Origin of the sequence: Haemophilus haemolyticus (assembly GCF_003490595.1) — a bacterium.
Taxonomy (GTDB): domain Bacteria; phylum Pseudomonadota; class Gammaproteobacteria; order Enterobacterales; family Pasteurellaceae; genus Haemophilus; species Haemophilus haemolyticus_L.
This window is the reverse complement of record NZ_QQGY01000009.1, coordinates 1-57,671: the sequence shown is the minus strand read 5'-3', so window position 1 is coordinate 57,671 and position 57,671 is coordinate 1. Positions and strand designations below refer to the sequence as shown.

The window sequence follows — 57,671 nt, the reverse complement described above, 5'->3', positions numbered from 1 at the left end:
AACAATGCATCAAAGTTTACTGGAGATAAATTCAATGCAGGGAATGTGCCGCGATTTACTAAGTTAGACACTAATTCACGCGCATAAGGGAAAAGCATATTCGGGCATTGAGAAGTTAAACAATGCGCCATTTGAACATCTTCTAGACCGCTAATAGTGAACACGCCAGCTTGTTTTACTTCACAAATAAATGCTACATCCCCACTATCTTCAAGTGTAGTTTCAACAGAAATGTTTAATACTACTTCATATAAGTCATCACCGACTTGGGTTGTTTCGGTGCTTAAATCAAAACCAAGTTTTGGTTTCCATTCTTGCTGGAAAATATGTGGAAGATTTGGTGCTTCAAAAGACACATCTTTCACATAAATACGTTGAATTTGAAGAACGGGTTGTTGTTCTTCTGTTGCTGCAACGTCTTGTTTTTGTTCTGACATTTTCTATTCCTTATTATTTATGTTTTTTAACTAAAGGTAAATTTGCCGCTGCCCATGCAGATATGCCTTCTTTTAACACAAACACACGGTTAAAACCTTGTTTCGCTAAAAGCGTAGCTGAAGCTGGTGCGGAAACACCGTTAATATCGACCAACACAACTGCTTTCTCTTTGTGTTGTTCAATTTTACCGATGTTTTGATTTTTAATTTCACTTGGAAGTAAATTAATACTATCAATGATATGACCACGTTGAAATTCTTCAATACTACGTAAATCCACCACAATAGCTTCATCCGCATTGATTAAACGAATCACCTCATTGTGAGTGATGACTTTAAATTTACTCGTTGCGCCTTTATAGAAGGTATAAATTACCATCACGAAAATCGCAAACCAAGAAACCGCTAAAAGAGTATGTTTTTGAGCAAACTCCGTTGCCATTGGGATAAATTCTTGCATTGTTTTCTCTACTGATTAAGTACGTCAAAATAGGGCTCAAGTATAACCGCACTTGGGTTATCTTTCAAAAAAATTCTTATGAACGTTAAATACCTTGAATTATACATCTATAACTAAACTAGAAATAACCGCACTTTTGACCACAATTTATTGATCCATGTTATGGAATCGATACCTATTTGTTGCTATATTAAGCGCTGTTTTAACAAATAAAACAAAGATGTTTTTTAATTAACTTAGGGGGCAGTATGTCTGCAATGTTCTTACTACAATTTGCCATCGTATTATTGTGTATCTTTGTGGGTGCACGAGTAGGTGGTATCGGTTTAGGTGTATTTGGTGGTTTAGGCCTTGCTATTCTTTCTTTTGGCTTTGGCCTAAAACCAGCAGGTTTACCTATTGATGTTATGTTTATGATTATGGCTGTAGTTTCTGCAGCAGCAGCAATGCAAGCGGCTGGCGGTTTAGACTATATGATCAAAATCGCAACGAAAATCTTACGTCGTAATCCTAAACATATTACTTTTATCGCGCCAGCAGTAACTTGGTTATTCACTTTCTTAGCGGGTACTGGTCACGTAGCATATTCTGTATTACCAGTTATCGCTGAAGTAAGCCGCCAAAACGGTATCCGTCCAGAACGTCCAATGTCAATGGCAGTAATCGCATCACAATTTGCTATCGTAGCAAGCCCTATTGCGGCAGCTGTTGTAGCGGTTGTTGCTTACCTTGAACCTCAAGGCATCCATCTTGGCGACGTATTAATGGTAACGATTCCTTCAACCATCTTAGGTATTTTTATTGCTTGTTTATTTGTAAACAAAATGGGTAAAGAATTAAAAGATGATCCAGAATATCAACGTCGTTTAAATGATCCAAAATATGCAGATATTTTTGCTTCTACCACTTCAGTCAAAGAAGTAGAAGTGAGCAAAACAGCTAAAATTTCTGTTTCTTTATTCTTATTTGGTTCATTACTTGTTGTAATCATGGGTGCGATTCCATCTTTACGTCCAGTATTTGATGGTAAACCAATGGGAATGGCACACACTATCGAAATCATTATGTTAGCGATTGGTGCGTTAATTATCTTAACTTGTAAACCAGATGGCACTGAAATCACTAAAGGTTCTGTATTCCACGCAGGTATGCGTGCAGTAATTGCAATCTTCGGTATTGCATGGTTAGGCGACACATTGATGCAAGCGCACATGACTGAAGTGAAAGAAATGGTGAAAGGCTTAGTTGAAACTGCACCATGGGCATTTGCTTTCGCGCTATTTGTACTTTCAGTATTAGTAAACAGCCAAGGTGCAACAGTAGCAACATTGTTCCCACTTGGTATCGCATTAGGTATCCCAGCACCAGTATTAATCGGTGTATTTGTTGCTGTAAATGGTTACTTCTTCATCCCTAACTATGGTCCAATCATTGCATCTCTTGACTTCGATACCACGGGTACAACCAAAATCGGTAAATACATTTTAAACCACAGCTTTATGCTTCCGGGTTTATTGAGCATGCTTTTCTGCTTATTAATCGGTTTAGGTCTTTCTCACATTATTCTTTAAAATGTGATTCGATAACAAAGAACGGTGCTGAAATAGCACCGTTTTTTATTTCCCAAATATGAACAGAAAAGAGATAAAAAATACCGCACTTTAATATCTCAAAGTGCGGTAATTTTTAGCGATATTTTTAACTACACATCGTAAGTGGTAGAGGCAGTATTCCCACCACGACCTGTCCAGTTAGTATGGAAGAATTCGCCACGTGGTTTATCAGTACGCTCATAAGTATGTGCGCCGAAGTAGTCACGTTGTGCTTGCAATAAGTTTGCCGGTAAACGTGCTGAAGTATAACCATCTAAGAAAGTGATTGCAGACGCCATACAAGGCATTGGAATACCTACTTCGATAGATTTTGCCACCACTTTACGCCAGTCACTTAATGCATTTTCTAAAATGCCTTTGAAGTAACTATCTGACCCCAAGAAGATTAAATCTGGGTTCGCTTCGTACGCATCGCGGATGTTACCTAAGAAACGGCTGCGAATGATACAACCTTCACGCCATAATAACGCCGTTGCACCATAGTTAATATCCCAACCAAATTGTTCAGAGGCTTCACGAATCAGCATAAAGCCTTGTGCGTAAGAAATGATTTTTGACGCCAATAATGCTTTACGTACTGCTTCAATCCAAACTTTTTTGTCACCTTCAACTGGAGCAACAGTTTTATTGAATAATTGATTTGCTGCAACACGTTGATCTTTAAATGAAGAGACACAACGCGCAAAGACGGATTCAGTGATTAAGGTTAGAGGAATACCGAAATCTAATGCGTTGATACCCGTCCATTTACCTGTCCCTTTTTGACCTGCGGTATCTAAGATTTTTTCAACTAATGGCTCACCATCAGCATCTTTATAACCAAGAATATCGGTAGTGATATCGATTAAATAGCTATCAAGTTCAGTTTTTTTCCATTCTGCGAAGATAGATTGCATCTCTTCATAGCTTAAGCCTAAACCTTCTTTTAAGAATTGGTAAGCTTCACAGATTAATTGCATATCGCCGTATTCAATACCATTGTGAACCATTTTCACGAAGTGACCAGCGCCTTCACCGCCGACCCAGTCACAGCAAGGCTCACCTTGTTCTGTTTTAGCAGAGATTGCTTGGAAGATTGGTTTCACATATTGCCATGCTTCTTGATTACCACCTGGCATGATAGATGGTCCATGACGTGCACCTTCTTCACCACCTGAAACACCAGAACCAATAAAGCGAATACCTTTTTCAGCCAATGCTTTTACACGACGGTTGGTATCAGGGTAGTTTGAGTTACCCCCATCAATAATGATATCGCCTTCTTCTAAGTGCGGTAGTAATGCCTCAATGAATTGATCCACCACATCACCCGCGCGTACCATTAACATCACTTTACGTGGCTTTTCTAACTTAGAAGCTAAATCTTCTAAAGAGTATGCACCGATAATATTCGTGCCCTTTGCTGCACCTTGTAAAAATTCATCCACTTTAGATGTAGTACGGTTATATGCCACAACTTTAAAGCCATGATCATTCATATTTAAAATGAGGTTTTGCCCCATCACGGCTAAGCCGATAACACCGATGTCGCCTTTTACTGACATTGTTTTCTCCTGTTTGTGAGGTACCGATGCACCTATCATTTAGTATTTATTGTAAAGTATAAGAAGCTTGTTTCAGATATTCTATAGCAAAACTTATTTTAAATTTCTCTAATTAAAGAGCTGCCTTGCTCTAACGTGTCTAGCCACTGCCATTTTTCATGACCGACGAGTTTACTTTCTTCTAAAGAAAATGTTGTACAGCAACGCCCCAAACGATTTTCTAGAGATTGATTTAAATGTTGATACGTAAATTCAATTTGAGTATCGTCAATCCATTTTCCAATTAAAAAGCCTTTTAAAATTTCACCGCCACCATATTCTGCCCAAATCATTTTACCTTGTTGATGGTAATGAAATTCTGTTTGGCTACTCACCTCACCATTTGCGGTGTTTTCAACAGCAATAAATTTTTTATTATCCAAATTTAACATTAAAGTAACTCCGCATCTGATGTATCTATATCTTATTTTAGTCCGTACAATGCTAATAAATTAACTCCTCGTCCACGCACTCATATGCTGTGTAAATCCAATATGCGGATAATAATCTACGGCTTGTGGAGCTGATAAAAGCACAATTTTTGCTTGAGGATGTAAGGCTTGTTTAGTATGTTCAATTAACTGTAAACCGATACCTTGTTTTTGATATTGTTCATCAACTGCTAAATCAGATAAATAACAGCAATAGGCAAAATCCGTCACGGAACGTGCTATGCCCACTAATTGTTCATCATTCCAAGCAGTAACTAATAAATCTGCATGGTGCAACATCGCCGCGACGCGTTTTTCATCCTCTAACGGACGGCGTGCCCCGAGCGTTGTTTTATTTAGCAGTGCAATAAATTGTTTAACTGAAATCGGTTCATTCACTTTGTAATCTATCATTTTGCAAGCCTGTGATATTTGATTCTTAACTTGTTATAGCAATTTTGCCACCGCTTTATCCAAATACCATTCCGTCACCCCATTTTTTGCTTTAATTTTGGCAGCAGGGTAAGGCAGATTTTCTGCAGGAGTCATTTGGATTTCTTTTAAAATATCTGCTTTGCTTTCGCCGGTGACCAAATAGGTAATGCGTTTGGCTTGTTCGATGAGTTTGGCTGTTTTAGAAATGCGGATTTGACCGCTTTCAGGGTGCTTGGCAATGACAGCAAGGTTTGCATCATCAAAATTGGTTTGATGCGGGAAAAGAGAAGCAGTATGACCGTCTGTTCCCATACCTAAAATAATCCAATCAAAAACGCCGTTTGGAATGACCGCACTTAATTCTTCTTCGAAGCGTTTTAACTCAAAGTGCGGTTCATTTTCGCCACGAATTCGATGGATGTTTTCCGTTGGAATTTGAATATGATCGAATAAGAGTTTTTGCACTTCACCGTAGTTGCTTTCTGAATCTGTTGGCGGAACCATACGATCATCTCCCCACCAAAAATGCAGATTTTTCCAGTTAATTTGTTCCGCATAAGGTGATTTGGCTAAGGTTTTAAATAACAACTTAGGTGTTGAACCACCAGAAAGGGAAATATGCACAGGGTGAGTTAATTGGCTATAAATCACAAATTCTTGTGCAATTTTATCGACTGCGTGTTGAGCTGTTGGGAAGCTGATATAGTTCATTGATTTTCCGTTGGGCTTTAGCCCACAATTTATTATGTTCGATATTAAGAGAGGTGGGCTAAAGCCCACCCTAGATTAGATGAATTAAACTTTTTTCTTCATTAAACCTGTCGGTTTGCGCCACACTTTACCATGTTTTGCGATTAATTTATCTGCAGCCACAGGTCCCCAAGTGCCGGCTTCGTATTCGTGAACACGTCCGCCATTGGCTTTGTAATCTAAAATCGGTTGAACGAATTTCCATGCAGCATGCACAGCATCAGTACGAGCAAACAAGGTTGCATCGCCTTTCATCGCATCTAACAATAAGCGTTCATAAGCAGTTAATACTTGTGCGCCTGCTAAATCTGCATAACGGAAATCCATTGATACTTCTTTCGCCTCAAAACCTGCACCTGGTTTTTTCAAACCAAAACGCATTGAAATCGCTTCATCAGGTTGAATACGAATAATCAATTTATTCTCTGGTGCATTTTGGCTGAATACAGGATGTGGCGTAGTTTTAAAATGGATCACAATTTCAGTCACGCGAGCCGGTAAGCGTTTACCCGTACGGACATAGAACGGCACCCCCGCCCAACGCCAGTTTTCAATTTCACAACGCAATGCGATGTAGGTTTCAGTGCGAGAATCTGCTGGTACGCCTTTTTCTTCTAAATAGCCCTTTTCCATTTTGCCGTTAATTTCAGCCGCAGTGTATTGACCTAAAACGAGATTATGCTCCATATCTTCGGCAGTTAATGGACGCAAACTATGCATCACTTTTGCTACTTCATCACGCATTGAATTCGCATTAATAATCGCAGGCGGCTCCATTGCCACCATCGCTAATACTTGCAATAAATGGTTTTGGAACATATCGCGCATTGCGCCAGAACCATCGTAATAGCCCCCGCGCTCTTCCACGCCAATAGATTCTGCACCAGTAATTTCTACATAATCAATGAAATTACGGTTCCAAAGCGGTTCAAACCAACCATTTGAAAAACGTAATACGAGCAAGTTTTGAACGGTTTCTTTACCTAAATAATGGTCGATACGATAAATTTGGTGCTCTTCAAAGAAACGGTGGATTTGTACGTCTAATGCTTGTGCTGTTTTTTCATCGTAACCAAACGGTTTTTCAACGATAATTCGTTTCCAGCCATATTCTTCCGTATTTAAACCATGTGCAGCCAAACACTCAGGAATTACGCCATAAAGACTTGGCGGAGTGGACATATAGTAAAGGGTGTTACCACAGGTTTGATATTTATCGTGAAGTTCGTCTAAACGTGGAACAAGTTTGCCATAATCTTGCGCATCAGAAGTATTCACAGATTGGTAATAAAGATGAGAGCAAAAAGCATCTAAGGTTTCTGGTGTTGTTTCTTCATTATGGATTAACGCCTCACGCATTTTTTCGCGGAAAGTTTCATCGTTCAAATCAGAACGAGCAACACCAAGAACGGAAAAGTTTTCACTCAAACGCCCAATTTTGTAGAGATTATAAAGGGCTGGAATGAGTTTACGGTGAGTTAAGTCACCAGACGCGCCAAAAATGACGATACAGTTATTATCAGTTTGCATAATTATTCCTTATAAGATTCCGAGTAATGTCGAAAATAATGCCGTATTCTAGAGAAAAAAACCAATCGAACCAATCAATTAAATTGAAAGATAGAACGCCAATCGAGCGATTGATCGCCCACCATGACAAAATGCGGATTAATCAAAGTTTCACGTTGGTTATAGGTTAAAGGCTCAAAATGAGAGTCAAAAATGGCACCGTGAGTTTCCCCCAGCAGCACTTCAGCGCCAGCGGTATCCCATTCGCCTGTTTGTCCTAAACGGACATAACCATCTACAGCACCTTCAGCCACTAAACCACTTTTTAAGCTACTTGAACCAACCACAACAAATTCACAAGGAAAATCCTTCGGTAAAATCGACCGCACTTTTTCTTGTGAAGTGGTTGAACCCACTGCAATTCGTAAAGGGCGGTCAAAATTAATCGTGTTTTTAGTGAGTTTTTTTACCTGATCCAGTTGTTTTTTAAACGCGCCGAAATCACGCATTGCATAATAAGTTGTCGATAAAATTGGTGCATGAATAACGCTTAATACTGGTTTATTTTTACGAACTAAGGTTATCAACACAGAAAATTGATCGGTACGATTAATGAATTGTTGTGTGCCATCAAGAGGATCAATCAACCAATATTCTTTCCAATTTTTACGTTCTTCAAATGAAATATGACAATTTTCTTCAGAAAGAACGGGGACATTAGGGAAAAGTGCGGTCAATTTTTCTATCAAAAATTGGCTCACAAAAAGATCCGCTTCCGTCACAGGCGTGTCGTCTTCTTTCAATTCAACATGAACCTGTTTTTGATAAAACTGTTGCAAATGCTTACCCGCTTGATAAGCAATTAGCAATACTTGGTTAAGCAAATGTTCGTTTAGCGTGAGCATAAAATTATTCTCTTGTTTTTGGCAGCAACCACGGCATCACAAATAGAGCATAAAACACCATTCCGCATGTGCTTATTAGCCCGAGGGATAATCCCCCTTCGGTCAACCAGCCCCAAAAGGAAGTGTCTTGTTCGCCGAGCAATAACAAATAAAAATAAGATGCCATATTGCAGTAAACAAATGAAATGATCGATGAAACTAATACAATAGAAGCAATGTTATAACGGGTGTAACGGAATTTTACGGCTAAAAGTGCGGTTAAAAATGCCGGAATGGTGGCAAGAAGAAATGCTGTGAGAGCATAGCTAGAAAAAGGAACGATAACGCCACTTGAATCATCATCGAACCAAATCAAAAGTGCGGTGACGATTACTTGTAAAATTAGAGGGAAAAAAATAAGTGTTTTTAAGTAAGATTTCATAATAAAAAAATAGGCTATCCAAAAGGTAGCCTATTCTAAAATAAATTTAAGGATTAATCAGATTTTTTCGCACGTAATACGCGAGATGCAAAAATCACAATGCCCACGATAAATACGATTAAACCTAACCACTCGCCAATAGTATCCCAGTTTTCAAGATTTAAGGATAATGGCGCTTCAGAACCACCGGTGGTAACAGAAGCCGCAATAATGAATGCTAAAATCACACCCATTAAGCTTTCACCTACGATTAAACCTGCAGAGAAAAGCGTACCGAAACGTTCTGCTTTAGCTGATACTTCTTTGTTACCAAGTTTTGCAATATGGCGAGTCATGATCCACGCTAAGAATGCACCAACAATAACAGGCATATTAATTGATGGTGGTAAGTAAATACCAATCCCCACAGCAATAACTGGCAAGCCAAAGACTTTGTTGCTGACTTTTTTCAAGAACGCATCAATCGTAATTAACACAGCGCCTAAACCTACACCAGTTAAGATATAAGTCCATTCCAATTTATTTGTGAAAATACCTTGAGAAATGGTAGTCATTAATGTTGCTTGTGGCGCAGATAGAGCTTGTGAAGGATCCATATCTGGACGTGGCAACGCACCGCTGAAACCATACGCGTGATATAAGATTTCTAATACTGGCGCGATAACAAGCGCACCGACAAAGCAGCCGATAATTAATGCTACTTGTTGACGCCAAGGTGTCGCATCCACTAATAAACCGGTTTTTAAATCTTGCAAGTTATCGTTAGAAATCGTTGCGGTGGTTAATACAATTGACGCTGTAAAGAGTGTAAGTGCGGTCAAAAATTTCTGACCATCTACGGTTTCAAATAAGCCAGATGCATTACCGATTGACACCAATACCAATGAAATCACGATAACAGAAATAATCCCGATACCAGAAATTGGGCTTGAAGATGAACCCACTAAACCTGCCATATAACCAGAAGCTGCAGCCACGAAGAAGCCGATAAATACAGCTAAGAAAGTACAAACTACAACTAATAAAATGGAAAGCTCCGGTGAAATCGGTGCAGCCGCGATAAAGTGGTGTAATGAAATAACAATTAACACAACTGTCGCGATTAAGATATAAATCATTGTTTTTGGAGAAAGGTCGATATCAACGCGATGCTCAGATTCAGCCTGTCCACCTTTCAACATACGGAAAGAATGTATCATCCCTTCAATCATTGGTTTCATTAAAATAAGTAATGTCCAAATCGCTGCAATACCAATTGTACCTACACCAATAAAGCGCACTTTCGTTTTCCAAACCACCATTGCAGCATCAATTAAGCTTGCGTCTGCCGCGATATCACCTGACATAGTGAAATATGGCACAGCCACACCCCAAGTCAAAATAACACCGATTAACATCGCAATACCGCCTACGATACCAATTAAATAACCCGCACCAAGTAAGGCAAGTGAAAAGCCCATTGGTAATTGGAAAGCCGCTTTACCAGTTTGAATCCAAGCGCTTGCGCCATCAGCCATCACGCGTAAACCGTTCGTTAAAAATGCAACTAATCCTGCTAAAACACCACCGTAAGCAATATCTTTCACACCGCTATCGCCATCTGCATGATTACCTGCTTTTAAGATTTCTGCAGCAGCTACACCTTCAGGATAAGGTAAATCACTGTTTACCACCATCGCACGGCGTAATGGAATGGTGAATAACACGCCCAATGTACCACCCGCAGCACAAATCAACATAGTTTGCCAGAATGGGAAGTTTTGCCAGTAACCCATCATTAATAAGCCTGGTAAGACGAAGATCACAGAAGAAAGTGTCCCCGCTGAAGATGCTTGTGTTTGCACCATGTTATTTTCAAGGATACTGGAATCTTTGAAAAATTTGAGCACAGCCATTGAAATGACGGCAGCCGGAATAGATGACGCGAATGTCATCCCCACTTTTAGACCGAGATACACATTGGATGCAGTGAAAATCACTGTAATCAATGCGCCGAGGATAATTCCTCGAACGGTTAATTCTTTTAAGTTTTCGTTATGCATAAAAATGTTCCTCGAGTAAAAAAAGAAAACACCTAAACATTGTCAAAAATCGAGTATTTTTTCAAGTTTTTTAAAGGGAAATTTGAGCTTGTTAGAAAATATTTAATAAAAAGGGGAATATTTGAATGATTTTTTATTTATAGATAAGCGAAAAAGGCTAACTCAGAGTGATGTTCATCTGGCTAGCCATGATTTTCCCCTTCAAAAGGGGAAAATGAGAGAACGATATTCAATTAAGCCAATTATTTTTGGCTTAAATAATTTTTCAAGGAATAAAGTGCGGTTAAATTTCTAGCTTCATTGAAACTTGGGTCTGCAAGTAATTCATCAATTTTCGACAATGGAAAGCGAACAATTTCTAACGGTTCGGGCTCATCGCCTTCTAACTGGCAAGGATAAAAATCCTGAGCAACAAAAATATGCATAACGCTACGCATATAACTTGGATTGGTAATCACCGTACGTAAGAAATCAATTTTATTGGCCCCTAGCCCCAACTCTTCCTTTAATTCGCGATTTGCTGCATCTTTCGGCTCTTCATCTTTATCTACGCCGCCTTTAGGAAATCCTAATTCATAACGTTCTGTGCCAACTGAATACTCACGAATCAATAAAAGATCATCCCCATCAATGGGAACCATCATAACAGCCTGCTGATTACCGGGTTTGAAACGCTCATAAGTACGTAATTCCCCATTAGAAAACGCTAAATCAACAGACTGAATTTCAAATAAACGAGACTTAGCAACGACTTGTGCGGTAAGAATTTTAGGTAATTTTTTGGATGAATCGGATAACATAAGTTTTCCTTTATTTTGTGATAGGATTGGGACAAACTGTACCACAAAATAGCGAAAGAGAAATTCACAAATGGAAGAAAAAGAAGTCAGATTAGATAAATGGTTGTGGGCTGCACGATTTTACAAAACACGTAGCATTGCTAAAGCGATGATTGAAAGTGGTAAAGTGCATTACAACAATCAACGTGCGAAAGTAAGTAAAATTGTGGAAGTAGGCGCAATGTTAAAACTTCGTCAAGGAAACGAAGAAAAAGAAATAAAAATTATCGCCTTAAGCGATCAACGCCGAGGTGCGCCAGAGGCACAATTACTCTATCAAGAAACCGAAAATAGCGTGAAAAAAAGAGAAGAAATCGCGTGGGCAAGAAAAAATAATTCACTTTCCATGCCCCATCCTGATCGTCGCCCAAACAAAAAAGAGCGGAGAGATTTATTGAAATTTAAACATCAGGATAAATTTGAATAAAAATTTCACCGCACTTTTCTATATTCTTAAGGTTTAATATCTCGCAAAATTGGATTTTGCATTGAAATCAAGGTTTCAGTGGACTGAATTTCATCTATTAACTGAATCTTGGTCGCCAAAACAGAATGTAATTCTGCGATTGTGTGCGTCATCACTTTTAAGAAAATCGAGTAATTGCCTGTTGTATAATAGGCTTCCACTACTTCATCAAAACTTTCTAGCTTTTTGATCACTTTCTCATAATCTTTTGCACTTTTTAGAATAATACCGATAAAACAGCATACGTCATAACCTAATTTACGCTCATCAATGATCACCTTCGTGCCTTCAATAATGCCAGATTGACGCATTTTTTCGACTCGAACATGAATCGTTCCTGGGCTGACACCAAAATTTTTAGCCATTTCGGCATAGGGAGTTCTCGCATCTTTGGTAAGTACACGTAAGATTTGCCGATCTAAACTGTCAATATTGTGCATAAAATCACCTCCTTTAGATTTTATTTAATTTTTCATTACTGAATTAGATATTATTCAATCAAAATAAGAAAGTAAATAAAATACTTGAAATAAAATCATAATTTATTGAATAATACTCAAAAATATTATTCCTCATTAAAAAAGGTTATCAAAATGAAAAAGACATTTATTTTACAACAACAAGAAATCAGCTTTGTGAAGAACACTTTCACGCAAAATCTTATTGAACAACTTGGTATTATTGAAGTACAAGGCCCCATCTTGAGCCAAGTGGGTAACGGAATGCAAGATAACTTATCTGGCATTGAAAAAGCCGTTCAAGTTAACGTGAAATGTATTCCAAATGCCGTATTTGAAGTTGTACATTCTCTTGCTAAATGGAAACGCCATACCCTTGCGCGCTTCAACTTTAAAGAAGGCGAAGGCTTGTTTGTTCATATGAAAGCATTACGCCCAGATGAAGATTCTCTTGATCCAACGCACTCTGTTTATGTGGATCAATGGGACTGGGAAAAAGTGATTCCTGAAGGTCGTCGTAACTTTGCATACTTAAAAGAAACGGTAAATTCTATTTATCGTGCTATTCGTTTAACAGAATTAGCCGTAGAAGCACGTTTTGATATTCCTTCAATTCTTCCAAAACACATTACCTTTGTGCACAGCGAAGATTTAGTAAAACGCTATCCAGATTTAAGCAGTAAAGAACGTGAAAACGCAATTTGTAAAGAATACGGCGCAGTATTCTTAATCGGCATTGGCGGCAAACTTTCAGATGGCAAATCTCATGATGGTCGTGCGCCTGACTATGACGACTGGACAACTGAATCTGAAAATGGCTACAAAGGCTTAAACGGTGATATTTTGGTATGGAACGACCAATTAGGCAAAGCATTTGAACTTTCCTCAATGGGCATTCGCGTAGATGAAAGTGCATTACGCTTACAAGTTGGCCTAACGGGCGATGAAGACCGTTTAAAAATGGATTGGCACCAAGATTTATTAAACGGAAAATTACCATTAACTATCGGCGGTGGTATCGGTCAATCTCGCTTAGCAATGCTTTTACTTCGTAAAAAACATATCGGTGAAGTGCAATCAAGCGTATGGCCAAAAGAAATGTTAGAAGAATTTTCAAATATTCTGTAAATTGATTTGCCCCCAAACCTAGACTATTTAATTAAGGACTGATGACGATATTATGTCAAATTCAGTCCTTTTAATTTCAGTTGAATTCATCGATAAGTTGCCATTTGATACGCCAGCCTTGGTTTGAACCATTGATCTTATTTATTATAAAAACTAGCAGTATCTGCTGATTCTCATTTTCCTATTCAGAATTGGTTGGAGAACCTATTTTAAATTTGATTGTGTAATGTTTACCCATAATAAAATCTTCACCTCAATAGTTAATTTGTTTAGTCTAGCTTTTTGGATACAAATAAAATTTACCGCACTTTTTTCTACTTATAAAAAATGCACTTCATTACAAAGTGCATTTTTCTTATTTTTAAGCATCCATCGACATACAGAGTAAGGTTAATGGGTGAATACAGGTCACGTTAGATGACATATCAATTTGCCATTTACAGGTTTGACATTCAGATATGACGTAATCAAATCCACCTTCGTTAATGTTATCGAATAGGTTTTTACCAATAGATTGTGAAACCTCATAGTTTTCTGATTTAAAACCGTAAGTCCCCGCAATACCACAACATTGACTAGGTAACATAATGATTTCTAAACCAGGAATTTTTTTCAACACTTCTAAAGTATAAGGTGCCCAACCTGCTTTATCTACGTGACAAGCAGTGTGATAAGCCACTCGAAGTTTAAGTGGTTTCAACGGTAATGTTTTACCTTCTTTGAAAAGTTGGTATAAGAATGGTGTCACCATATGAATATGCGGACGCACTTTAGCATTGTCGATGCCTAAAATATGATGGTATTCATCACGCAGATTAAGTGAACAACTTGATGCTTCACTGATCACGTCTAGTCCATTTTCATCTACCATTTTTCCAATGTAATCGGTATTGAACTGTGCGATATTACGTGCACGCTCTGGGAAACCGTTCACCATTAATGGTAAACCACAACATTTTTCTTTTTCTAGTAACATCACCCCAATGTTCATCGCATTGAACACTTTAAGGAATTCTTTACCAAGCTGTGGATTATTATAGTTCACATAGCAACCATGATAATACGCGACTTTACGCTCAAATTTTTGTTGGTCTTGTAACGCATTTTTCATATACCAGCTACGGAACGTGCCAAACGCATATTTAGGTAAAGTACGTTCTTTACTGATTTTAAGCGTTTTTTCCAACATAAATTTGGTCGCTTTTAGGCTTGTGATGGTGTTTACAATCGGCGCTAATGGCGTATTGATTTTCCCCATTACATCAGTGTTACTTAAAATCGCATCACGCAATTTATTCATTAACGGTTTTTTAGACTGCGCTAAGTGATTATTACGCGCACGCACAATTAAATCACCGATTTTCACATCTGACGGACAAGCCACTTCACAACGTTTGCAGTTGGTACAATATTTAAGTGCTTCATCGTAAAGTTCAGCTGATTTCAAGCGTAAACGCTCACCATCTGGGCCAGATTGTTTTGGACCAGGATAAAGTGGGTTGTTGCGTGAAACCGGACAAACAGCGGTACAAGCCGTACATTTAATACAGCTTTCAAAACTTTCGTCGATATATTTATGGCTTTCAGGTGAATTAAGGGATTGTTTTGCACTATCAATGAGTCGTTGAATATTATTATCCATATTATTCCCCCTTATTTCGCCAAGATTTCATCAGCAACCGTCAAGGCAGTTACAACAGCCACACCCGAACCACAACCAAGCTCAAGCGCATTAAACCCACCAATTACATTACCGACGGCATATAAATTCGTTAAATATTGACCGCTCTTTTGCACTTGGCATTGAGCATTAATTGCCACACCAGCAGATTGATAAGGTTGTGGATGAGCAAAACGATGAGCAGTCCAAGTGAAACGGTCTTTATCGTTAAAGCCTTCAACACCGATAATATCGGATTCAAAAACCGGCTCATAAATTTTATCGAATTCAGAAATGAGTCCTTTACTGAAGAAACTGCCTGAAGCCAGTACGAAATTATCTGCGCTGATTTCTTCATCTTCGAGCAAGCGAGTATTAATACAACTGACTTGATTTCCTTCAAATGTTGCACTCAATGCACTATCACCGTTAATCATTAAACCACCAAGGGATTCAAATTTACGGCGTAATTGAATACGCTGGCGCATACCGAGTAATGATGGTGGCAATGTTGGTAATTCAAATAATGCAAGTTTAGTTGCATCACGAAGTGCGGTCATAAATTCTTGGTTTTCTAAACCAAAACAAGCCGGTAAAAATACTGCATCTGCGCCTTGAGCTGATTCAATAATTTCTTTAACAAGATCATTGAACGCAAGTTTATGCTCTAGAAGTTGAGAGATATTTACACTACGGAACTCACGAGCATTTTTGCGAAGCTCGTCTAATTGTGGAATATTTAAGAAACCACTGGTCACCTCACAATGTTCAAATTGTGGGTTTAACACCAAATTCGCCGCTAAAAGTTGCGGTTGAAAATCGTGATAACCTTCGATACCAAGCACTGTAATACGTTTATACGGAAAACGTTCATTGCCTTGCACAGTTGGCACACTGTTTGGTGAAAGCCACGCACCACGCAAACTGCCTAAGCCTGTTACACGCCAGTGATTTTTTTCCGTAGAACCAATTAAATCAAGATTTAATTCATTGGCTAAACGTTCAAAATCTTGTGCTTTAGCAAGCACTTTCTCTGCACCCAATAAACTATAAGGGTGAGCAGGTAATTCATCGCGAAGTGCGGTGATATTTTCTTTTAAATTTTCTACCGCACGACCTTCTCCATTTGGAGTTGATGGCATACGGCTTAATAAATCTAAAGATCCGGATGCAAAATCAATGGCTGCTTGACCGTTGTTGATAATCACGCAACGTTTGCCGCGTTGTTGAAGGGCGATGCCACAGGTTAAACCCGCCAAACCACCGCCAATAATGGCTACATCAAAATTCATTGCTATCCGTCCCTTGTTGTGCTTGTTCATCAAGCGGTTTCACATCATTTAAACCTAATACGCTACCATACATCCAAGATGTAAATTCGGCTTCGCGAATCGCTTCACCCCAAGCAATCGGCTCAATACCACGCCAGCGCTCTTCCATAAAGGCAGAGAGTTGAGTGGTTGATTGAGTTGGTGTTGCCACTTCAAAACGGTTCATTAAGCCTGCAGCACGACATGCACATAGTTCAGCTTGGCAAGTACCCATACCAACACGTGTACGGCGACGTAAATCCACAATGTTATTTACACCGAGTTCATCAATTGCATAGCGAACTTCGCCTGCCGTCACTGCCTCACATTCACAAACCATTGAACGATCTAAACGTTCTTTTTCAAGCAAACGAGTAGCGCGTGAACCATGACGATACACAGCAGAATAACGAATGGTACTTGGTAATGAAATGACTTTTTGATTGGTCTCTTGACGACTTTCAGTAGAGCCAGGTAGAGGTTGCTCCGCTGTTACACAACGAGCCGTTTTATTGAGTTTTTTACAAACAAGGTCGGTCGCCCATTCAGCCATTAAACGATAAGTCATTAACTTACCGCCAGTGATTGTAATAAAGCCATCTAAGCCATCACGTTCTGCATGGTCAAGTAACACAATACCACGACTCACATTACGACCTGATGGATCATCATCACTTGCAACTAATGGACGCACCCCAGCATAAGCACGTAATACGCGAGTATGGCGTAAGCTAGGTGCGAGTTTTTCCCCTTCACGGAAAAGAATATCTACTTCTTCTGGCGTCACTTGCATGTTATCGATTTGATCATAAGGAACACGACTTGAGGTTGTACCAATCACACAAATTGTATCGCCTGGAACTAGAATATCCGCATCAGCCGGTTTACGGCAGCGGTTAATGACAAGTTTATTAATGCGATGGCCCATTACGAGCAATGCACCTTTTGCAGGGAACATTTTGATTTTGAGATCGGCATATTCCGCAATCCCTTGCCCCCAAATACCACCAGCATTCACAACAAGTGGTGCAAAAAATTGGCGTTCTCTACGATTTTTGTGATCGTACACATTCACACCAATCACTTTTCCACCTTCACGAATCAAATTTTTTACTTCGCAATAAGTGAATATTTTTGCGCCGTTTTCTGTTGCATCCATCATATTAGAGGCAGTTAAACGGAATGGGTCAATCGAACCATCTGGCACAACAACAGCGCCCACTAAATCTGGGTTTACAGAAGGCTCCATAATTTTAGCTAAATCAGGATCAATGGCTTGCGCATCAATTCCAGATTTTGCACAGCTCTCAAGGAAGGTTTTTTGATAGTCGAGAGAATCTTCAGGCAACGTGATAAATAAGCCTTCTGTTTCATCTACGCAATGACGCGCAATTTTGCGCAAAATACGGTTTTCTTTAATACATTCTTCAGCAGATTCTTGGTCGTTCACAGCATAACGCGCGCCACTGTGTAATAATCCGTGGTTGCGTCCTGTCGCACCGGTCGCAATATCGCGGCGTTCCAATAAAATACAATCAATGCCACGAAGTGCACAGTCACGCGCAATACCTGCACCGGTTGCGCCACCACCGATAATAATGACATCGGTACTGAGTGGCGAAAAATCTCCAACATCTTTGTACATGCTAGGCGATAATCCCATGTTTACCCCCAATTCCCAAAATTTAACAAAAAAGTAATATAAAAATCACAGGCATTGTAGAGAAGTGCGGCAAAATTAACAACATTTTGAGCGCAAAAGAAAACAATTTTGTGATAGCGATCACAATAATTTTCGGATTCGCTCAAATGGTGTAAAAATTTTGTGAAACACTTCACATTTTTTACTTTTTTTACTTCCTTATTTTTTATTTTCTTTTATTATGCGCCTATCCCTTACTGTCTAATAAAGGGTGAATAAAACTTACACATAATTAAAAGTTGGAGAAAAAAATTATGTTTGGACCATTCAAACCCGCTCCGCATATTGCGGAACTTCCAGCGGAAAAAATTGATTCCACGTATAAACGCTTACGTTGGCAAGTATTCGCAGGGATCTTCTTTGGTTATGCCGCATACTATTTCGTGCGTGCAAACTTTGACTTAGCACAACCTGGTTTAATTCAAGCTGGTCTTTATACAAAAGCTGAGCTTGGTGTAATCGGTTCTGCAGCTGGTCTTGCTTACGGTTTATCAAAATTCGTAATGGCTGGTATGTCTGACCGTTCTAACCCACGTGTATTCCTACCATTTGGTTTATTACTATCTGGTTTATGTATGACCTTAATGGGTCTATTCCCATGGGCAACCTCTGGTATCGCAATCATGTGGGTAATGATCTTCTTAAATGGTTGGTTCCAAGGTATGGGTTGGCCTCCATGTGGTCGTACTATGGTGCACTGGTGGTCTAAATCTGAACGCGGTACTATCGTGTCAATTTGGAATACTGCGCACAATATTGGTGGTATGATGCCTGGTGCAATGGTGTTATTAGCTAGTGCAATTTTCTTCAGCACTCACGGTATTGAAGCGCAAGCAAAAGACATCTGGCAACAATCTTTATACTACCCTGGTATTGCAGCAATGATCTGTGCAATTCCTGTGTACTTCGTCATGCGTGATACTCCACAATCTTGTGGTTTACCATCAATCGAAAAATGGCGTAATGACTACCCAGATGACTATAACGAAAAAACTTACGAAAACGATTTAACTGCAAAAGAAATCTTCGTAACTTATGTATTAAAAAACAAATTGTTATGGTACATCGCGATTGCTAACGTATTCGTATATTTAATCCGCTACGGCGTATTAAAATGGTCTCCGGTTTACTTAAGTGAAGTAAAACACTTCAACATTAAAGGTACCGCATGGGCATACACAATCTATGAATTAGCAGCGGTTCCAGGTACATTATTATGTGGTTGGGTATCAGATAAAGTATTCAAAGGTAAACGTGGTTTAACAGGTTTCATCTTCATGATCTTAACCACTGCAGCGGTTGTTGCATACTGGATGAACCCAGCTACACCTGAAGCAGAGCTTGTAAACTATGCAGCTTGGTATGAAAACCCATACCAATTAACTGACTTCATTTTAATGACTTTAATCGGTTTCTTAATCTATGGTCCTGTAATGTTAATCGGTTTACATGCTCTTGAGTTAGCACCGAAAAAAGCAGCAGGTACTGCAGCAGGTTTCACCGGTTTATTCGGTTATTTAGGCGGTACAGTTTCTGCATCTGCAGTTATCGGTTGGGCTGCTCAACATTACGGATGGGACGGTGGTTTCTACGTAATGATCGGCGGTGGCGTATTAGCTGTGTTATTACTCTTAATCGTAATGGTTGAAGAAGGAAAACACAAAGCGAAATTAGGCGATACTTACGGTACTAAATAATTAGCTTAAAAAAGGCGGCGGGCAAATTGCTTGGTCGCCTTTTTTGTAACTAAAATTAATTTTAGTTTCTGATATAGAGCATCTTGATTCCTTTCCCACAAAATAAATCATATAGTTAAGGAGACAATAATTATGAAATTATCATCGATTACTATTGGATTAGGTTGTACACTTTTTGCGATATCTGTGTCGGCAAATCAAACTTGCGAAGCGCCTTATCATTCAGCTTTACCTAAATATACTTATAAATTGGATAAAGTATTAGAAGTAAATGGCCGTCAAGGTATTACAACTGATGGAAAGCATCTTTATGTATCCGGAAGCAAAACCCTCGCTAAATATGATATGAATGGAAAACTGGTTAAAGAAAATAAAGATCCTTTTGTCGGCTACCAAAAGGAAGCCAATCACATTGGCGACATTGATATCTACAACAATGAACTTTATGTTTCCTCCGAATGGTTTGATGCTGGCGTAGGTAAAAATATTCAAATTGCGATTCATGATCCCGAAACCCTCGCATTAAAAAGATCAGTTGATTTTAATCCTGAGTCAGGTCAAGTCGAAGTTTCCGGCATCACCGTAGATACCGTTCACAATTCAGTTTGGATGGCTTCTTGGGTTGGTGAGGAAAGTGGCCGTTATTTATATGAATATGATCTTTCAACAGGTAAATATAAACGAAAAGTGCATTTACAACCTGTTCCACAATGGATTCAAGGGGTTTATGCCTACAACGGTGATCTCTATGTCACCGCTGATGACGGTACGGCAGATGAAAAAGAACCTGATCATATTTATCGTGTAGAAATCTCAGATAAAAATAATGAAGCTCGAGTTGTTTTAGAAAAAACCTTAGATGATATTCGAGATGTCGGAGAAATCGAAGGCTTGAATATTAATCCGAAAACAAAACAACTACTCGTCCATGCAAACCGAGGAAAACAAATTGTGTTAGGGATGCCAAAAGGATTTTATCCAGGTTATGACCGTGAAATTAGCGAAATCTATTTTTACGACATGAAACCAAGATGTAATAAGTAAATCAAGGAGAAAATACTTATGAAAATTAAAACTTTAGCGCTTTCTTTATTAGCAGCTGGCGTACTTGCAGGTTGCAGCAGCCATTCATCAAACATGGCAAACACCCAAATGAAATCAGACAAAATCATTATTGCTCACCGTGGTGCTAGCGGTTATTTACCAGAGCATACTTTAGAATCTAAAGCACTTGCGTTTGCACAACATGCTGATTATTTAGAGCAAGATTTAGCAATGACTAAAGATGGTCGTTTAGTGGTTATTCACGATCACTTTTTAGATGGCTTGACTGATGTAGCAAAAAAATTCCCACATCGTCACCGTAAAGATGGTCGTTACTATGTCATCGACTTTACCTTAAAAGAAATTCAAAGTTTAGAAATGACAGAAAACTTTGAAACCAAAGATGGCAAACAAGCACAGGTTTATCCTGGTCGTTTCCCACTTTGGAAATCACACTTCAGAATTCACACCTTTGAAGATGAAATTGAATTTATCCAAGGCTTAGAAAAATCTACTGGTAAAAAAGTAGGGATTTATCCAGAAATCAAAGCACCTTGGTTCCACCATCAAAATGGCAAAGATATTGCAGCTGAAACACTCAAAGTGTTGAAAAAATATGGCTATGATAAGAAAACCGATATGGTTTACTTACAAACTTTCGACTTTAATGAGTTAAAACGTATCAAAACTGAATTACTTCCAAAAATGGGCATGGATTTGAAATTAGTTCAATTAGTGGCTTATACAGACTGGAAAGAAACGCAAGAAAAAGATGCGAAAGGTAAATGGGTAAACTACGATTACGATTGGATGTTTAAACCAGGTGCAATGGCAGAAGTGGTAAAATATGCTGATGGTGTTGGTCCGGGTTGGTATATGTTAGTAGATAAAGAACAATCTAAACCAGGCAACATTGTATACACACCATTAGTAAAAGAGCTTGCTCAATACAAAGTTGAACTTCATCCATATACAGTGCGTAAAGACGCATTGCCAGAATTCTTCACAGATGTAAATCAAATGTACGATGCATTATTGAATAAATCAGGTGCAACAGGCGTATTTACTGATTTCCCAGATACTGGCGTAGAATTCTTAAAAGGGAAAAAATAATATCCCTCACAACCGTGGGTAAACATACCCACGGTTAACTAGGTTTCTATATCATAGAATCTAAAAATCTACTCTAACAGAGTAACATCATAGTCAATCTAGGTGTTCTAACCTAGAATTCAAATAAGGAGGCTATTTCAAAACACTCCGTATTCTTTTCTAATAAATTCTTCTTCCCTTTTATTTAGGGAAAACACCCTTCATTTAAGTAATTCCTTACATCATTTCACAAATGCTTGGCGCATTCTTTGCTGCAGCATTAGTTTATGCCTTATACCGCAATGTTTTTATCGATTATGAAACAGCCCACAATATTGTTCGTGGTACACAAGAAAGTTTAAGCCTTGCGGGTACATTTTCCACTTATCCTCATCCAAGTTTAAGTATTGGTGGCGCCTTTGCTGTGGAATTTGTGATTACTGCAATTCTTATGGCATTAACTGACGATGGAAACGGTGTACCTCGTGGCCCACTTGCGCCATTATTACAGGCTTTTGGAAAGATTTAGACGAGCTTCGCGATAAAGCCCGTGTAGAACGCACCTTCAGTCCCGACAGCGACAATGAAAAACGCGAACGTCGCTACAAAGGCTGGAAAAAAGCAGTTAAACGCTCATTAGAATGGGCAAAAGAAGATGAAAAATAACTTATAATTCTCATACAAAGAGCGGTCAAAACTTCTTTTATTTTGGCCGCTCTTTTATTCTGTATCTGTATAAAAATTATTTTCTAGATAGAGGTGGAACAAAGGTTAAACCTAAATCCCAAGGTTGCTCAATCCAAGTATTTTGTGGAATATCAATCACATAATCATCTACTAATTCTGCACCTGCAGGTTTTGCAAATACAGTCACAAATTTTGCATTAGGGTACATTTGACGAATCGCACGCGCTGTATTACCTGTATCAACTAAATCGTCTACCACGATAAATCCTTCGCCACCATCTGGTACTTGAGCGGCATGAAGAACTTGTAATTCACCTTGATTGTTATGATCGTGATAACTTGCGATACAAACAGTCTCAATATGGCGAATACCTAACTCACGAGCCAAAACAGCTGCTGGAAATAAACCACCACGGCTCACCGCAATAATACCTTTCCATTGAGAAGCCGGAAGTAAACGTTCTGATAATTTGCGGGCATGCATTTGGAACATATCCCAAGTCACCACATATTTTTCGCTCATAATTGCACCTTAGAAATTTATCGAGAAATAAAAATTGCGTAAGGATAACCCGAAATGGCGTTTTATGCTATTATTTCATGAAATTTTTCAGTAAAAAGGAGTGACTATGTCTGAAATTACAACACTTAAACCAGCATTACTGTGGAAATGGTTCGATCAAATTTGTGCAATCCCTCACCCTTCTCATCATGAAGATGCGTTAGCTAACTTTATTGTAAATTGGGCGAAAGAAAAGCATTTTTTTGTTGAACGCGATGAAGTGGGGAATGTCCTCATTCGTAAACCCGCTACGAAAGGAATGGAAAATCACACGCCTGTTGTTCTACAAGCCCATCTAGATATGGTGCCTCAGGCTAATGAAGGCAACCCACATGATTTTACCAAAGATCCTATTCAACCTTATATTGACGGGGAATGGGTAAAAGCACGAGGTACAACATTAGGATCTGACAATGGTATCGGTTTAGCCTCTACGTTAGCGGTGCTAGAAAGCAATGATTTAGCTCATCCACCTCTTGAAGTGCTTTTAACAATGACAGAAGAAACGGGGATGGATGGCGCAAAAGGCTTACGTCATAACTGGTTACAATCTGAAATTTTAATCAATACAGATACCGAAGAAATTGGCGAAATTTACATTGGTTGTGCGGGCGGCATTAACGCAAACTTTGAAATTCCAGTTCAATATGAAACCAATACGTTTGAGCACAGCGCACAAATCACCCTTAAAGGTTTACGTGGCGGCCACTCTGGTGGTGATATCCATACAGGGCGCGCAAATGCAATCAAAGTGTTAGCACGAGTATTAACAAAACTTTCTCAAAATCAACCGCACTTTACTCTCTCTGAAATTCGTGGTGGCTCAATTCGTAATGCTATTCCACGAGAAGCAGCGGCTGTGTTAGCCTTTAATGGTGATGTAAAAGCCATAGAAAGTGCGGTAGAAAATCTAGCGGTTGTTCTTAAAGAAGAATTAGCAATTGCAGAACCTAATTTCACACTTTTTGTAGAATCAGCAGAAAAAGCCCCTACCGTATTCACCGCACAAAGTACTCAAACGGTAATTAACGCACTCAACGTATTGCCAAACGGCGTAATCCGCAATAGTGATGTAGTTAAAAATGTTGTAGAAAGCTCATTAAGCGTTGGCGTATTGAAAACAGAAGGTAATGTTGTAAAAAGCACCATTTTAGTTCGTTCATTAATTGAAAGCGGTAAATATTACGTAACTGAAATGCTCAGATCACTTGCAATCTTAGCAAATGCAAAAGTTGAGTTTTCTGCACCTTATCCGGGCTGGCAACCTGTAAATGACTCAACCATCTTAGACGTTACTCGCAAACATTATGCTGAAGTGCTAGGCGAGCAACCTGTAGTGAAAGTCATTCACGCAGGATTAGAATGTGGTCTTTTAAAAGAACATTATCCACACATAGAAATGATTTCAGTTGGGCCAACAATTCGAAATGCTCACTCACCAGATGAGAAAGTGGAAATTGCAACGGTACAAACTTATTGGGATTTATTGACAAGAGTACTCGCGGACATTCCAGCAAAATAATTAGGTATTAATCCTAAAGAGCGGTCAAAATTAAAAACGGTTTTGACCGCTTTTATTTTTATAAAAAATAGAAATGATAAAAATGAAATATATAGAATTGGCGGAGGGGAATGGGAGTCGAACCCACCCAAGAACGCTGGCGTCCTCAACAGGATTTGAAATCCAGCCACCTCACCGGAGATGACGCCCCTCCGTAGTTGAAATTGCGGTTACTTTAGCGTAAATTAATCAGCAATTCAATGTTATTTTAAACGGATTCAAAAATGACCGCACTTTTTCAACAACTTCCTTCCGTTGACAAAATTCTCAAAACACCTCAAGGCCTACAACTCATTACCGAATTTGGTCACACTGCAGTCGTGGCAATATGTCGAGAATTATTAACGCAAGCTCGTCAATTTATTCAAAAAAACAATCAACTTCCTGAATATTTTTCTAATTCTGACCGCACTTTTATAGAAATTCATTCTCGCCTACAAAAACAAAACCAAGTACAAATCAAAGCGGTGCATAATCTGACTGGTACGGTGTTACACACAAATCTTGGGCGGGCACTTTGGTCTGAAGCAGCACAACAGGCAGCGCTCTCTGCTATGCAGAAAAATGTTTCGCTTGAATATGATTTAGATGAAGGTAAGCGTAGTCATCGCGATAATTACATCAGTGAATTATTATGCAAACTCACAGGTGCTGAAGCAGCCTGTATAGTGAATAACAACGCTGCTGCGGTATTGTTAATGTTAGCGACCTTTGCTCAAGGTAAAGAAGTAATTATTTCTCGTGGCGAATTAATTGAAATTGGCGGCTCATTTCGTATTCCAGATATTATGGAACAAGCTGGATGTCATTTAGTGGAAGTGGGCACCACTAATCGTACTCACCTGAAAGATTATCGCAATGCTATCACTGAAAATACGGCTTTTTTAATGAAAGTGCATAGCAGCAATTATCAAATTTGTGGTTTTACTTCTTCAGTTTCAGAAGAAGAACTCTCAGAGCTGGGGCGAGAAATGAATGTGCCCGTAGTAACGGATTTAGGCAGTGGTGCGTTAGTTGATTTAAGCCAATATGGCTTGCCAAAAGAACCGACCGTGCAAGAAAAAGTCGCCCAAGGCGTAGATTTGGTCTCTTTCTCTGGCGATAAATTACTTGGCGGTGTGCAAGCAGGTATTATCGTGGGTAAAAAAGAATGGATCGAACAATTACAAGCCCATCCTCTCAAGCGTGTATTACGTTGCGATAAAGTCATTTTAGCCGGCTTAGAAGCCACATTACGTTTATATTTAAATCCTGAAAAATTAACTGAAAAATTACCGACTTTGCGATTACTCACGCAGCCATTAGAGCAACTCAAAATAAATGCTATGCGTCTAAAAGAGCGGTTAGAATCTCGCTTAAGTTCACAATTTGAGATTCAAATTGAAGCTAGTCAAGCACAAATCGGTAGTGGATCACAACCAATGGAAAGAATCCCTTCCATTGCTGTTACTATTGAAGAAAAAACAAACGTAAAACTTTCCGCACTTTCATCTCGTTTTAAACAACTTTCCCAACCTATTATTGGGCGAATGGAAAACGGAAAAATTTGGCTAGACTTACGTAGCCTCGCGGATATTGAAACATTATTAAATACATTGGACGAACTATGATTATTGTCACTTCAGGTCACGTTGATCACGGCAAAACAGCATTATTAAAAGCATTAACTGGCACAAGTACCGCGCATTTACCAGAAGAAAAAAAACGCGGAATGACCATTGATTTGGGGTATGCCTATCTGCCTTTAGAAAACAAAGTACTTGGCTTTATTGATGTACCTGGGCACGAGAAATTCTTGTCAAATATGCTGGCAGGTTTAGGTGGCGTGCATTATGCAATGTTAATTGTCGCCGCCGATGAAGGCGTTGCAGCGCAAACAAAAGAACATTTAGCAATCTTATGCCAGCTTCAATTCCACGAAATTATTGTTGTCATCACAAAAGCAGATCGTACAAATTCAGAGCAAATTGAATCGTTAATCCAAACAATTAAACAAGATTACAGTTTTTTACGCGATGCCAACTATTTCATTACCTCTGCAGAAACGGGACAAGGCATCAGTGAATTACGTCATTACTTAGCGAATCTACCTGAATTAGCTGATACCCAGAAACCTTTCCGCTACGCAATAGACCGAGTATTCAGCGTAAAAGGGGCGGGTACTGTAGTAACAGGCACAGCCTTTTCAGGAACAGTGAAAGTCAACGATGAAATTTACCTTTCCACAGGGCAGAAAGTTCGTATAAAAGCGATTCACGCACAAAATACATTAAGCGAACAAGGTATTGCAGGGCAACGTTTAGCGTTAAATTTAAATGCTGATTTAGACCGTACACCAATGAAACGAGGCGATTGGTTATTGCAGAATGAGCCACTTCCACCAACAGATCGCATCAGTGTACAAATTTTGGCTGAAGTACCATTAAATGAAAGCCAACCTGTGCATATTTATCACGGAGCAAGTCGCACTACAGGTAAACTCACCTTATTACAGGGAAAAAATGCTGTAAAAAATGACCGCACTTTGGCTGAAATCATATTAGATTCACCATTATTCTTGGCTTTCGGAGACAAACTTATTTTACGCAGTGGCGATACAAAAACCTTAATTGCAGGCGCACGAGTATTGGAAATTAACTCGCCAAAACGTCATAAACGTACTGAAGTGCGGTTAAATTTCCTAGCGAATTTAGCATTGGCAGAGAATGCTTCGCAACGCATTGCACTTACCCTTCTACATAATGCGACAACAGCACGCCAATTAATGTGGACGGAACAACTGACTTCCTTGCAATTAGATAAAGCACTCGTCGAACGGGACGCGGTACGCTATCAAGATTGGTGTTTTAATACTAATTACATACAAGAAAAAACACAGCAAATTTTAACCGCACTTAATACCTATCACGAGCAACATAATGATCAACTTGGTGTAAGCAAAGCCAGATTATATCGAATGGCAACATTGAATCAGCCAGAAAATCTGATACATCATTTTATCGATGAAATGCTTGATGATGGACGATTACAACAAACGCGTGGCTGGATTCATCTACCAGAGCATAAAATTCAGTTTAATAATGAAGAAAAATCACGTTGGACAGATGTATTAAATGAATTTGAAAAAGCAAACGGTCAAGCAATTTGGGTGCGCGATATGGCAAATGCGCTCGCTATTGATGAATCAATTATGCGTAATTTTATGTATAAAGCGGGGAAACTGGGTTACCTCACGCCAATCGTGAAAGATAGATTTTTCTTAACTGAAACTATCTATGCTTATGCAAGACTCATCAAACAAATCGCAGAAGAAAAAGGAAAAGTTTCAGTAAATGAAGTACGTGATAAATTGAATTTCGGGCGTAAACTTACCGTTCAACTGATGGAATATTTCGACCGAATGGGATTTTTGCGCCGCAAAGGCAATGACCATATTCTACGCGATAAGAATGTTTTTGATTTATGATTTAAAAAGGAAAAAAGTATGAAAAAAATGCTTGTTGCTGCATTAATTAGTTCTGTCATATTACTCGCAGGCTGCCAAGATAAAGATACTGAAGCAAAAATAAAACAACTAAATCAAACAGTAGCACAACTCAGTGCTGAAAATACTAAATTAAAAGAGCAAATAGAAAAAACAGTCCCCGCAATTTTTGTGGAAAATGATGAAATATTTAATCAATCTGAAATTATTAAACATCCTAAATCGAAAGAAGATTACCAGCCTGAAGAAACCAAAATTGAGTATTCAATTTCAACAATAAAAACCAATATTGATTGGCTTAATGATTTGTTATGGAAAAAATTGACTGAAAACGAAGAAACGAAAAATATTTCTCGAGAACAATTTGTAGCGCGTTATCAAACCGCTTTTGAGGAAGACAAAAAAGAAGTAAAAGAAACACCATCTTTTGGAATTTCTCATTCCATGTGGACAGATTTTATTGCACAAAAAGAAAAACTTGCAACCTTTGCTATTAGTTTTTATGACTATGAAGGCGGTGCTCATGGAATAGAAGGTAATCGCTATTTCACGATTGATCTAACTACACGCCATATTTTGACATTAAATGATTTATTTAATGAAAAAGATTTACCGAAAGTAAAAAAACTTTTATGGGAGCAATATAATAATAGCAACAAGGAATATGAACCTCTTATTGGAGCCGATAGTTTTAATTTATCGAACAATATTTACTTAGATTCAAGAGGTGTACATTTTATTTATGATGTCTATGAAATCGCTCCTTACTCAGAAGGAGAGCAGGATTTGTTGCTCTATTTTTGGCAATTAGAAGAATTATTTAGACCTGAATTTAAGCGAAATAACTATGTAAAATTTCTTTAAGGAAACAAACAAAAGTGCGGTGAAAATTCACCGCACTTTTTTATTACCGTCTTGTTTTCAAGAGTTTTTCAGTCAATTCATAAGCTCGAAGTTTTGCTAACTCTTTAGAAAGTTTCGCAACCAGTAAATCATGATCTACATCTGATGCATGAGATACAATGTTTTCTTCAGCTTTACGTTTTGCTTCGCGAATACGATCAGCATCTAATTCACTACCACGGATAGCAATATCTGCTAGTACCGTAACAATATTTGGTTGAACCTCTAAAAAACCACCGGAAACATAGATAACTTCTTCATTTCCATCTTGAAGGGTAAATTTAACAATCCCTGGCTTAATTGCCGTTAGCAATGGGGTGTGTCCAGGGAGAATGCCTAATTCCCCCTCAACACCTGTTGCTTGAATTTGTTTTACTTCACCTTCAAAGATTTTTCGCTCTGCGCTTACTATCGTTAAATTAAATGTCGCCATTTTTGTTCTCCTTCAAATGACTTGAAGTGATTACATATTTTTGGCTTTTTCTAGCGCTTCATCGATTGAACCTACCATATAGAACGCTTGTTCTGGGATATGGTCGTAATCACCGCTTAAAATACCTTTAAAGCCGCGAATGGTTTCTTTTAATGGAACATATTTACCCGGAGTACCGTTAAATACTTCAGCAACGAAGAACGGTTGTGATAAGAAACGTTCAATCTTACGTGCACGTGCTACCACTAATTTATCTTCTTCAGATAATTCGTCCATACCAAGAATTGCGATAATATCTTTCAATTCTTTATAACGTTGTAAAATACCTTGTACACCACGAGCAATATCATAATGTTCTTGACCAACAACAAGTGGATCTAACTGACGTGAAGTTGAATCTAATGGGTCAACCGCTGGGTAGATACCTAAAGATGCAATTTGACGACTTAATACAACGGTTGAGTCTAAGTGTGCGAAAGTTGTTGCTGGAGATGGGTCAGTTAAGTCATCCGCAGGTACATATACCGCTTGTACAGAGGTAATAGAACCTGTTTTGGTTGATGTAATACGTTCTTGTAACACACCCATTTCTTCTGCTAATGTTGGTTGGTAACCTACCGCAGATGGCATACGACCTAATAACGCAGATACTTCAGTACCAGCAAGGGTATAACGATAGATATTATCCACGAAGAATAATACATCACGACCTTCATCACGGAATTTTTCTGCCATGGTTAAACCTGTTAACGCAACACGTAAACGGTTACCTGGTGGCTCATTCATCTGACCATAAACCAAAGATACTTTATCTAATACGTTAGAATCTTTCATTTCATGATAGAAGTCGTTACCTTCACGAGTACGTTCACCTACACCCGCAAATACGGAGTAACCTGAGTGTTCGATCGCGATGTTACGGATTAATTCCATCATATTTACGGTTTTACCTACACCCGCACCACCGAATAAACCAACTTTACCACCTTTTGCAAATGGACAAATTAAGTCGATAACTTTGATACCGGTTTCTAATAATTCCGTACTGTTTGATTGTTCTTCATAGCTTGGTGCAGAACGGTGGATAGCCCAACGCTCTTCTTCACCGATTGGACCTTGTTCGTCAATTGGTTCACCCAATACATTCATAATACGACCAAGGGTTTTTGTGCCTACCGGTACTTGAATCGGATCATTCGTATTTTCTACTTTTAAACCACGTTTTAAACCGTCAGAAGCACCTAATGCGATACAACGTACCACACCGCCACCTAATTGTTGTTGCACCTCAAGTGTTAAACCTGATTCAACTTTTAATGCATCGTAAACTTTTGGCACTGCATCTTGTGGAAATTCAACGTCAATCACCGCACCGATGATTTGTACAATTTTTCCTGCTGACATTACCGTTCCTCTTTTCTTAAATCGCTGCCGCACCGGCTACGATTTCATTCAATTCATTTGTGATACTTGCTTGACGAGCTTTGTTATACACCAACCGCAGATCATTAATTAAATTACCTGCATTATCAGTTGCTGCTTTCATTGCTACCATTCGAGCCGCTTGTTCTGAAGCTAAATTATCTACAACCGCTTGATAAATTTGGGATTCTAAATAACGAACTAAAAGACTATCTAATAGTACTTTTGGTTCTGGCTCATAAAGATAATCCCAAGTCTGTTGTCTTTCATTTAAATGATCGTCTTTAGATTCTGGTAAAGGAACTAATTGTTGTACAACAGGTTTTTGCGACATCGTATTAACAAATTTATTGTATGCAATATAAACTGCATCAATTTCACCATTACGATAAGCATCAAACATTGTATTTGCGACACCAATTAATTCTTCTAGAGCAGGCATATCGCCTAAACCAGAAAGTTGACCTTTGATATTAAATCCAAAGGAACGGAAAAAACTAATCCCTTTTGAACCTATTAAGCCCAAATCTGTAGAGATATTTTGTTCTTTCCAATTTTTGATTTGGTTAAGTGTGGTTTTGAATAAATTAACATTTAAACCACCACACATACCACGATCTGTTGAAATAACCAAGATACCGATTTTCTTCACTTCACGCTCAACTAAGAACGGATGTTTATAACCGACACTTGCTTTAGACACATGACTAATAACGTTACGGATAGTTTCAGAATACGGACGAGATGCAGCCATACGATCCTGCGTTTTACGCATTTTCGAGGTCGCCACCATTTCCATTGCCTTAGTAATTTTTTGTGTACTTTGTACACTGGCAATTTTGGTTTTTATCTCTTTTGCACCTGCCATCTTATTTCTCCGTTACTACCAAGCACTATTCGCTTTAAAACTATCTAAAATACCTTTTAATGTATCTTTGATTTCGTCATTATAGTTACCGGTTTTAGTAAGCTCTTGCATAAACTCAGCGTGATTACGGTTAGAATAATCTAAAAGTGCGGTCTCAAAACTTGCAATTTTTGATAATTCCACGTCATCCAAATAACCAAATTCAACAGCAAACAATACAACCGCTTGTTCTGCAACAGATAATGGAGCAAATTGTTTTTGTTTTAATAATTCAGTTACTTTTTCACCGTGAGAAAGTTGCTTACGAGTCGCATCATCAAGATCTGATGCAAACTGTGCAAACGCTGCTAATTCACGATATTGAGCTAGCGCAGTACGAATACCACCCGCTAATTTCTTAATAACTTTAGTTTGCGCTGAACCACCAACACGAGACACCGAAATACCTGGGTTTACCGCAGGACGAATACCTGAGTTAAACAAGTTAGATTCTAAGAAGATCTGACCATCGGTAATAGAAATTACGTTGGTTGGAACAAACGCAGATACGTCACCAGCTTGGGTTTCAATAATCGGAAGTGCGGTTAAAGAGCCAGTTTTTCCTTTCACTTCACCTTTAGTGAATTTTTCTACGTAATCTTCGTTTACACGAGAAGCACGTTCTAGTAAACGAGAATGTAAATAGAATACATCACCTGGATAGGCTTCACGACCTGGTGGACGGCGTAATAATAATGAAATTTGACGATAAGCTACGGCTTGTTTTGATAAATCATCATAAACAATTAACGCATCTTCACCGCGATCACGGAAATATTCACCCATCGCACAACCAGCATAAGGTGCTAAATATTGTAACGCTGCTGATTCAGATGCTGATGCAGCTACCACGATAGTATTTGCAAGCGCACCATGTTCTTCTAATTTACGTACGACGTTTGCGATAGTAGAGGCTTTTTGACCAATCGCAACATAGATACATTTAATACCAGAATTACGTTGGTTAATAATAGCGTCAATTGCTAACGCAGTTTTACCAGTTTGACGGTCACCGATGATTAATTCACGTTGACCACGGCCGATTGGCACCATTGAATCAACAGCTTTATAACCAGTTTGAACAGGTTGATCAACAGAACGACGATCGATAACACCTGGCGCAATCACTTCTACTGGCGAGAAACCATCATTTTCAATTTCGCCTTTACCATCGATTGGTTGACCAAGTGTATTAACTACACGACCTAATAAACCACGACCAACTGGTACTTCAAGAATACGACCTGTACATTGAACTTCCATACCTTCCGCTAAATCTGCGTAAGGTCCCATAACTACAGCACCAACAGAATCGCGTTCAAGGTTAAGTGCCATCGCATAACGATTACCTGGTAAGGCGATCATTTCACCTTGCATCACATCGCTTAAACCGTGGATGCGAATAATACCATCGCTTACAGAAACAATTGTCCCTGTATTACGCGCTTCACTGACCACGTCGAATTGAGCGATGCGTTTTTTAATCAATTCACTAATTTCAGTTGAATTTAGTTGCATCTTGTATTCCTCTTATAATTGCAACTCGTTTGCGAGACGAGTAAGTTGCCCACGGCTACTTCCGTCAATCACAAAGTCTTCAGTACGAATAATCACACCAGCAATAAGTGCGTTATCCACGTTGCAATTTAATTTCACTTTGCGAGCTAATCTTTTTTCCATTGCAGCTGCAATTTTTTCGATTTGTGTTGCATTCAATGGTTGCGCAGACGTTACTTCAACTTCTGCAATAGCTTGATGCTCCTCTACGTGATGTTTAAATTCTTCAAACACCGCAGGAATAGCACTCAAACGCTTATTTTCAGCCATTAACCGAATAAGATTTTGCCCATATTGATCCAATTGTTCGCCACAAATAGAAATTACTGTATCAGCTAATTTCTGTGCAGAAAGAGAACTACTTAAGTAAGATTTTACCGTTTCATCTTCAGCTACGGCTGCAGCAAAACCTAACATTTCAGTCCATTTTTCGACCGCACTTTGTTCAATGGCAAAGTCGAATGCAGCTTTTGCATAAGGGCGAGCTATTGTAGTTAATTCTGACATAAGCTAAGCCTCTTATAACTCTGCAACTAATTTATCAATAATGTCATTGTTTGCCGCTTCATCAATAGAACGGCCCACAATTTTCTCAGCACCAGCCACTGCCAATGAAGCCACTTTAAGACGTAATTCTTCTTGAACACGTTTACGTTCTGCTTCTACTTCTGCATAACCTTGAGCAATAATTTTTGCTTTTAGTTCTTCGGCTTCTGCCTTCACTTCGTCTAATACTTCATTGCGACGTTTATTCGCAGCATCTAAAATGTCTTGAGCTTGTATTTTTGCAGCTGAAAGTTCTTGTTCAACAAGATTTTTCGTATCTGCTTGCTCTTTTTTAGCTGCTTCAGCTGACGCTAAAGCGTTCGCAATTTGGCTTTGACGTGTTTCAATCGCATTAATAATTGGTGGCCAAACAAACTTCATGCAAAACCACACGAAAAGTGCGAATGCGATAAGTTGACCAATCAATGTTGCATTTAAATTCACAACGTCCTCCTTACTATGCTTGTTTTACGTTGATAAGCAAATAAGGTGATTAGTGTAATAAACCGATGAATGGGTTTGCGAAAATGAAAAGTAATGAAATACCAACAGCAATCATTGCAATCGCATCTAAAAGACCAGCCACTATAAACATTTTAGTTTGTAAGCTAGATGCTAATTCTGGTTGGCGAGCTGATGATTCTAAGAATTTACCACCTAGAATAGCAAAGCCAATTGCAGTACCTAATGCAGCAAATGCAAGAAGAATTGATGCACCGATGATTGTAGCTGTAATTACAGTTTCCATAATTTTCTCCAATAGAAGTTAAGTTTTAGCCCTAGAGCCGGTTAATAAAAAATGATTAATGATCTGCTTTGTTATAAGCAATACTTAAATAAACAACCGTCAACATCATAAAGATGAAAGCCTGCAAGGTAATAACCAAAATATGGAAAATAGCCCAAGCAAGATGTAACGGAATCCCTAATGCTGCAATGGCCATATTAGCGGAATACATTACAGCGATAAGAATAAAGATCAATTCCCCTGCATACATGTTACCAAACAAACGGAATGCGAGTGAAATTGGTTTAGCCAATAAAGTCACGGTTTCAAGAATAAAGTTAACAGGAATAAACGCCCAATGGTTGAATGGATGAAGCGTATATTCTTTAACTAAACCATTGAATCCTTTAGATTTTATTGTGTAGAAAAGAATTAAAAAGAAAACACAAATGGACATACCCAAAGTTGCGCTAATATCTGCTGTCGGCACTGCACGAAGATAATGAATACCGAACAAGCCTGCAAATTGAGGTAAGAAATCAACAGGAATTAAGTCGATAGCATTCATGATGAATACCCAACAGAAAATGGTTAATGCTAGTGGCGCAACCACGTTACGTGGACCATGAAAATTTTCTTTCACGATTCCATTAACCCATTCCACAACAATTTCAACTAAGCATTGCATTTTTCCTGGAACGCCAGTTGTTGCTTTTTTCCCTACTCGAGAAAAAACAAATAGGAAAATAACCGCAGCAAGAATAGAAAAGAACAACGTATCTATATGAACATTCCAAAATCCATCCCCTGTTTTGAGAAAGGATAAATGGTGGCTAATGTATTCCGATGTTGTTTGTCCAGACATAATAAACCCTTAGTACAAGTATAAAAATCAAATTCGGCGAAGCAAAAATGGAACTAAATTATTCAACATTAATGCAATAAAAAAACCACTAAAAAAAATAATAAAATTTGTAACCGAAAAGTATTTAAATGAAATACTAATAAAAACAATGGTTAGAACAAATTTTATTGCTTCTCCTTTATAAAGTGCGGTCAATTTTGTGGCTAAATGTTGTTTTCTATAAAAAACCACATACACAAAAACACCGAAAGGAATTAATGCCGAAAGGAATCCGAATAAAAAATCAAGCGCACTTTTCATTTGCCATAAAGCAAAAAAACAAGCCAATAGCAGCATAATGACTATTTCAATAAAAATAGCTTTTTGATACTGAACTTTCGCTTGTTGTACAATTCTCGACATTTTTAAAACCTTAAAACGTTCTAATTATACATTTGATCAAATTAGATTCAACTTAAAAAGCACTGAAAAACGTTAACTAAATCACACTTTTAGAAAAATTTTTACAAAATTGTAACTATTTAACGCAAAACGATTAAATGTCGTTCACCTATAAGTTCTGGAACATGTAATTTAATCACTTCTTGAATAGTATATTTTTCATTCAATTCATTAATTTCATCTTCCTGATAAATACCTTTTAATGCATAAAAATATCCATTTTCTTTTGGTAAATGATGACACCAATCTGTCATATCTTTTAACGAAGCAAAAGCTCGACTTAATACACCATCAAATTTATCTTCAGGTTGATATTCTTCTACTCGACTTAAAACAGGGATTACATTAGTTAGTCTAAGCTCGCGTATAGCATTTCGAATAAAACTAATACGCTTGCCTAAACTATCAAGGAGGACAAATTGTTTGGAAGGATTAATAATTGCCAAAGGTAAACCAGGCAATCCAGGGCCAGTACCGACATCAATAAAACGATCACCCTGTAAATAAGGACTTACTACAAGACTATCTAAAATATGTTTGACTAACATTTCTTGTGGATCACGTACAGAGGTTAAGTTATAAGCTTTATTCCACTTATGAAGTAATTGTACCAACTGAATCAGCTGATCTTTTTGTAGATCGGTTAATTGAATTTCTGCTTGAGCCAGTAAATTTTCGAGCTTTGCTTTCATTTTTCTATCTATCTTGTCTGTTTGTTGTCATTATACTTGAAAGTGCGGTTAAAATCCTTAGTGTTTTTATTTCAGCAAAAATTTAGCCTACTAATTACACCTTTTTAATTTGTAATATAAAAAAATGCGGTGAAAATTCACCGCACTTTTACATTTAAATTAAGAAAACATTATTCCCCGCGCTTCAGCATACCTTGTTTTTTCAAATTAACCAGAATAATTGAAATAGCAGCAGGCGTTATACCTGAAATTCGGCTTGCTTGACCAATGGAAACCGGACGATGCTGTTCCAATTTCGCATGTACTTCATTAGATAAACCAGACACTTTGCTGTAATCAAAGTTAGCCGGGATAGCCGTATTTTCATGGCGTTTTTGTTTTTCAATTTCTTCTTGTTGATGCTCAATATAGCCTTGATACTTAATGGCAATTTCCACTTGTTCTACGGCTTCTCTATCTTCCATTGCCGGTTTATATGGCGTTAAAGAAGTCAAAATATCGTAGGTCATTTCTGGACGGCGCAATAAATCTTCACCGCTAGCTTCACGCACAAGTGGGCTGCCAAGTACTTTATTGGCTTCTTCTAAATATCCAGAACGCGGATGCAACCAAATGCTGCGTAAGCGTTGGCGTTCCTGTTCAATATTTTCCATTTTTTGATTAAAACGCTCCCAGCGAGCATCATCAATTAAACCTAATTCATGGGCTATTGGCGTTAAACGAATGTCTGCGTTGTCTTCACGTAATAACAAACGGTATTCTGCACGAGAAGTAAATACGCGATATGGTTCTTTAGTACCAAGCGTACAAAGGTCATCAACCAATACGCCTGTATAAGATTGATCACGGCGTGGATACCATGCATCCTTCTCTTGAACATAAAGACCAGCATTAATCCCAGCTAATAATCCTTGTGCCGCCGCTTCTTCATAACCCGTTGTACCGTTAATTTGACCCGCAAAGAATAAACCCGAAATAGATTTAGTTTCTAAGGTTGGTTTTAAGTCTCGTGGATCAAAATAATCATATTCAATGGCATAACCTGGCTTCACAATGCGTGCATTTTCTAACCCTTTCATGGAATTAACAATGCCCATTTGCACGTCAAACGGCAAACTGGTAGAAATCCCATTTGGATACACTTCGTTACTGGTTAATCCTTCTGGTTCCAAATAAATTTGATGTGAATTACGATCCGCAAAACGCATCACTTTATCTTCAATGGATGGACAATAACGAGGGCCGATACCTTCAATTACACCGGTATACATTGGACTGCGATCCAAATTATTACGGATCACTTCATGAGTTTGTTCATTGGTGTGGGTAATATAACAAGGAATTTGTTGTGGGTGATCATCCACTGATCCCATAAAAGAGAATACAGGCAACACCGCATCACCATGCTGTTTAGCTAAAATATCAAAATTGATCGTACGCGCATCAATACGTGGTGGTGTACCTGTTTTAAGACGATCTACACGTAATCCGAGATCTCTTAATCGATGTGAAAGATTTACAGAAGCAGGATCTCCTGCACGACCACCTTCATAATTTTCCAAACCAATATGAATTTTTCCCGCTAAGAAAGTGCCTGCAGTTAATACCACTGATTTAGCACGAAAAATTAATCCCATTTTTGTGCTAACGCCTGTAACTCGATCTTGCTCAATTAGAATATCTGTCGCTTCTTGTTGGAAAATATCTAAATTGGGTTGATTTTCTAATGCTGTACGAACAGCTTGACGATATAGAACTCTGTCAGCTTGAGCTCGAGTAGCACGCACTGCTGGGCCTTTACTGCTATTTAAAGTACGAAATTGGATCCCTGCTTTATCTGCAGCATGAGCCATTAATCCGCCCATCGCATCTACTTCTTTTACTAAATGACCTTTACCGATCCCACCAATTGCAGGGTTACAAGACATTTGCCCTAAAGTATCTACATTATGTGTTAATAAAAGGGTTTTTAATCCCATACGAGCTGGTGCAAGCGCGGCTTCTGTACCCGCATGACCACCACCGATCACAATCACATCATAAGTTTCAGTGTAAAACATATCTATCTCTATTTATTCGGATCAAAAAATTGGCATTATTCTACAGAAATTTAAAACACCTTACAAAAAAAGAATGGATCTATTGATCCTTTGAAAGATCAGGTTTGTATTAGTAAATAAGATCTCTTTTTATATAGAAAGATCTTATTATTGTTACTATTAAGATCTTTTTTGGTTGTGAGTAACCTTATTCGATCCTTATGAAAACAGGTGTTATAGGAGTCAAAGATCTTGTGAAAATGCGATCATTTCCTTTAAAAATCTTGTGTGTAAAATGGAAAGTTATTAACAATTTTATTTTTGCTCAACGTTACTAAGTGAGTAAAAACAGTTTTATGACAGATTATTTATGAGTTATCCACAGATAAAAATAAATTTTTATTGAAATCCCTATAATTTAGTTTTTTTAAACAATTAATTTTATTAAATGTACGTTTTATGATTTGACTTTGTAGTTACTACAGGTTTTATGCTTCCTTTAAATCAAATAGTAAAGGAAGCAAAATGAAAAAAATTTCTACAGTACAAAATAATCCCCCTAAAGAATATCAGCAGCATGCATCTTGCCCTCATAGTCAAATCTCTAAAAATAAAATGGTATTAGGCATTAGTTTTGCAATTATTACCTTTTATATGGTTGTTGAATTTCTAGGGGGATATTGGTTTAACAGCCTTACTTTGATGGCTGATGCTGGGCATATGGCAAATGATAGTTTATCTATTTTTTTAGCATGGATTGGGTTATTTTTAAGTCTAAAATGGCAAAAATGGTTAGCTTTAATCAATGGAATTTCATTAGTTTGGGTCGCTATTTGGATTTTTATCGAGGCTGTAACACGTTGGCAGGCTCCGATAGAAATAGCCGCTTTGCCAATGTTAGGTGTAGCTTTACTAGGGTTTGGGATTAATTTGTTGGTAGCTTTTATTATGCTAAAAAGTAATCGCCATAATTTGAATATTCGTGCAGCGTATTTGCATGTTTTAGTAGATTTATTTGGTTCGGTTGTTGCTATTATTGCAGGAATAAGTGCTTGGTGGTTAAATTGGCAGTGGGTTGATGTAGTTGCTAGTGGTATTTTAAGTCTTTTTGTCTTATACAGCGGTATTTCCACGATTTCTAGGGCTGTTAAATCCTTGTATGATAGTAATACACATTTCTTATTAGATGATCATTCTCATTAAGGTAAAAAATTGCTTGAGGAAATAATGAAAATTAACGAATTAAGTAAATCTACGCATACTAATATTGAAACTATCCGCTACTATGAAAAGCAAGGAGTATTGCAGCCACCTAAGCGATTGGCTAATGGTTATCGATATTATGATGAAGAAAGTATAGAACAATTAAAATTTATCAAAAAATGTCGAACGTTGGGTTTCTCTTTAGAGAATATTAAGGCACTCAATCGTATTAAATTTAGTATGAAAGATCATTATCAAGCAGATCAATTAGTACTTAATCAACTGATTCAAGTGGAAAATAAAATATCTCAATTATTAGAAATCAAAGATTTTTTACAGTCTATTGTTACCGAAAGTGAACATAATGAAGAGGAATGTAAAGCAATAGAAGGATTGAAAAGCGAATGCAATTTGTAAAAATACTCAAAAATTTGACCGTTCTTTAGGAAGAAAAAACGCCGCCTAAATTTTAATTTTTAGACGGCATTTTATTTTTCTAGCTACTATTTCGACAAATCAATTTGATACACGGCAAAACCGATTTCGTCAGTACCCACCTGTTTCATCGGATATTGTGCTTTTTCAGCGATAAATTTCGCCGCTTGTTCGCTTGGCGATGTTTCAAAACGGACATCTAATTTATCGTTACCTGTAATAGGGACAAAACGCCAGTTTTTATCCGCATTTGGATTAACTGAACCTTCTTTCTCACTGGTTGCTTTAATATAATCAGCCAAAATTTGACGGCTTTCATCTGGTGAAGCGTAAACAATATGTTTATCACCAGTACCCGGGAATTTATTGCCGTAAGCACGATAATTATTGGTTGCAATTAAAAATTCTGCTTTTGGATCAACTGGTTTGCCTTGATAAGTGAGATTCACTACACGATGTGATTCTGGGTTAATTAATTTACATTCTCCATCGTAACGAGCAGGTTTAGTTAGATCGTATTCATAATTGACACCATCAATCACATCAAAGTTATAAGTGCGGAAACCTTCCCAGTCGATTAATGATTGTGGTTTATCACTTGTAGGGTCAATTTGTTTAAACATACCAGCACTACATTCTAACCATTCTTTTAATTGCTCGCCTGTTGCTTTAACAACTACTAATGTATTTGGATAGAGATATAAGTCCGCAGCATTACGAAAAGTTAATTCACCTTTATTTACTTCGGTATAACCTGTTGGGTCATTTTTACGACCACCCGCTTTAAATGGAGCACCTGCACTTAAAATAGGCAAACCAACCATTGCTGCCACACTGGATGCCACTTTTTCAACGTATGCTTTTTGTGCTTGGTTTACAATTTGAATGGTTGGATCATCTTGCACTAATGCAAGGTAACTATACATATTGTCTGTAGCTTTACCGATAGGTTGAGACACAAATTTACGTGTTGCTTCGTGAACTGGTGCTAAAAGAGCGGTGATTTCTGGGTCATTTTTTGCAAGTGCTTTTTTGGTTTCTACATCATAAATTGGACGAAGCACCGCTTTGCCTGAAGTCACAATCCATTTACCTTTGTGTTCTGTTAAACCTAAATCTACCACACTGATATTATTTGCCCAATAGCCAGCCATACTTTCTGGTACGCCTTTTACGGTACCATTTACGATGTCCGCATTTGGTGATTTCGCAAATTCTTTATTTGGGAATAAACGGTGTGAGTGACCAAAAATAACCGCATCAATATGTGGAACGTCTGCCAAATAGAATGCTGAGTTTTCAGCACCTTCTTTGTATGGTTCATCCGACGGGCCAGTGTGAGCTAATGCAACGATAATATCTGCCCCTTTTTTCTTCATTTCAGGGACATATTTTTGTGCTGTTTTTACAATATCACGGGTTTCCACTTTGCCTTGAAGGTTCGCTTTATCCCAAACTATAATTTGTGGCGGTACAAAACCGATATAACCGATTTTTAATTTATGTGTTTTGCCATTATTATCCACCACAGATTTTTCTTGAATGACATAAGGTGTGAAATAAGGTTCTTCTGTCCCTGCTTTTACTACGTTAGCATTCACAATCGGGAATTTAGCTTGTTTGATACTGTCAGCTAAATAATCTAAACCATAGTTAAATTCGTGGTTACCTAACGTTCCTACTTCATAATGCATAGCATTTAAGCAATCAACCGCAGGGTTAGATTTGCCTTCTTTATAGCCTTGTGCAGCTTGATAGTCTGCAATTGGATTACCTTGAATTAGGTCACCGTTATCTACTAATACACTATTTTTCACTTCAGCACGTGCTTGACGAATAAGGCTTGCTGCACGAGTAAACCCGAATTTATCGGTTGGTGCATCTTTATAATAGTCAAAATCGGTCAAGAAACTATGAATATCTGTTGTTGCCACAATGCGTAGATCAACATCGCTCTTTCCTTTTGCTATCGCAAAACGGTTTGCACTTAATGCAAGAATACTGCTTGCACCGATTTGAATAAAATGACGTCTATTAATCATTGAGTTTTCCTTATAAGGTGAGTAGATATTGCCTTTATTCTAAGAAAAATAGGAGATTCTTAAAAGAAAGGAGTAAAAATATTTTTATTTAATTAAGCTAATAATCTTTGTACTAAAGATGTATAAATATTAACCCCAGTAAGCAATTGATTTTCATCAAAATCAAATTCAGCTTCATGATGACCTGCTGTGCGATCTGCACCAAGAATGAAGTAAATAGCTTTGCCTCCGTGTTCTTGTACACGTCTACCTAAAATAGTCGCATCTTCACTTGCATTGAAAGCATAATCTGAATTTACGTTATTTATTTGTGGTTGTTCAAGGGATATTTCTTCGATGAGTTTTATAAGTTCAACATCGTTATTCATATCCACTGCTTCACCTACAATTTCAGTTTCATATGCAACATCAAAACTTATGGAAATACCTTTGGCTATTTGCATGACTTGTTCAGTCATGTATTCATTAATTGCTTTATTTTCTCCCCGCACTTCTAATTGTAATTCAGCAGAAGATGGGATGACATTTCGTCCTTCACCCGCTTTTAGCACACCTACATTAATTCTTGTCATGCCTTCGCCATGGCGTGCAATACCATGAAGTTGAGTGACCGTATGCGCTGCAGCTAATAAGGCATTACGACCTAAATGGGGCGCAGCACCTGCGTGCGCAGGTTTACCTTTGTAGCGAATATCAATTTTTGTAGTGGAAAGAAAATTTCTTGGATTAGCAATAACTGTGCCTGTATTCGCGCAAAAACTAATGTGTGAAGAAGCAAAATAATCTGCATCATCAATTATGCCACTTTGTGCAATGGCAGCTGCACCACGAACACCTTCTTCTGCTGGTTGGAATACAATTTTTACTTTTCCAGTGAGTTTATCTTTGTTCTGAGCGATCCATAATGCAACGCCTAAACCTATTGTAATATGTGAATCATGTCCACAAGCATGCATAAATCCATCGTTAATTGAGGCAAAACCTTCTTTATTTGGAATATGTTCGGATGAGCGAGTTTCAGTTACATTCACACAGTCGATATCAAAACGTAACGCGATGGTTTTTCCTGGTTTACCTGAATCAAATAATGCCACACAACCAGTATACCCTTCCATTTTTTCGAGCCATTTTTCATTGGCTCCATAGGCTTTTGCATTAGCTAAGCCTTTATCTACTACGGCTTGTTTTCGTCCACGAACAAAGTCAGGGTTTATAATTTGTTTACCAAGAAAAATTTCAAAACAACCTAAGTCTTCCAAGTAATCCGCAATGCGAGAAGTTGTCCAAAATTCACTCCAACCAATTTCTGGAAAACGATGAAATTCACGACGCCATTTAACAAGTTGATTTAAATCTAAGTTCATTTTTTTTCTCCTTTAAAAGTCTATAAAAACAGACCGCACTTAAAAAAAGTGCGGTCAATTTTTTACTATTTTTACAACATAAATAACGCTAAGAATAAAACAGCAAGTATCATGCCTGGTGCGGTACGTTTTACCATTTCTACTGGGCTTACCATAGCAAGGCCTGCACAAACAATGGTTACACCTGCAATTGGTGAAGCTGTACGACCGATTGCACCAGCAATTGCTGCTGCCATACCAAGATTTACATGAGTGTAGCCGAGTTCTACAGCATGTGGTGTGACGGCACTGTTAAAGGCTATCGCTGCAGCATCGCCAGAGCCTGTAATTAACCCCATTAAGAATGGTCCAATTGTTGCACCCCAACGTACAAATTCGTTGGATTCTTTTAAGAAAGAAATTGCAGCATCCACTGCGCCCGTAGATTTTAATCCTGCTACAAAAACACTGGCTGCAATGATGATACCAAGTACGTTTGCATAAGAATTTCCCATACCATTGAAAAATTCTTCAGTGATTTTTACTGGGGAAATACGAGTGACGATAATGCCATAAATTGCACCAATCAGCATTGCTTGAGGAACGCCCATTTTAGTCCATTCAAGACCTGGCACTTGTTGTAATGACGTTCCACCAATTACTAAAATAACTAATGGTATTAATGGTGCAAGGGCATAAAGTACATTGACGCCTTCAACAACTTTAATTTCACTTTCTTTTTGTTCTGCAAGATAAGCTTGACGATGTTGTTCACCATAATCTTTAAAAACAAGCGCAAGAATTGTTAAAACAACCGCACCTATTGCTCCCGCAATCATGCTATATGGCGCATGTGAAAGGTTTACTTGAGTGATAGTTAAGCCTGACATTTCACTAATCATTGCTGAGTGAGAAGAACCCGGGCTCATCATTGATCCAAAAGTACCTGCTAAAATAGCTGCCCCAGCAGTAGCTGGTCGAACACCCGCACTTTTTAAAACGGGAATTAATGTTGCGCCAACCGCAGCAGCACAACCAGCAGCAGAAGGAATAGCAATATTGATGAAAAAGGTGATGACGGTTGCAATCGGAATTAAGAAGAATTTTAATCCGCTTAATGGTTTGGTAAGTAAATGCACTAGATGAGTATCACATTGAGTGTATTTCATTACATAAGCAAAACCCATGCTAGAACAGATAGCCATAATTAATCCGCCAGATGTCATGCTTTTGGCAAAAGCATCTAATGCGCCCATTGTATTCAGCGTCAGAATGGACATTATTAAACCAACACCAATTAAAACGGTTCTGGTTTCGGCTTTTTTAATCAGAAAATAAATTGTGGCAATAATGCCAATCACTGCAACGATGGATTTAAATAATTCCATTATATGTTCCTTTTAAGTTAATAAGAAAAAGTTGTATTGATATCAAATGTGCCACATTCCATATTTTCACTGAAGCACAAAATAGGATTTTCACCCAACACAGTTGCCATTTCATTTTGTATATGAAGCGCAGAACCTTCAGGTAAGGCATATACAAATGCAGTTGGATTAACGAGTAAAAATTCTGCCAAACGTTCTTCTCGGCTTTCACCATTGTGGCCTTGCATTTTACCTGAAATAAAGTGCGGATTAATTTGATGAGGAAAAAGTTGTAATGCTTGAAATGAAGGAGGATAAGTAATCGGCATATCATTAGTTGTCATAATAGATGCGCCCGCTACATTGGCCCCAGCACTCCAACCAAAATAAGGCGTACCGTTATTTACTTTTTCGCGAATGATATCAATCAAATTGTGTTCATAAAGCTGTTTTAACAAACAAAATGTATTTCCGCCGCCAATAGCAATGACATCTGCTTGTTCAATGATATCTCGATGCTGTTTACCATGATGAACGGAAACAATATTCATCCTTAAATCAGAAAGTGCATTTTGCACAGTTTTTTCATATTCATCAAAAGTGCGGCGTACCCCAGCATAAGGCACAAAAGCAATTGTTTTACCATGATAATCAGCCAAGAAATTTTGTAACCAAGGTATGGTGTGTTCAAGATAACCTGTGTTCTTGTATTTTGAGCTACTGAGCAGTAACATGTTTTTCATATTTATAATCCTTTTTAGGGATGAAAAGTTATTGCTATTATGCCTAAGCTAAAAACAAAATCCAGCATAAAAGCTGGATTTTTATAAAGGCAACTCAGTTGTTGATTTAACCGTTTTTAGTGTTACTTCTGATTTTAAGGTTTTAATGCCAAGCCTAGAATTAAGATAGGTGGTTTTAATATGGTTAAATTCTTCTAAATCTGATACACAAAGTTTCAGAAGAAAATCGAAAGTTCCTGCCATAAAATGGCATTCGGTAATTTGGGGGATTAATTTCACTTCAAAAATAAACCGCTCTTTTAATTCAGGATCTTCTTCAAAGAAAGAACCTAATGCATAAACGATGAGATTACAGTTTACTTTTTTAGGATTTAATAAAGCTACATAGTTATCAATTACGCCACTTTCTTCTAAGTGATTCACTCGACGTAAACAAGCTGAATTTGAAAGTCCTATTTCGTTAGCCAGTTCATTATTTTGTAATCGGCCATTGCGTTGCAATGCTTTAAGAATACGGGTATCAATATTATCAAAGCGTTTTTTAAGCATAGTAAATCCTTTTTATGCTAACAAAAAAGATAACTTATTATAAAAGAAACCGCCTAGAAAAACTGTGATCTAGGCGGCAATTTGACTAATTAGTTAAACACTATATAAAGATACTTGTACTACCAATAAAATGGAGCCAATTAGTAATAAACATCCAATCATTGGCATGACGAATTTAACCCATCTATCAAATGGAATATGCAACATTTGGAGTGTCACCAAAACTAATCCTGTCGGTGCCAAGAATAGCATTGCATATTGTCCCCAGTTGTAAGCGGAAACCACGATATCACGTGGAATACCCACTGAGTCAGCAAGTGGCGCCATAATTGGCATTGAAAGTACGGCTAAGCCTGAAGAAGACGGCACGATTAAGCCTAGGAAAATAAATACGACTAATTGACCTAAGATGAATACGCTACCTGGCATACCACTAACCACATTAGACATATAATCAAGGATAGTGTCAGAAATCATACCTTGTTCGAGTACTAAGTTCACGCCACGAGCAAGACCGATGATTAAGGACACGCCTACTAATTCTGATGCACCTTCAGTGAAGGATTCTACAATATCTTTTTCAGACAAGCCACTAATAAACATAATGATGATAGTAATGGCAAGGAAAGATGCAGCCATTTGAGGGAACCACCATCCGCCAACCATTACACCCCAAATCATAATAGGGAATGCAATACAGAAAAGCGTTAAGATTAATTTGCGACGAGCTGAGAATGCGATAGTTGCATTTGGATCAAAGTTCTTCATATAACGTTGACGGAATTCTTCGCGATCGTCATAAGTGAAAGAAAAACTTGGGTCAGCTTTGATTTTTTTACAGTACCAATAAAGATATGCGATTACGCAAGTTGCCCCTAAAACTAAACCTAGAGCACGGAAACCAATACCTTCAGTAAATTGAATACCAGCTGCATTTGATGCGATAACAACGGAGAATGGGTTAATTGTAGAGAATGCGGTTCCCATAGATGAAGCAAGGAATATTGCCCCTACGCAGACTATCGCATCATATCCCAGAGCCAAGAATACTGGCACCAGAATTGGATAGAATGCCACTGCTTCTTCTTCAATACCGCATGTTGTACCGCCTAATACCATTAAGACGGATACGCTGAATACAATAAAAAACTCATTACCTTTGGTTTTCTTTGCGAGTGCCATCAAACCAGCATTAAAAGAACCAGTTCGGTTAATAACACCAATCATACCCCCCAACACGAAGATAAAGACCATGACATCAACAGCTTCGATGGTGCCTTCCACCATACTTTTGGTGATGTCTTCAATGCCTTTGTGGTGTTGTTCTACACGTTGATAAGTGCCTGGAATAGCGATTGGTTTTTTGATTACGCCTTCAGTGAAGTTGGAGAGTTTAATTTTGATATTGAGATTATCAAGAGTGTCAGTTGTGGCGGGATAAGTTTTATCGTCAACGCCGTAAGCTTTGACCACAAAAACATTATCAGTGGAGTTATATGTTAATTTTGAATATGAACCGGATGGAATAACCCAGGTCAATCCAACAGCGAGAATTAATATTGCAAATAAAATGGTAAACGCTGATGGGAAATTAAACGTTTTCTTCTTTTTGGACGCATCCATAGCGAGCTCCTTATGTGTAACGTTTAAAGTGCGGTTGGTAAAAACATCGGTTAAACCGACCGCACTTTTTACTTTGAGAATGATTTCTCAACGTTCTTTTATTATTTAGGCATAATAGGATATGCCTTCAGCTTTTTTCGTAATACGAGTACCAGCTTTTCCTTTCACAATGTCTACAATATCAGATAAAGAGCCTATTACTGCATCTTTTCCTGTTTGTTTCGCAAAGTTGATCGCGGCTTGTACTTTCGGCCCCATGGAACCTGCAGCGAAACCAAGTTCTGAAATAGCTTCAGGTGATGCGACTGAAATTGCTTTTTGAGTTGGTTTACCCCAATCTACGAAAGTTGCAGAAACGTCAGTTGCGATGATGAATAAATCCGCATCAAGATTTTCTGCAAGTAAAGCTGAACATAAATCTTTGTCGATAACGGCTTCAACACCTTGTAAATTATGGTTTTCATCATAATAGGTCGGGATACCGCCGCCACCCGCACAAATTACGATACTGCCTTTTTCAAGCAACCATTTGACCGGACGAATTTCAAAAATACGTTTTGGCAATGGACTTGGCACAACGCGACGATATTTATCACCATCTTGTGCGATAGACCAATTTTTTTCTTTTGCCAAACGTTCAGCTTCTTCTTTTGTATAAACAGGGCCAATTGGTTTAGTTGGATTTTTAAAAGCTGGGTCGTTGATATCAACTTCTACTTGAGATAATAAAGTTGCAAATGGCACTTCAAATGGAACTAAATTACCGAGTTCTTGTTGAATCATATAACCAATCATTCCTACTGATTCTGCACCTAATACATCTAAAGGATAGGTTGGTACATCAGTATAGGCAGCGCCTTGTAAGGCGAGCAAACCCACTTGTGGGCCATTACCGTGCGCTATCACTAATTCATTGTTTGGCCAAACTTTAGCAATTTGTTCACAAGCAATGCGAACATTTTGTCGTTGATTTTCGGCTGTCAGCGGCTCTCCGCGTCGTAATAACGCATTACCGCCTAATGCAATCACTATTCTCATACGTTCTCCTTATGCCAAACTTGCAACCATTACCGCTTTAATTGTGTGCATACGGTTTTCTGCTTGTTCAAATGCAATGTTCATTGAAGATTCAAATACATCTTCAGTTACTTCAATACCATTAGCTAATTCAGGATATTTTTCAGCAATTTGACGACCAACTTTGGTTTCACTGTTATGGAAGGCAGGTAAGCAGTGCATAAATTTAACTTTTGGATTACCAGTGCGTTTCATTAATTCAGGTGTGACTTGATAAGGAAGTAATAATTTAATGCGTTCTCCCCAAGTTTCTAATGGTTCACCCATTGAAACCCATACATCAGTATGGACAAAATCTACACCTTTCACCGCTTTATCTATATCTTCAGTTACAGTAATACGAGCACCACTTTCTTTCGCAAATTTTTCGCACATTTCCACAAGACTTGTTTCTGGTAATAAAGCTTTAGGTCCGCAAATACGAACATCCATACCTAATTTTGCACCAATTAATAAAAGTGAATTACCCATGTTATTGCGTGCATCTCCAATATATACATAGCTAATTTCGCTTAATGGTTTGTCGCAATGTTCAATCATAGTAAGCACATCTGCTAGCATTTGTGTAGGATGGAATTCATCGGTTAAACCATTGAATACTGGCACACCAGCATAATCAGCCAGTTCTTGAACGATACTTTGTTTAAAGCCACGATATTCAATGCCATCATACATTCTGCCTAATACGCGGGCGGTATCTTTCATACTTTCTTTGTGGCCAATTTGGGAGGAGTTAGGGTCGATGTAGGTGACTTGTGCGCCTTGGTCATGAGCGGCGACTTCGAATGCACAGCGTGTGCGGGTGGAGGTTTTTTCAAAGATGAGCGCGATATTTTTGCCTTTTAATTTTTGTTGTTCTGTGCCTGCATATTTGGCTCGTTTCAAATCTCGGGAGAGATCTAAGAGATATTTAATTTCACGTTCTGTGTGATGAACAAGACTGAGTAAATGTCTGTTTTTCATATTGAAAGCCATAATAATCTCCTTGTGTTTTGACTATCCATTGGGGAATAAACATACATCATTCGATGATACTGCTTGTTGTTCGAACAGTTGCATTATAAGAGAGATAAAATGAAATTTGTTATCGTTTTTCAACTGGTAATGCCAATATATGAAATTTTATTGCGTGGTTTTTAGTATTGTTAGAATTTGTGTTCTTTCAAATAAAAATAGATTAACTTGTTATTGGTATTAATTTAATCTAGATCAAACAAATTCTAATTAATCTAAATTTCCTTTTGTATCTAGTAGAAAAAAGGTTTTATCATTTTTTTTATAAATCTGAGTGATTTTATCGGGTTTATAACGAAACTTTCTATTCTAATCAAAAGGACTTAATTATGTACTGCGTACAATGCGAACAAACAATGCGTACACCTGTGGGTAACGGTTGTAGTTACTCTCAAGGAATGTGCGGTAAAACTGCGGAAACTTCTGATTTACAAGACCTCCTTGTTGCAACTCTGCAAAGCTTATCTGCTTGGGCTATTCAAGCGAGAGATTTAGCTATTATCGATAATGAAATTGATGCTTTTACGGCGCAAGCATTTTTCTCTACCTTGACTAATGTAAACTTTGATTCTCAACGTATAGTTGAATATGCGCAACAAGCCATCACTTATCGTGATAATTTAATAAAACGTTGCCGTGCACTAAATCCAAGTATTGATATAAACCATCCGTTAGCTCATTTACAGCTTGAATCCGCAACGATTTCTGATTTAACAAAACAAGCTGCGAATTTTGCCCTAAATTCTGACCGCACTTTGATTGGGGAAGAGGTACATGGCGTGCGTATGCTTTGTTTATACGGTTTAAAAGGTGCGGCTGCTTATATGGAACATGCCCATGTTTTAGGTAAATTTGATAATGAGGTATATCGTCAATTCCATGAGTTTATGGCGTGGCTAGGAACGAATCCAAGCGATCTAAATGAATTGTTAGAAAAGGCACTTGGCATCGGTAATATGAATTTTCAAGTAATGAGTTTGTTAGATGCGGGTGAAACAGAAGCATTTGGTCATCCTGTTCCAGCTACGGTAAATGTGAAGCCTGTTGCAGGAAAATGTATTTTAATTTCTGGTCATGATTTAAAAGATTTAAAAGCACTTTTAGAACAAACGGAAGGAACAGGGATAAATATTTATACTCATGGTGAAATGTTACCTGCGCATGGTTACCCAGAATTGAAAAAATACAACCATTTAGTTGGTAACTATGGAAGTGGTTGGCAAAATCAGCAGAAAGAATTTGCCAAATTCCCAGGTCCTGTAATCATGACCTCTAACTGTATTATTGATCCTAATGTTGGCAATTACGCAGATCGTATTTATACCCGTAGTATTGTGGGCTGGCCTGGTGTAACGCACATTGAAGATCGTGATTTCAGTCAAGTTATCGCGAAAGCGCAAGAAATGGCAGGCTTCCCTTATGATGAATTAGAACACAAAATTACCGTTGGGTTTGGACGTCAAACTTTATTAGATGCTTCAGATGCAGTGATAAATCTTGTTGCTGGTGGAAAATTACGTCATGTTTTCTTAGTGGGTGGTTGTGATGGCAGCAAAGGTGAACGTAGCTATTACACTGATTTTGCTCGTCAAGTACCGGAAGATTGTGCGATTTTAACTTTAGGTTGTGGTAAATATCGTTTTAATAAATTAGATTTTGGCGCTATTGATGGGTTACCTCGCTTGTTAGATGTTGGGCAATGTAATGATGCGTATTCTGCGATAATGCTTGCTGTAAATCTTTCACAAAAACTGGGTATTGGCGTTAACGAATTGCCATTAACACTTGTGCTTTCTTGGTTTGAGCAAAAAGCTATTGTTATTTTGCTTACCTTATTGGCATTAGGTGTTAAAAATATCTATACAGGGCCGACTGCACCAGCATTTTTAAATGATAATGTGATGGCATTATTAAATGAAAAATTCGGTTTGCGCGGTTTGACAACACCTGAACAAGATATGGCAGAAGCTTTAGCTAAATAACATTTCATAGAAAAGTGCGGTCGATTTTTTAATTTGTAGTATTAGCTTTATAAACATTTTAAAAATCCACCGCACTTTTTTCTATCTTCAAAGAGAAAATTCTATGTCAAATAATCAGAATCCGTTGTGTTATAACGAAATGCAGGTGCATTCCATTCATCAGGAAACTGATGATGTTTATACAATTGAATTAATAGCACAAGATTTTTACCCTTATGAGCCTGGCCAGTATGCTTTAGTAAGTATTCGTAATACACCAAATATTGTACGAGCTTATACGCTATCGTCTACGCCAGGAATGAGCCGTTTTGTTACTTTAACCGTTCGTCGTATTAAAAATGGAGTTGGTTCTAATTGGATTACATCCGAAATTAAAGAAGGTGATCAAATTTGGCTATCCGATCCAATGGGTAAATTTACCTGTACCCGCATTGTAAGTGATCGATATTTGCTTGTGGCTGGTGGATGTGGTGTTACGCCAATCATGTCTATGACTCGCTGGTTATTAAAAAATAAACCGGGTGTAGATGTGGTTGTATTCTATAGTGTCCATTCGCCTAAAGATGTTATTTTTAAACGAGAATGGGTATTACTGAAAGAACAATTTCCACAGTTAAAATTATTTATTAATGCTTCTGTTGATGCAGATGATGGCTTTATCGCTGGACGTTTAAATAGTCAAATGTTATCTGACCTTGTACCCAATATAGCTGATTATACAGTGCTTACTTGTGGCCCAGAGAGTTATATGCGTGATTTACGTGCGATGACAGAATCCCTTGGTATCCCATCTGAGCGTTTCTTTTTAGAGCAATTTCATTCTTCAGCAGAAAATTGTATGTTAGATAATAGTAAACAAGTGACGCTTTCTATTACTAATCCAGTACCTCAAACTTTTTCTGTACCTGTTGGAAAAACATTGTTAGCTGCTTTGGAAGAACATAAAGCACCGATTATTGCAGCCTGTAGAGAAGGTATTTGTGGTTCTTGTAAAACTTTAGTGGTGAGTGGTGATTATGAAGTGAGTTCAAACGGACCGCTAACAGAAGATGAAATTAAACAAGGTTATGTTTTAGCGTGCTGCTGTCAAATGAAAGGAAATATATCAGTTGATTTAATGCCTTAATCCTTAATAAAGTGCGGTTATTTTTATTACGGTTTTTTATACATTGATCTTAGACAAGGGCAATTTGTATATTTAGTGATATGATAACCGCAAATTATTTTTTGAGGTTTTTATGAATTTACATTTTCGAGCAATGGTGTCTGATTTAGATGGCACCCTTTTAACTCCTGAACATTTAGTGGGTGATCTTACCATTGATACGCTGAGAGCATTAGAGCAAAATGGCGTGGATATCATTTTGGCAACGGGGCGTAACCATACCGATGTGTCATCCATTCTTGGAAAAATTGGTGCGGAACGTGCGGTTATGATTACATCAAATGGGGCTCGTGTACGGGATTTACAGGGTAATTTGCTTTATAGCAATAGCTTGCCAGAAGAATTAGTTCTCGAGCTTTACAAAACGCCATTTGATACTTCCAAAGTATGCATGAATAGTTATCAAGATGAAGGTTGGTTTACTAATAAAGATATTCCTGCAATGCGTCAGTTCCATAAAGAATCAGGATTTGATTATAACGTTGTCGATTTCTCTAAACATCATGGACGTGGGACAGAAAAAGTCTTTTTTATTGGTAAAACTCCTGAGGATTTAGTTGAAGTAGAAACTTATTTACGAGATAAGTTTGGTGACGTAACGACAATTGTTTATTCAGCATTAGCTTGTTTGGAAGTAATGAATAAGAATGTTTCAAAAGGGGATGCATTAAAACATTTACTTGAATCGCGAGAATATGAGTTAAAGGACTGTATTGCTTTTGGTGATGGAATGAATGATGTAGAAATGCTTTCTTGGTCTGGTAAAGGCTGTATCATGCAAGATGCTGATATTCGTTTAAAAAAAGCTTGTCCAGAGTTAGAAGTTATTGGCTCAAATAAAGAAGAATCTGTTGCTCGTTATTTGAGAACCCAATTTGGATTAGATTATTAATGCAGGCATTATTATTCATAAGTTGTGGTGCAATATTAGGTGCGTCATTGCGTTGGGCTATAGGATTGTTATTTAATCCTTTATTTTCCTCATTTGCTTTTGGAACTTTAATCGCTAATTTGCTTGGTTGCTTAATTATTGGTGTATTACTTGGGCTTTTTTGGCAATTCCCACAAATTAGTGATGAATGGCAGTTATTTTTAATTACCGGTTTTTTAGGATCGCTAACCACATTTTCTTCTTTTTCTTCCGAAGTTGTGGAATTATTTTTTAATGACAAGTGGTTAAATGGATTTTGTGTATTGATGATGCATTTATTCGGATGTTTAGCTATGACTGTGTTGGGAATTTGGATATATAAAATTTGTTCTCAACTTTTATCTTAATCCCATTCACTTTGGTTTTGCCCAATTAAATCAGCAAATTCATCGCTACGAAATCCATGTGATAGCATATATTGCCAAATTTTTTGTTTCATTTTAGGCGTTTGCTGTTCGTTGTAATTTGGGAATTTTTTACGTAACAAGTTCTCAGCCATTTTATACCAATCAATTTCTGATTCCATTAAAACTTCATCAATAATATCAGAAGACACTCCTTTTAATTGGAGTAATTCTTGTCGAATTCTTCCTACACCATAACCTTTTTGTGCACGTGAATTTAGATAATTTTCTGAAAAACGATGATCACTTTGCCAATTTTTTGCCTGGCATAAAGATAATGCATCATCAATTTCTTCTTCCGAAAAGTTCTTTTCCTGCATTTTATTGCGGAGCTCGAATTCGCTATATTCTCTGCAAGAAAGAAGATTAACTATGTAATTAAAAGCAAGGGATGACAAGGAATGATTCCTTTATTTTTATTGAGTTGATATAAAGTGCGGTTAAAAATGACCGCACTTTTGGCGTTGATGATTTGATTTATTCAAAATCACTTTCTGATTCTGAACTATTTTCAGATTGTTCAATGTCAGCCATTAAAGCTTGTTCTGGATTAGCCACTAATTCTGCGCGTAAACGTGCTTCTAATTCATCAGCTTTTTCTGGATTTTCATTGAGCCATTTCATTGAGTTAGTTTTACCTTGACCAATTTTTTCTCCATTATAGGCATACCATGCACCTGATTTCTCTACAAGCTTGTGTTTTACACCAAGTTCTAATAACTCACCCGCTTTTGAAATACCTTCACCATAAAGAATTTGGAAATCTACTTGACGGAATGGTGCCGCTAGTTTGTTTTTTACTACTTTTACGCGTGTTTCATTTCCAATAATATTTTCGCCATCTTTTACAGAACCAGTGCGACGAATATCTAAGCGAACAGAAGAATAGAATTTTAATGCATTACCGCCAGTGGTGGTTTCAGGGTTACCAAACATCACACCTATTTTCATTCGGATTTGGTTAATAAATACAACTAAACAGTTTGCATTTTTAATTTGGCCAGTAAGTTTACGTAAAGCTTGTGACATTAAACGAGCTTGTAGCCCCATATGGGAATCACCCATATCCCCTTCAATTTCAGCTTTTGGTGTCAGTGCGGCAACGGAGTCCACAATGATTACATCAATTGCGCCAGAGCGAACTAATGCATCGCATATTTCAAGTGCTTGTTCACCATTATCTGGTTGAGAAACAAAAAGTTCTTTTACATCTACCCCAAGTTTTGCTGCATAAATAGGATCAAGGGCGTGTTCTGCATCAATAAATGCACAGGTTTTTCCCGCTTTTTGCGCTTGGGCAATGACGGAAAGAGTTAATGTGGTTTTACCAGATGATTCTGGTCCGAAAATTTCTACAATTCGTCCCATAGGTAAACCACCAATTCCTAGTGCAACATCTAAGCCAAGTGATCCTGTAGAAATAGATTCTACATCTAACGTTTTGGTATCGCCTAACTTCATAATTGAGCCTTTACCAAATTGTTTTTCGATTTGTCCTAATGCTGCAGCTAGTGCTTTTTGTTTTTCTTCTTGAGTTGCCATAATTAAAATCCTGTTTGAAGGTTCAATTTTTTGTGATTATATCTGTATTGATGTACAGGTCAAGAAAAATATTTATATTTGTGAAATGTATGAGATCTGTATTCCAAAGAAAGTAGATCAAAACCTTAAAATGAGGGAGTTATGATAAAAGCTTATTAATTGAATTTTAGGTTAAATTATATACAAAACATAAAGGTAAGAAAATTTTTAAATATAGTATATTTATATATAAACCAATTGTTTACATAAAAATAAATTTCAAATTTACGATCAGCTTCACAAATCTGAAATTTATTCTTAGTCAGATTAAAAACTTCATGGTATAAACCAAATCAGAAGTACTTCTACTGACCATCTTTAAAATTGTTATTCATAGGAGATTTATATGAATATAAAAGACGAGCATATAGATAATGTTTGCTCTATATTAGATCAGTTAGTAGGAAATGTTACCTTTAAAAATCTTTTTACAGGTTACGGTTTGTTTCACAAGGAAGAGACAATGTTTGCCATTTGGCAGAATAAAAAACTTTATCTACGTGGCGAGGATGAACTTGCAATTCAATTAAGTAAATTAGGCTGTGAACCGTTTACAACAAATGAGTTGAATAAGAGATTTGTACTTTCTCAATATTATGCACTTTCAGATCAGGTGATGCGTAATAATATGTTGTGTAGAAAGTTGATTATTCTTTCTATTCAGCAAATTCGCAATCAGAAGTTAGATCGTACTTTAAGAAAGCTGAATAGATTAAAGGATTTACCCAATTTAACTATCAAGCATGAAAGAGCGCTAATAAAAGTTGGCATTACTGATGTTGCAATGCTAAGAGAAATTGGTGCAGAAAATGCATTGGTGGAATTAAAGAAAAGCGGCAGCGGAGCAACTTTAGATTTTTATTGGAAGTTAGTATGTGCTTTGCAAAATAAAAATAGCCAGATGTTAAGTCAAGCTGAAAAAGAGCGTTTATTGAAGAAATTAAACGAGGTTTTGAGAAAGAATGGCTTGAAGGGCTATAGAAAATTAGATGACGAATAAAATTTGTTCACTCTAATAAATTTTTGTAAAAAGTACTTGCAAGGGATTTGAAAATCCCTATAATGCACCGCACACAACGACGCACTGTTGTGAAGTATTTAAGTTTGCACGTGCGTCGTTGTTTTTTGCTCTTTAACAATATATCAGACAATCTGTGTGGGCACTTGTTGATTGACTTGTTTTAAAAATATTTTTTAATTTTGAAGTCTTAATAGGTGCTTAACTGAAAATTCATAATTACTTTTTTAAGTAGTGTTTTATTTATAGCTAAGCAGTATATTGAGCGATTGAACTTGAATTGAAGAGTTTGATCATGGCTCAGATTGAACGCTGGCGGCAGGCTTAACACATGCAAGTCGAACGGTAGCAGGAGAAAGCTTGCTTTCTTGCTGACGAGTGGCGGA

General features: G+C 37.7%; 54 protein-coding genes, 1 tRNA gene, 1 rRNA gene and 2 pseudogenes (1 of these 58 running past the window's edge). 20 read left to right on the top strand and 38 right to left on the bottom strand.

Annotated features, from left to right (window positions below; genetic code table 11):
• Positions 1-437, bottom strand: partial view of a protein-export chaperone SecB gene (gene secB / locus DV415_RS08015; protein ID WP_005629412.1) — the 5' portion only. The gene continues 73 nt to the left of window position 1, outside the view; the window shows 437 of its 510 coding nt (coding positions 1-437); it begins with the start codon at positions 435-437; its stop codon lies beyond the left edge, outside the window.
• Between the two features lie 13 nt (positions 438-450).
• On the bottom strand, positions 451-897 hold the full coding sequence (locus DV415_RS08010; protein ID WP_118790868.1) for a rhodanese-like domain-containing protein: 447 nt from the start codon (positions 895-897) through the stop codon (positions 451-453).
• A 248-nt stretch (positions 898-1,145) separates the two neighbouring features.
• Here DV415_RS08010 and DV415_RS08005 point away from each other — a divergent pair, with 248 nt between their 5' ends.
• Positions 1,146-2,468, top strand: coding sequence for an anaerobic C4-dicarboxylate transporter (locus tag DV415_RS08005; protein ID WP_118790867.1), 1,323 nt, complete (start codon positions 1,146-1,148; stop codon positions 2,466-2,468).
• A 131-nt stretch (positions 2,469-2,599) separates the two neighbouring features.
• On the opposite strand, the gene gnd is transcribed toward DV415_RS08005, so the two are convergent.
• From gnd to nudE, 9 genes are all read right to left on the bottom strand, one after another.
• Positions 2,600-4,054 (bottom strand): decarboxylating NADP(+)-dependent phosphogluconate dehydrogenase, encoded by a 1,455-nt coding sequence (gnd, locus tag DV415_RS08000; protein ID WP_118790866.1) that lies wholly within the window; start codon positions 4,052-4,054, stop codon positions 2,600-2,602.
• Between the two features lie 98 nt (positions 4,055-4,152).
• Positions 4,153-4,485 carry an avidin-fold protein gene (locus DV415_RS07995; protein WP_118790865.1) on the bottom strand — a complete coding sequence of 111 codons (333 nt, stop codon included), beginning with the start codon at positions 4,483-4,485 and terminating at the stop codon, positions 4,153-4,155.
• A 60-nt stretch (positions 4,486-4,545) separates the two neighbouring features.
• Positions 4,546-4,938 (bottom strand): GNAT family N-acetyltransferase, encoded by a 393-nt coding sequence (locus tag DV415_RS07990; RefSeq protein WP_118790864.1) that lies wholly within the window; start codon positions 4,936-4,938, stop codon positions 4,546-4,548.
• Between the two features lie 33 nt (positions 4,939-4,971).
• Positions 4,972-5,670 (bottom strand): 6-phosphogluconolactonase, encoded by a 699-nt coding sequence (gene pgl / locus DV415_RS07985; RefSeq protein ID WP_118790863.1) that lies wholly within the window; start codon positions 5,668-5,670, stop codon positions 4,972-4,974.
• Positions 5,671-5,754: 84 nt separating this feature from the next.
• Positions 5,755-7,239 carry a glucose-6-phosphate dehydrogenase gene (zwf, locus tag DV415_RS07980; RefSeq protein ID WP_118790862.1) on the bottom strand — a complete coding sequence of 495 codons (1,485 nt, stop codon included), beginning with the start codon at positions 7,237-7,239 and terminating at the stop codon, positions 5,755-5,757.
• 74 nt (positions 7,240-7,313) lie between these two features.
• Positions 7,314-8,123, bottom strand: coding sequence for a 3'(2'),5'-bisphosphate nucleotidase CysQ (gene cysQ, locus DV415_RS07975; protein ID WP_118791672.1), 810 nt, complete (start codon positions 8,121-8,123; stop codon positions 7,314-7,316).
• Between the two features lie 4 nt (positions 8,124-8,127).
• Positions 8,128-8,544, bottom strand: a complete 417-nt coding sequence (locus DV415_RS07970; protein ID WP_118791671.1) for a hypothetical protein — start codon at positions 8,542-8,544, stop codon at positions 8,128-8,130.
• Positions 8,545-8,597: 53 nt separating this feature from the next.
• Positions 8,598-10,586: an OPT family oligopeptide transporter gene (locus DV415_RS07965; protein ID WP_118791670.1), complete on the bottom strand. Its 1,989-nt coding sequence runs from the start codon at positions 10,584-10,586 to the stop codon at positions 8,598-8,600.
• Between the two features lie 242 nt (positions 10,587-10,828).
• The gene (gene nudE, locus DV415_RS07960; RefSeq protein ID WP_118791669.1) at positions 10,829-11,386 is read right to left on the bottom strand and encodes an ADP compounds hydrolase NudE; all 558 of its coding nucleotides are present in this window, start codon (positions 11,384-11,386) and stop codon (positions 10,829-10,831) included.
• 70 nt (positions 11,387-11,456) lie between these two features.
• Between nudE and hslR the strand changes: the two genes are divergently transcribed.
• Complete coding sequence (gene hslR / locus DV415_RS07955) at positions 11,457-11,852, top strand: ribosome-associated heat shock protein Hsp15 (protein ID WP_005626656.1); 396 nt, start codon at positions 11,457-11,459, stop codon at positions 11,850-11,852.
• A gap of 26 nt (positions 11,853-11,878) precedes the next feature.
• Here hslR and asnC read toward each other — a convergent pair whose 3' ends face one another.
• Positions 11,879-12,331 (bottom strand): transcriptional regulator AsnC, encoded by a 453-nt coding sequence (gene asnC / locus DV415_RS07950; RefSeq protein ID WP_006995222.1) that lies wholly within the window; start codon positions 12,329-12,331, stop codon positions 11,879-11,881.
• A 153-nt stretch (positions 12,332-12,484) separates the two neighbouring features.
• Between asnC and asnA the strand changes: the two genes are divergently transcribed.
• Positions 12,485-13,477, top strand: a complete 993-nt coding sequence (asnA, locus tag DV415_RS07945; RefSeq protein ID WP_118785179.1) for an aspartate--ammonia ligase — start codon at positions 12,485-12,487, stop codon at positions 13,475-13,477.
• Positions 13,478-13,838: 361 nt separating this feature from the next.
• On the opposite strand, the gene glpC is transcribed toward asnA, so the two are convergent.
• The 3 genes from glpC to glpA are packed head-to-tail and all read right to left on the bottom strand — an operon-like array spanning position 13,839 to position 18,110.
• Entirely contained in the window at positions 13,839-15,119 is a 1,281-nt protein-coding gene (glpC, locus tag DV415_RS07940) for an anaerobic glycerol-3-phosphate dehydrogenase subunit GlpC (RefSeq protein ID WP_005632254.1), read from the bottom strand.
• 11 nt (positions 15,120-15,130) lie between these two features.
• On the bottom strand, positions 15,131-16,429 hold the full coding sequence (glpB, locus tag DV415_RS07935; protein WP_118782555.1) for a glycerol-3-phosphate dehydrogenase subunit GlpB: 1,299 nt from the start codon (positions 16,427-16,429) through the stop codon (positions 15,131-15,133).
• The gene (gene glpA / locus DV415_RS07930; RefSeq protein ID WP_118791668.1) at positions 16,419-18,110 is read right to left on the bottom strand and encodes an anaerobic glycerol-3-phosphate dehydrogenase subunit A; all 1,692 of its coding nucleotides are present in this window, start codon (positions 18,108-18,110) and stop codon (positions 16,419-16,421) included. Before glpA ends, glpB begins: the two co-directional genes overlap by 11 nt.
• A gap of 293 nt (positions 18,111-18,403) precedes the next feature.
• Here glpA and glpT point away from each other — a divergent pair, with 293 nt between their 5' ends.
• The 5 genes and pseudogenes from glpT to DV415_RS07905 form a co-directional block, all read left to right on the top strand.
• A complete protein-coding gene (glpT, locus tag DV415_RS07925; RefSeq protein WP_118791667.1) occupies positions 18,404-19,846 on the top strand; it encodes a glycerol-3-phosphate transporter in 1,443 nt (480 codons plus the stop codon).
• Positions 19,847-19,978: 132 nt separating this feature from the next.
• Positions 19,979-20,890 (top strand): hypothetical protein, encoded by a 912-nt coding sequence (locus tag DV415_RS07920; protein WP_118776348.1) that lies wholly within the window; start codon positions 19,979-19,981, stop codon positions 20,888-20,890.
• Between the two features lie 18 nt (positions 20,891-20,908).
• Positions 20,909-22,003 (top strand): glycerophosphodiester phosphodiesterase, encoded by a 1,095-nt coding sequence (gene glpQ / locus DV415_RS07915; RefSeq protein ID WP_118776347.1) that lies wholly within the window; start codon positions 20,909-20,911, stop codon positions 22,001-22,003.
• Positions 22,004-22,211: 208 nt separating this feature from the next.
• Positions 22,212-22,490 (top strand): annotated as a pseudogene (locus tag DV415_RS07910) (aquaporin); the annotation flags it as partial.
• A pseudogene (locus DV415_RS07905) lies at positions 22,484-22,648 on the top strand (glycerol kinase); the annotation flags it as partial. The pseudogenes DV415_RS07910 and DV415_RS07905, both read left to right, overlap by 7 nt.
• Positions 22,649-22,724: 76 nt before the next feature.
• On the opposite strand, the gene gpt reads toward DV415_RS07905, so the two are convergent.
• Positions 22,725-23,192, bottom strand: a complete 468-nt coding sequence (gpt, locus tag DV415_RS07900) for a xanthine phosphoribosyltransferase (RefSeq protein WP_005635295.1) — start codon at positions 23,190-23,192, stop codon at positions 22,725-22,727.
• 106 nt (positions 23,193-23,298) lie between these two features.
• On the opposite strand from gpt, the gene pepD reads away from it, so the two are divergent.
• Positions 23,299-24,753: an aminoacyl-histidine dipeptidase gene (pepD, locus tag DV415_RS07895; RefSeq protein ID WP_118791666.1), complete on the top strand. Its 1,455-nt coding sequence runs from the start codon at positions 23,299-23,301 to the stop codon at positions 24,751-24,753.
• A 98-nt stretch (positions 24,754-24,851) separates the two neighbouring features.
• On the opposite strand, the gene DV415_RS07890 is transcribed toward pepD, so the two are convergent.
• Positions 24,852-24,946 (bottom strand) — tRNA-Sec (locus tag DV415_RS07890).
• Positions 24,947-25,016: 70 nt separating this feature from the next.
• Between DV415_RS07890 and selA the strand changes: the two genes are divergently transcribed.
• The 3 genes from selA to DV415_RS07875 are packed head-to-tail and all read left to right on the top strand — an operon-like array spanning position 25,017 to position 29,140.
• On the top strand, positions 25,017-26,402 hold the full coding sequence (gene selA, locus DV415_RS07885) for an L-seryl-tRNA(Sec) selenium transferase (RefSeq protein ID WP_118776344.1): 1,386 nt from the start codon (positions 25,017-25,019) through the stop codon (positions 26,400-26,402).
• Positions 26,399-28,258, top strand: coding sequence for a selenocysteine-specific translation elongation factor (selB, locus tag DV415_RS07880; protein ID WP_118791665.1), 1,860 nt, complete (start codon positions 26,399-26,401; stop codon positions 28,256-28,258). The genes selA and selB overlap by 4 nt, the downstream gene beginning before the upstream one ends.
• Before the next feature lie 18 nt (positions 28,259-28,276).
• Positions 28,277-29,140, top strand: a complete 864-nt coding sequence (locus tag DV415_RS07875; protein WP_118791664.1) for a DUF3298 domain-containing protein — start codon at positions 28,277-28,279, stop codon at positions 29,138-29,140.
• Between the two features lie 43 nt (positions 29,141-29,183).
• Here the strand turns inward: DV415_RS07875 and DV415_RS07870 are convergent, their stop codons facing one another.
• The 11 genes from DV415_RS07870 to mnmG form a co-directional block, all read right to left on the bottom strand.
• Positions 29,184-29,612, bottom strand: a complete 429-nt coding sequence (locus DV415_RS07870; protein WP_118791663.1) for a F0F1 ATP synthase subunit epsilon — start codon at positions 29,610-29,612, stop codon at positions 29,184-29,186.
• Between the two features lie 30 nt (positions 29,613-29,642).
• A complete protein-coding gene (gene atpD / locus DV415_RS07865; RefSeq protein WP_005629235.1) occupies positions 29,643-31,016 on the bottom strand; it encodes a F0F1 ATP synthase subunit beta in 1,374 nt (457 codons plus the stop codon).
• Between the two features lie 16 nt (positions 31,017-31,032).
• Entirely contained in the window at positions 31,033-31,902 is an 870-nt protein-coding gene (gene atpG, locus DV415_RS07860; protein ID WP_118791662.1) for a F0F1 ATP synthase subunit gamma, read from the bottom strand.
• A 15-nt stretch (positions 31,903-31,917) separates the two neighbouring features.
• Complete coding sequence (gene atpA, locus DV415_RS07855; protein ID WP_005629241.1) at positions 31,918-33,459, bottom strand: F0F1 ATP synthase subunit alpha; 1,542 nt, start codon at positions 33,457-33,459, stop codon at positions 31,918-31,920.
• A gap of 12 nt (positions 33,460-33,471) precedes the next feature.
• Positions 33,472-34,005 (bottom strand): F0F1 ATP synthase subunit delta, encoded by a 534-nt coding sequence (atpH, locus tag DV415_RS07850; protein WP_118791661.1) that lies wholly within the window; start codon positions 34,003-34,005, stop codon positions 33,472-33,474.
• Positions 34,006-34,017: 12 nt separating this feature from the next.
• Positions 34,018-34,488: a F0F1 ATP synthase subunit B gene (atpF, locus tag DV415_RS07845; protein WP_118791660.1), complete on the bottom strand. Its 471-nt coding sequence runs from the start codon at positions 34,486-34,488 to the stop codon at positions 34,018-34,020.
• Positions 34,489-34,537: 49 nt separating this feature from the next.
• Positions 34,538-34,792, bottom strand: a complete 255-nt coding sequence (atpE, locus tag DV415_RS07840; protein WP_005629249.1) for a F0F1 ATP synthase subunit C — start codon at positions 34,790-34,792, stop codon at positions 34,538-34,540.
• A gap of 55 nt (positions 34,793-34,847) precedes the next feature.
• Positions 34,848-35,636 (bottom strand): F0F1 ATP synthase subunit A, encoded by a 789-nt coding sequence (gene atpB, locus DV415_RS07835; protein ID WP_118791659.1) that lies wholly within the window; start codon positions 35,634-35,636, stop codon positions 34,848-34,850.
• Positions 35,637-35,663: 27 nt separating this feature from the next.
• Complete coding sequence (locus DV415_RS07830) at positions 35,664-36,038, bottom strand: ATP synthase subunit I (protein ID WP_053465998.1); 375 nt, start codon at positions 36,036-36,038, stop codon at positions 35,664-35,666.
• Positions 36,039-36,157: 119 nt separating this feature from the next.
• Positions 36,158-36,769 (bottom strand): 16S rRNA (guanine(527)-N(7))-methyltransferase RsmG, encoded by a 612-nt coding sequence (gene rsmG, locus DV415_RS07825; RefSeq protein ID WP_118791658.1) that lies wholly within the window; start codon positions 36,767-36,769, stop codon positions 36,158-36,160.
• 170 nt (positions 36,770-36,939) lie between these two features.
• Complete coding sequence (mnmG, locus tag DV415_RS07820) at positions 36,940-38,829, bottom strand: tRNA uridine-5-carboxymethylaminomethyl(34) synthesis enzyme MnmG (protein WP_118791657.1); 1,890 nt, start codon at positions 38,827-38,829, stop codon at positions 36,940-36,942.
• Positions 38,830-39,333: 504 nt separating this feature from the next.
• Here mnmG and DV415_RS07815 point away from each other — a divergent pair.
• Both DV415_RS07815 and DV415_RS07810 read left to right on the top strand, forming a co-directional pair.
• Complete coding sequence (locus DV415_RS07815) at positions 39,334-40,011, top strand: cation diffusion facilitator family transporter (RefSeq protein WP_118791656.1); 678 nt, start codon at positions 39,334-39,336, stop codon at positions 40,009-40,011.
• 24 nt (positions 40,012-40,035) lie between these two features.
• On the top strand, positions 40,036-40,428 hold the full coding sequence (locus DV415_RS07810; RefSeq protein ID WP_118791655.1) for a MerR family transcriptional regulator: 393 nt from the start codon (positions 40,036-40,038) through the stop codon (positions 40,426-40,428).
• Between the two features lie 86 nt (positions 40,429-40,514).
• Here the strand turns inward: DV415_RS07810 and cpdB are convergent, their stop codons facing one another.
• The 8 genes from cpdB to DV415_RS07770 form a co-directional block, all read right to left on the bottom strand.
• Positions 40,515-42,488, bottom strand: coding sequence for a 2',3'-cyclic-nucleotide 2'-phosphodiesterase (gene cpdB / locus DV415_RS07805; protein ID WP_118791654.1), 1,974 nt, complete (start codon positions 42,486-42,488; stop codon positions 40,515-40,517).
• Between the two features lie 92 nt (positions 42,489-42,580).
• Complete coding sequence (locus tag DV415_RS07800) at positions 42,581-43,852, bottom strand: M20 family metallo-hydrolase (RefSeq protein ID WP_118791653.1); 1,272 nt, start codon at positions 43,850-43,852, stop codon at positions 42,581-42,583.
• A gap of 71 nt (positions 43,853-43,923) precedes the next feature.
• Positions 43,924-45,219 (bottom strand): C4-dicarboxylate transporter DcuC, encoded by a 1,296-nt coding sequence (gene dcuC / locus DV415_RS07795; RefSeq protein WP_118791652.1) that lies wholly within the window; start codon positions 45,217-45,219, stop codon positions 43,924-43,926.
• A 17-nt stretch (positions 45,220-45,236) separates the two neighbouring features.
• Positions 45,237-45,941, bottom strand: a complete 705-nt coding sequence (gene pepE / locus DV415_RS07790; RefSeq protein WP_179222780.1) for a dipeptidase PepE — start codon at positions 45,939-45,941, stop codon at positions 45,237-45,239.
• A gap of 81 nt (positions 45,942-46,022) precedes the next feature.
• Positions 46,023-46,490, bottom strand: a complete 468-nt coding sequence (locus DV415_RS07785) for an Lrp/AsnC family transcriptional regulator (protein ID WP_118791651.1) — start codon at positions 46,488-46,490, stop codon at positions 46,023-46,025.
• Between the two features lie 93 nt (positions 46,491-46,583).
• The gene (locus DV415_RS07780; protein WP_005658950.1) at positions 46,584-48,113 is read right to left on the bottom strand and encodes a YfcC family protein; all 1,530 of its coding nucleotides are present in this window, start codon (positions 48,111-48,113) and stop codon (positions 46,584-46,586) included.
• 105 nt (positions 48,114-48,218) lie between these two features.
• Complete coding sequence (arcC, locus tag DV415_RS07775; protein ID WP_046953375.1) at positions 48,219-49,151, bottom strand: carbamate kinase; 933 nt, start codon at positions 49,149-49,151, stop codon at positions 48,219-48,221.
• A gap of 9 nt (positions 49,152-49,160) precedes the next feature.
• Complete coding sequence (locus DV415_RS07770; protein ID WP_118791650.1) at positions 49,161-50,165, bottom strand: ornithine carbamoyltransferase; 1,005 nt, start codon at positions 50,163-50,165, stop codon at positions 49,161-49,163.
• 368 nt (positions 50,166-50,533) lie between these two features.
• On the opposite strand from DV415_RS07770, the gene hcp reads away from it, so the two are divergent.
• From hcp to crcB, 4 genes are all read left to right on the top strand, one after another.
• On the top strand, positions 50,534-52,186 hold the full coding sequence (hcp, locus tag DV415_RS07765) for a hydroxylamine reductase (RefSeq protein ID WP_118791649.1): 1,653 nt from the start codon (positions 50,534-50,536) through the stop codon (positions 52,184-52,186).
• Between the two features lie 103 nt (positions 52,187-52,289).
• On the top strand, positions 52,290-53,312 hold the full coding sequence (gene hcr / locus DV415_RS07760) for an NADH oxidoreductase (protein ID WP_118791648.1): 1,023 nt from the start codon (positions 52,290-52,292) through the stop codon (positions 53,310-53,312).
• Between the two features lie 112 nt (positions 53,313-53,424).
• Positions 53,425-54,243, top strand: a complete 819-nt coding sequence (locus DV415_RS07755; RefSeq protein WP_118791647.1) for a Cof-type HAD-IIB family hydrolase — start codon at positions 53,425-53,427, stop codon at positions 54,241-54,243.
• A complete protein-coding gene (gene crcB, locus DV415_RS07750; RefSeq protein ID WP_192879112.1) occupies positions 54,243-54,629 on the top strand; it encodes a fluoride efflux transporter CrcB in 387 nt (128 codons plus the stop codon). Before DV415_RS07755 ends, crcB begins: the two co-directional genes overlap by 1 nt.
• On the opposite strand, the gene recX is transcribed toward crcB, so the two are convergent.
• Both recX and recA read right to left on the bottom strand, forming a co-directional pair.
• Positions 54,626-55,084, bottom strand: a complete 459-nt coding sequence (gene recX / locus DV415_RS07745; protein WP_118790835.1) for a recombination regulator RecX — start codon at positions 55,082-55,084, stop codon at positions 54,626-54,628. The genes crcB and recX overlap by 4 nt on opposite strands.
• A 79-nt stretch (positions 55,085-55,163) precedes the next feature.
• Positions 55,164-56,228: a recombinase RecA gene (gene recA / locus DV415_RS07740; protein WP_009499645.1), complete on the bottom strand. Its 1,065-nt coding sequence runs from the start codon at positions 56,226-56,228 to the stop codon at positions 55,164-55,166.
• Between the two features lie 385 nt (positions 56,229-56,613).
• On the opposite strand from recA, the gene tfoX reads away from it, so the two are divergent.
• Both tfoX and DV415_RS07730 read left to right on the top strand, forming a co-directional pair.
• Positions 56,614-57,267, top strand: a complete 654-nt coding sequence (tfoX, locus tag DV415_RS07735) for a DNA transformation protein TfoX (protein WP_118790834.1) — start codon at positions 56,614-56,616, stop codon at positions 57,265-57,267.
• A 295-nt stretch (positions 57,268-57,562) separates the two neighbouring features.
• Positions 57,563-57,671: ribosomal RNA gene (locus DV415_RS07730) — 16S ribosomal RNA — on the top strand; the annotation flags it as partial.

Coding starts and splice junctions, on each gene's coding strand:
- DV415_RS08010 (WP_118790868.1), bottom strand. CDS start 897: ATGCAAGAATTTATCCCAATGGCAACGGAGTTTGCTCAAAAACATACT.
- DV415_RS08005 (WP_118790867.1), top strand. CDS start 1,146: ATGTCTGCAATGTTCTTACTACAATTTGCCATCGTATTATTGTGTATC.
- gnd (WP_118790866.1), bottom strand. CDS start 4,054: ATGTCAGTAAAAGGCGACATCGGTGTTATCGGCTTAGCCGTGATGGGG.
- DV415_RS07995 (WP_118790865.1), bottom strand. CDS start 4,485: ATGTTAAATTTGGATAATAAAAAATTTATTGCTGTTGAAAACACCGCA.
- DV415_RS07990 (WP_118790864.1), bottom strand. CDS start 4,938: ATGATAGATTACAAAGTGAATGAACCGATTTCAGTTAAACAATTTATT.
- pgl (WP_118790863.1), bottom strand. CDS start 5,670: ATGAACTATATCAGCTTCCCAACAGCTCAACACGCAGTCGATAAAATT.
- zwf (WP_118790862.1), bottom strand. CDS start 7,239: ATGCAAACTGATAATAACTGTATCGTCATTTTTGGCGCGTCTGGTGAC.
- cysQ (WP_118791672.1), bottom strand. CDS start 8,123: ATGCTCACGCTAAACGAACATTTGCTTAACCAAGTATTGCTAATTGCT.
- DV415_RS07970 (WP_118791671.1), bottom strand. CDS start 8,544: ATGAAATCTTACTTAAAAACACTTATTTTTTTCCCTCTAATTTTACAA.
- DV415_RS07965 (WP_118791670.1), bottom strand. CDS start 10,586: ATGCATAACGAAAACTTAAAAGAATTAACCGTTCGAGGAATTATCCTC.
- nudE (WP_118791669.1), bottom strand. CDS start 11,386: ATGTTATCCGATTCATCCAAAAAATTACCTAAAATTCTTACCGCACAA.
- hslR (WP_005626656.1), top strand. CDS start 11,457: ATGGAAGAAAAAGAAGTCAGATTAGATAAATGGTTGTGGGCTGCACGA.
- asnC (WP_006995222.1), bottom strand. CDS start 12,331: ATGCACAATATTGACAGTTTAGATCGGCAAATCTTACGTGTACTTACC.
- asnA (WP_118785179.1), top strand. CDS start 12,485: ATGAAAAAGACATTTATTTTACAACAACAAGAAATCAGCTTTGTGAAG.
- glpC (WP_005632254.1), bottom strand. CDS start 15,119: ATGGATAATAATATTCAACGACTCATTGATAGTGCAAAACAATCCCTT.
- glpB (WP_118782555.1), bottom strand. CDS start 16,429: ATGAATTTTGATGTAGCCATTATTGGCGGTGGTTTGGCGGGTTTAACC.
- glpA (WP_118791668.1), bottom strand. CDS start 18,110: ATGGGATTATCGCCTAGCATGTACAAAGATGTTGGAGATTTTTCGCCA.
- glpT (WP_118791667.1), top strand. CDS start 18,404: ATGTTTGGACCATTCAAACCCGCTCCGCATATTGCGGAACTTCCAGCG.
- DV415_RS07920 (WP_118776348.1), top strand. CDS start 19,979: ATGAAATTATCATCGATTACTATTGGATTAGGTTGTACACTTTTTGCG.
- glpQ (WP_118776347.1), top strand. CDS start 20,909: ATGAAAATTAAAACTTTAGCGCTTTCTTTATTAGCAGCTGGCGTACTT.
- gpt (WP_005635295.1), bottom strand. CDS start 23,192: ATGAGCGAAAAATATGTGGTGACTTGGGATATGTTCCAAATGCATGCC.
- pepD (WP_118791666.1), top strand. CDS start 23,299: ATGTCTGAAATTACAACACTTAAACCAGCATTACTGTGGAAATGGTTC.
- selA (WP_118776344.1), top strand. CDS start 25,017: ATGACCGCACTTTTTCAACAACTTCCTTCCGTTGACAAAATTCTCAAA.
- selB (WP_118791665.1), top strand. CDS start 26,399: ATGATTATTGTCACTTCAGGTCACGTTGATCACGGCAAAACAGCATTA.
- DV415_RS07875 (WP_118791664.1), top strand. CDS start 28,277: ATGAAAAAAATGCTTGTTGCTGCATTAATTAGTTCTGTCATATTACTC.
- DV415_RS07870 (WP_118791663.1), bottom strand. CDS start 29,612: ATGGCGACATTTAATTTAACGATAGTAAGCGCAGAGCGAAAAATCTTT.
- atpD (WP_005629235.1), bottom strand. CDS start 31,016: ATGTCAGCAGGAAAAATTGTACAAATCATCGGTGCGGTGATTGACGTT.
- atpG (WP_118791662.1), bottom strand. CDS start 31,902: ATGGCAGGTGCAAAAGAGATAAAAACCAAAATTGCCAGTGTACAAAGT.
- atpA (WP_005629241.1), bottom strand. CDS start 33,459: ATGCAACTAAATTCAACTGAAATTAGTGAATTGATTAAAAAACGCATC.
- atpH (WP_118791661.1), bottom strand. CDS start 34,005: ATGTCAGAATTAACTACAATAGCTCGCCCTTATGCAAAAGCTGCATTC.
- atpE (WP_005629249.1), bottom strand. CDS start 34,792: ATGGAAACTGTAATTACAGCTACAATCATCGGTGCATCAATTCTTCTT.
- atpB (WP_118791659.1), bottom strand. CDS start 35,636: ATGTCTGGACAAACAACATCGGAATACATTAGCCACCATTTATCCTTT.
- DV415_RS07830 (WP_053465998.1), bottom strand. CDS start 36,038: ATGTCGAGAATTGTACAACAAGCGAAAGTTCAGTATCAAAAAGCTATT.
- rsmG (WP_118791658.1), bottom strand. CDS start 36,769: ATGAAAGCAAAGCTCGAAAATTTACTGGCTCAAGCAGAAATTCAATTA.
- mnmG (WP_118791657.1), bottom strand. CDS start 38,829: ATGTTTTACACTGAAACTTATGATGTGATTGTGATCGGTGGTGGTCAT.
- DV415_RS07815 (WP_118791656.1), top strand. CDS start 39,334: ATGAAAAAAATTTCTACAGTACAAAATAATCCCCCTAAAGAATATCAG.
- DV415_RS07810 (WP_118791655.1), top strand. CDS start 40,036: ATGAAAATTAACGAATTAAGTAAATCTACGCATACTAATATTGAAACT.
- cpdB (WP_118791654.1), bottom strand. CDS start 42,488: ATGATTAATAGACGTCATTTTATTCAAATCGGTGCAAGCAGTATTCTT.
- DV415_RS07800 (WP_118791653.1), bottom strand. CDS start 43,852: ATGAACTTAGATTTAAATCAACTTGTTAAATGGCGTCGTGAATTTCAT.
- dcuC (WP_118791652.1), bottom strand. CDS start 45,219: ATGGAATTATTTAAATCCATCGTTGCAGTGATTGGCATTATTGCCACA.
- pepE (WP_179222780.1), bottom strand. CDS start 45,941: ATGAAAAACATGTTACTGCTCAGTAGCTCAAAATACAAGAACACAGGT.
- DV415_RS07785 (WP_118791651.1), bottom strand. CDS start 46,490: ATGCTTAAAAAACGCTTTGATAATATTGATACCCGTATTCTTAAAGCA.
- DV415_RS07780 (WP_005658950.1), bottom strand. CDS start 48,113: ATGGATGCGTCCAAAAAGAAGAAAACGTTTAATTTCCCATCAGCGTTT.
- arcC (WP_046953375.1), bottom strand. CDS start 49,151: ATGAGAATAGTGATTGCATTAGGCGGTAATGCGTTATTACGACGCGGA.
- DV415_RS07770 (WP_118791650.1), bottom strand. CDS start 50,165: ATGGCTTTCAATATGAAAAACAGACATTTACTCAGTCTTGTTCATCAC.
- hcp (WP_118791649.1), top strand. CDS start 50,534: ATGTACTGCGTACAATGCGAACAAACAATGCGTACACCTGTGGGTAAC.
- hcr (WP_118791648.1), top strand. CDS start 52,290: ATGTCAAATAATCAGAATCCGTTGTGTTATAACGAAATGCAGGTGCAT.
- DV415_RS07755 (WP_118791647.1), top strand. CDS start 53,425: ATGAATTTACATTTTCGAGCAATGGTGTCTGATTTAGATGGCACCCTT.
- crcB (WP_192879112.1), top strand. CDS start 54,243: ATGCAGGCATTATTATTCATAAGTTGTGGTGCAATATTAGGTGCGTCA.
- recA (WP_009499645.1), bottom strand. CDS start 56,228: ATGGCAACTCAAGAAGAAAAACAAAAAGCACTAGCTGCAGCATTAGGA.
- tfoX (WP_118790834.1), top strand. CDS start 56,614: ATGAATATAAAAGACGAGCATATAGATAATGTTTGCTCTATATTAGAT.